This is a genomic window from Ruegeria sp. ANG10 (assembly GCF_040705255.1).
Taxonomy (GTDB): Bacteria; Pseudomonadota; Alphaproteobacteria; order Rhodobacterales; family Rhodobacteraceae; genus Ruegeria.
This window is the reverse complement of record NZ_JBFCVU010000010.1, coordinates 55,319-110,289: the sequence shown is the minus strand read 5'-3', so window position 1 is coordinate 110,289 and position 54,971 is coordinate 55,319. Positions and strand designations below refer to the sequence as shown.

Genomic DNA, 54,971 nt, shown 5'->3' with positions numbered 1-54,971 from the left:
TGCCGATACCATCCCCGACCGCCAACCCATGAGCTTTTCCGAAGATTTCGCCCATTTCAGCGCGGCCGTTCCAGGCTGTTTTCTGCTGATGGGGAATGGCGAAACCGGACCGCATGGGCAACCGCTGCACTCCAGCGATTACGATTTCAATGATGAATTGCTACCCTTGGGGGCCGATTTCTGGACCGCGCTTGCGCGCGATCGTTTGCCCGCAAGGGACTGAACCGAAGCGGCCCCAATGGATGAGGGCGCAATAGGTTTCAGGCTTGCTGTTCCTCAGCATCGCCCGGCGCATCCAGAAACTCTGCCCACAACTCGGTATCCAATCCGTTCACAAACGGCTCGAACTCATCCGCCACCGCCTGCCAGCCCCCGACTGAGGCGGCATTGACGGGCTTACGCGCCTGCAGGTTACTGGCTGTCCTGATCGCGTTCGGCGATTGGTCCGGCGACAGCATCGCGTCCTCAAAGGACAGATCGCAAATCTGAGCCAGTTCTTTTGCGGTTTCTTCCAGATTGCCCACCAACGTCTCGTACCGAACGTCGTGAATCCGCCCCGGTAGAACCTTGTGCCAATGCTGCATATAGCGCTGATACCGGTTGGCCTCGGCTGCCATCCAGTCCAGGTCATGGGTGTAATACAACCCGCCTGCACCAAAATTCGCGCGCCACATGGACAGCGCAACATCGCGCGGGTCACGCAGGACGTTGACGATCACGGCATTGGGGAATGCATGCGCAATCTCGCCCAGAAAAGCGTAGTTGCCCGGTGCCTTGTCCACAAAAGCCACGGCCCCATCGGCCAACGACGGCAGCTTGCCCAAATAGTGATCAGCCAGCTTATGAGCCGCGCGCCATTCGGGCGATTGCGCTTCGGCCTGTCTGGCCCATTCGTGAACGGATGCCAGCTCACCCAAACCCTGAACAGCGGAGTGACGGGCCAAAATACGCTCGACCAGTGTGGTGCCCGACCGGGGTAGACCAACCACGAAAATCGGCCTGGCACTGTTCTTGGGTGGTATGGGCTCGGCTGCGGGCAGAGGGGCGGCCAGCCGTTTGTCGCATTCCTGTGCGCTGCGTTCTTCCCAGGAATCAAAACCCGCACGCTGCAGCAAATGAGCCTCGGACAAGTGCTGCATTTCAAGCGACGTGTTCTTTTCCCGGCGCGCCAGGCTGGCCGAAGCAAAGCAGAGCATCACGGCATCCTTCGGGTTTGCCACGCCACGCTCCTGCGCAGCTGCGATCTGCGTCTTCAGCGTCGCAGCATCCTCGAAGGTCAGGTTGGGCAACCCCGCCATCAGTTCAAGCGCCTCAGGGTGACCGGGCGCCAGCGCCAAGGCCGCGCGCAGGTTCTTTAACATCTCGCCAAGCTGGCCCAGACCCACCTGCGATCTGGCCAGACGTAACAGGCCGGGCAGAAACCTTGGGTTCTTTCGAACCAGCGCTGTCAGCACGTCCACAGCGCTATCCCATTGCTGCATCACGTCCAGTGCATCCGCCTTCAGAATTAGCGCATTCACATTGGCGGGTTCGCGTTTCAGGACTTTTTCGATGACGACAAGGGCTTTTTCCGCTTCTTGCACTTGCAGCAGGGCCAGCGCCTGAATGAACTGCTGCGCCGGGCTGAGAGGGCCACGTGCGCGGATTTTCTCCAGAAACTTCAAGGCAGCAGCCGGTTCACCGCCTTGAATCAAGCTCAGACCATAGTTCTGGATCAGTTCGGCATTGCCGGGGTCCAGCCGCCAAGCGCGTTCAAAATACATCTGGGCTTGCTTGAAGTTCTGTTGCTGAATTGCGCACAGACCGGCAATTCGGGGCAAGGCCGCAGCCTTAGGCCATTTCTTGGCCGCCTTGGTGGCACGTTTAAAGGCCTGATCCAGCCGACCAGCCTGGAGAAGCGCGCTGATATTGGTGATTTCGGCTCTCAACTGGTCTGCTTTTCTTTGCATTTGCACGCCTTCCCCTGTTTCGCGCAACCGCGCAGCCTTGCTTTGTGCTAGTTGAAAATTACCTGAGGGTCTATATGCGATCAGGTACCGGATCGGGCCCGGACTTGACATTACGACCCAACGCCCTCTGGTACTTTCTGCACAAGCAGCGTAAAAGGAGTGCTGCGCGAAACATTTGGAGCCTCGCATCCATGAAAGAACATCGTGGCCGTCTGACCAAGGATGGCATCCGCATCTATGAACAAGGTGACTTTGCTGGCATGCACGCGGCAGGGGCACTGGCTGCGCGGATACTCGACGATATTGCGGATCATGTCTTTCCCGGCCAATCCACCGGTGAGATCGACCGCCTGATCACCCAGATGGTCGAGGATGCAGGCGCGACGTCGGCCACCATTGGCTACAAAGGGTATCAGCACGCAAGCTGCATCAGCGTGAATCACGTGGTCTGCCACGGCATCCCCGGCGACAAGCGGCTGAAGGATGGCGACATCCTGAATATCGACGTCACCGTCATCGTTGACGGCTGGTTCGGCGATACTTCGCGCATGTTTGTGGCAGGCAAACTGCCCCGCAAGGCAGAACGCCTGATCCAGGTGACCCATGACGCGCTGTTCAAAGGCATCGAGATGGTCAAGCCGGGCAACACCTTCGGCGATATTGGCCACGCGATTCAGGCTTATGTCGAAGCGCACCGGATGAGCGTTGTCCGCGATTTCTGTGGCCACGGGCTGGGTCGCGTATTTCACGCCCCGCCCAACGTGCTGCACTATGGCCGTCCGGGGACCGGAGCGAAACTGGAAGAAGGTATGTTCTTCACCATCGAGCCGATGGTCAATCTGGGCCGACCCGAGACCAAGACACTGGCCGACGACTGGACCGCCGTGACCCGCGACAAGTCACTGTCGGCACAGTTCGAACATTCGGTGGGTGTGACGGCAGATGGAGTTGAGATCTTTACCCTGTCACCAGGCAACAAGTTTCACCCGACCTATTCGTCCTGATCGGCGGCCTGATCGCGCAGCAGTTTCAGCAGCAATGTCTCATCCCGCCACGGCGTCACGGCGTCGTGGATGAACACCGGCGCGCGCAGTGGTTTGCGTTCGGGGGCGGTGGCCGAGTCCGTATCCTGTGAAAGGGTCCAGATCGAAGGTGTCAGGGTGCGGTCCATGCCCCGGATGCTAACACGCCCGGGTCAGATTCCCAAAAGCCCCGGAACCTCGGTCATGTCGGTAAAAATCTCGGCCCCAAGCTCTGCCAGCGCCTCATCCTGCCCGTGTGGCGCATAGGCCAGACAGCGCATGCCCGCACGTTTGGCCGCCATCACGCCGTTCTGGCTGTCTTCGATCACCACCGGCGCGTGGGCCCCGAACTGATCGGCAGCCATCTGGAACATGACAGGGTCAGGCTTGGCCGTACCCAAAACATGGGCCGAATACATCGCCTCGCTAAAACGTTCCCACAATCCGTTCTGACCCAGAGTGATCTTCATCTTATCCGGGCTTCCGTTGGACGCCACGCAGAAGGGGATGCCCTTGGCGTCCAGCGCGGTCAGCAATTCCGGAATCCCCCGCACCAGATCCACACCTTGCCTCAGACGGTCATAGGTTTCTGCATAAACCTCATCGACCCAATCCTCGGGCAGGTTCGCACCCAGCGCGCGCGCCTTGTCGCGAACCCCGGTCATCGTGCCCCCAAGGAAAAACCCTACGCTGTCTTCCAGCGTCAGGTTCAACCCGTAGCGCCCAAGATTGTCGACCAGCACCTGATTGGACAGAGGCTCACTGTCCACCAGAACGCCGTCGCAATCGAAAATGACCAAATCGTGCATCTCTGCCCTCGTTGTTTTGCACTGTGCCTAGCGAACGGTGGGAACAGGTGCAAACCGGGCGTCAGCGTATCCTTGCCCGCAGGGTTTCAGCCTGAAACATTTCGCCACATCAATGAGAAATGCGTGTCGCCATATTTCCGGCTGTCATGCAGATCGAACCCCTGCGGCGCTGTCATGGGGCTGTTTTCCTCCCATACGATCAGCGCGTCATCGGCAATCCAGCCATTGGACAAGGCGGCGATGGCCTTTTGTCCCAGAGATTTTCCGTAAGGCGGGTCCAGAAAGATCAGGTCATAGGGCGCACCTTGATTTTCACCCAACCGCGTGGCGTCGCGGCGGATCAGGTCAGTTCGGTCGGCACAGCGGGTCAGGTCGATATTCTTGCGGATCAGCCCCTGCGCCACGCGCCCGTCATCCACAAACGTCACATGTGCAGCGCCGCGCGACAGCGCCTCAAGCCCCAGCGCGCCGGTTCCGGCAAACAGGTCCAGCACGCGCAGCCCGTCAAAGTCGATCTGATGACCCAACACGTTGAACAGGCTCTCGCGCACCCGGTCGGTGGTGGGACGCAGATGTGCGCCCGCATCCCCTTTGCCAACCGAGGCCAAGGCCCGGCCCCGGAACTCTCCGGCGATGATCCTCACGCTTTGAGCAGCGGTTTCAGATCCGCATCAGGGTCGGCAACCACGGCCGGATCAGCGGTTTTGCCCGCCTCAATCAGGCGCTTGCCAACCATATACGCGCGCGGATCATTCATCGCGTCCACCGCGATCAGCTGATCGCCATTGTAATACCAGAAGGACACGGTCTGACCCTCGCCCTGACGGGTCACCACGCGGTCATAGCCGGTGTTCAGACCCGCGATCTGCAGTTTGACGTCATACTGATCCGACCAGAACCAAGGCGTCGCGACATAGTCCTTGGCTGCGCCCAGCATGTTCTGGGCTACGATCTCGGCCTGATCAATCGCGTTCGGCACGCTTTCCAGACGAATACGGGCGTCGCCATGTGGGAAGGACGCGCAATCCCCTGCTGCCCAGATCGACGAATTCGATGTACGACCATGCGCGTCAGTCTTGATGCCGTTGTCCAGCTCTAGCCCCGCCATCTCGGCCAGTTGGGTTGATGGGACGATGCCCACACCAACAACAACAAAATCGACCTCGATCTCGGTGCCGTCGGTCAGAACCGCACCAACCACATTGCCGTTGTCGCCCACCAGGCGATCCAACCCGACACCTTCGCGGATATCGGCACCATATTCACTGTGCAACGCGCGGAAGTAATCGCTGGTCTCGGGCGCGGCGACCCGTTGCAGGATGCGGTCAGCCATCTCGACCAGAGTAACCTTGACCCCGCGCTTGGCGCAGACAGCCGCGGCCTCAAGCCCGATATAGCCGCCGCCTACGATCAGGGCGCGCGCGCCATCTTTCACGCGGGGCTCCATCTCGTCGATATGGGCCAGATCGCGCACCACGTGGACACCTTTAAGATCGCCGCCAATCGCAGCAGGCAGGTAGCGCGGGTCCGACCCGGTGGTCAGGGCCAGTTCGTCATATGCGATGACCTCATCCCCCACGGTCACGGTTTTGGCCTGCGGATCAATCGCCGTCACGCGCTGACCCAAACGCAAGGTGATATTGCTCTCGGCATAGAAGCTTTCGGGCCGCAGGAACAGGCGCTCCAGCTCCATTTCACCCAGCAGATAAGCCTTGGACAGCGGCGGGCGCTGATAAGGCAGATGCGGCTCGGCCCCGATCAGAGTAATCTCCCCTTCGAACCCGTCTTTGCGCAGCCTGGCAACAAGCGACGACCCCGCCTGCCCGGCACCGATGACGACAATATGGCTCATGTTCCTCCCACCGTGTCGAATTCCCGTGGTCTCATCCACGCGACCACCTATATTGCGGCTGAGCCCGACTCTGCAAATCCAAACGACAGGAGCTTAAAAAATGATTTCAACAGGTGAGACACTGCCCGACGCCACACTGACGCAACTGGGCGCAGACGGCCCCGAAGAGGTGCGGATTTCGGACAAAACCAAAGGGCGCAAAGTGGTGATCTTTGCGGTGCCCGGCGCATACACGCCGACCTGCAGTTCGGCCCATGTGCCCAGCTTCATTCGCACCAAAGACAAGTTTGCCGCCAAGGGCGTGGATGAGATCATCTGCGTTTCGGTCAACGACCCGTTTGTTATGAAAGCCTGGGGCGAGGCCACAGGCGCGGCCGATGCGGGCCTGACTATGCTGGGCGATGCATCAGCCGAATTCACCAAGGCCATTGGCATGGAATTCGACGCCCCGCCCGCCGGACTGTATGCCCGGTCCAAACGCTATGCCATGCTGGTCGAAGACGGCAAGGTCACTGCGCTGAACCTGGAAGAAAGCCCTGGCACCTGCGAGATTTCGGCGGGCGAAACTCTGCTGGATGCAATCTGATCCTGCGCGCGGCCCCGGGTCACCTCGGGGCCACAAACGCTATTTAACTTGATGCAACGCCCTGATCAGCCAATAGTTGTGGCATACAATCAGGGAGTTCATTGATGAAACTGAAAGTATTCACTCTATTACTGGGCACGGCGGGGGCATTGGCCGCCTGCGGCCCGGCACCCACCCCTCAACAACAGGCGGCGCGGCAGCATGAAATCGCATGTCTCAGCGGATCACTGGGCGGTGCGCTAATCGGCGGCGCGATCGGCAATCAGTTCGGTGGCGGATCAGGCAAATCCATCCTGACCGCGGCGGGCGCGGCCGCTGGCGCGATTGAAGGCAACAGATACGCATGCTGAGGAGAGCCGAGATGACACGTGGAATTTTGATTGCTGCCGCCCTTGTGCTGGCCAGTGCAGCCACCGCCGAAACCGTGGGCGAGTTGCATGAAAACGAACTGAAAGCCATCGACAAGAACAATGACGGTTTCTTATCCCGTGACGAGTTCGATGCCTTTTCCGATTATGCCTTTCAGGAAATGGATGACGACAAGAACGGCACGCTGGGCTTGGACGAAGCCAAACCGTTTCTGGACATAAAACAGTTTCAGGACGTTGACCGCGACAATGATGACTTTATCTCTCGGGCGGAATACGACGCGCAGATGAACGACGATTTCAACGCGGCGGATAAGAACGGCAACGGTCAACTGGACTAGCAACAGGAGCGCACGATGAACAAATGGATCAGTTTGGGTGCGCTTTTTCTGCTTGTAGCGTGTGATGCGCCGCAAGCGCCGCTGGTGACCGGACCAGACGGTCTAGAACGAATTCAGATCAATACATCCGGACTGACCTGTTACAAAACCCGCTGTCTGGATATTAACCCGGCCGCGCGCAGTGTCCGTCAGATCGGAAACCGGACGACCGGCATTCCGCGCAACATCGATGTAAGCAGTGGCACAGTAACACCCGCCGAGTTCGAGCAGATGGGCATTACCGCATCGCTTGCGGGCGGGGTCGGGTCAGGCAACCGCTAGCACAGGCTGTCCATCTTGCGCGCCAGCTTTGCATCCAGCGCCGAAATGCCACCAACATCATGGGTGGCCAGCGTCACTTCGACGGTGCGATAGACGTTGGACCATTCGGGGTGGTGATTCCACTTTTCAGCAAAAATAGCCACCTGCGTCATCCAGCCAAAGGCATGCACGAAATCTTCGAAGATAAAGGTCTTGGTGATCGCATCCCGGTCTTCGACCATGGTCCAGCCGTTGTTGAACAGCGGGTCCAAAAGCGGTCCGCGAGTCTCGGGCGACAATAGTTCGGTCATTGCTGTTCCTCCGGGTTCGATTTCCTGAACGGGCCGTATTCCGTCAGAATCTCAATCTCTTGTCCCACTGCGTGGGCCTCGGCGTCCAGATATTTCTTGATCGCATCGGCAAAGCCGGGGTCGGCGACCCAATGCAAGCTATGCGTGCGCATAGGCAGATAGCCCCGCGCCAGCTTGTGTTCGCCTTGCGCGCCAGCCTCGACACGGGCCAATCCTTCGGCAATGGCAAAGTCGATCGCCCTATAGTAGCACAATTCAAAATGCAGGCAGGGGTGATGTTCGACGCAGCCCCAATAGCGGCCATAAAGCGTTTCGCGTCCAATGAAATTCAGTGCCCCGGCAATCGGATAGCCATTGCGTTCCGCCAGAACCAACGCCATATCATCCGTCATGGTTTCCTGAGCGATATCAAAGAATTGCCGCGTCAGGTAAGGTGACCCCCATTTCCGTGCACCAGTGTCCTGATAGAACCGCCAGAACGCGTCCCAATGTTCCGGGCGCAAGTCATCACCGGTTAATGTGCAAATTTCACCGCCAAAACCGCAGGCTTGCGCACGTTCCTTGCGGATATTCTTGCGCTTGCGCGAGGACAAGGCCGCCAGAAACCCGTCAAAATCTGCATACTGATCGTTGAGCCAGTGAAACTGTTGCGACTGGCGCAGCAACAGGCCCATTTGCTCACCCGCCAGCGCCTCGTCCTCGGTGCAGAACGTGGCATGAACCGAAGACACCCGGTTATCGGCTGCAATCTGTACCGCCCCTTGCACCAGGGCAGACATGCCCGGTACCTCGTACCCCGGTCGCACCAGAAACCGCCGCCCGGTAGCCGGGGTGAACGGCACCGCAATCTGCAGTTTGGGATAATACCGCCCGCCGGCGTTTTCATAGGCATGAGCCCAGCTGTGGTCGAAGATATATTCGCCCTGACTGTGCGATTTGGCGTACATCGGCGCAGCCGCGATCAGCATCCCATCCAAATAAGCCGTCAGGTATTGCGGCTGCCAACCAGTGCCACGCCCGACCGAACCACTGTTTTCCAGCGCCAGCAGGAATCGATGCGTGGTAAAGGGATCAAGCGGCCTCCCTCCGTCGGCGGCTTCGGGGCAGGCGCAGGCATCCCATTCGGTCGCAGAAATCTGCGAAAGCGATCCCAGAACCTGAACTTCGATTTGCGCCTGATCCATGTGCCCTCCGCGTCTGATCTTTATCTGTGACACCGAGGGGCAGGTTCAACCCGGATGTGGCGCCAAATACCCTTCGAAGGTCACGTTATCGGCAACCGTTCGGGCCTGAGCCTCTTGCTCGGCCGAGCGTACGGTCCAACACAGAACCGGCACGCCGCGCGCTTTCAGTTCGGCCACGCGGGGGCGGGACAGATCGGCGACCTCATGGCTGATAAAGCTGGCGCCGACCCTGTCGAAATCGGGTATGTCGCGCAGGTGATCGCAGACCTTCTGCGGCAACAACTCGACCTTGGGCTGGTAAGAACAGGTCACCAAACCGCGCGGCAGATGGGGGGCAAGACGCGCCAGTTCGGCCACGCTGTTGGGATTGAAAGACATCAAGGCCACCGGTCCGTCATACCCCTGCAAGGCCCGCACTGCGTCAGCCTCAAGTGATCCGACATTGGGACCCATCGCGCCGTCCTGATCCTTGAACTCGATCAGCAGGGGAACCTTGCCGTCCACCAGTGCAAGCACGTCGTCCAGCGTCGGAATACCATCATCAGCATGCAGCAGCTGCGTCGCCTGCGCCTGTGTCGCCGTCACCTGCTGAATGGGGCCGGGTTGCCCGGTCAGGCGTGTCATGTCGTAATCATGAAACACCATTGCCCGGCTGTCCGAGGTCCGCTGCAGATCAATCTCGATCCCATACCCGGCCTCGACAGCGGCACGGATGGCCGCCCGGCTGTTTTCCGGGCGGTTTTCCGAAAGGTCATGCAGCGCCCGATGCGCGATCGGGGCCTGCAGGAATACAGACGGCAAAGGCGGTGTCATTGAACCTCGAAAATACCTTCGATTTCGACGGCCACGCCCAGCGGCAGTGCCGCGGCGCTGACGGCCGAGCGGGAATGACGGCCAGCCTCGCCCAGCGCCTCGACCAGGAAATCCGACGCCCCGTTGATCACCTGGGGCTGTGCTGTGAAATCGGCGGTCGAGTTCACGAAACCGGTCAGCTTGATCACTTTCACCAGCTTATCGATGTCACCGCCACAGGCTGCCTTGACCTGCGCCAGCAGATTGATGGCGCAAACCTTCGCGGCAGAGGCACCGGCTTCGATTTCCATGTCATCGCCCAACTTGCCGGTGATCAGATCGTCATCCTTGGAAATCTGGCCCGAGACATAGACGATGTTGCCCACCCGAACGAAGGGCACGTAGTTCGCCGCTGGCGCAGGCGCGTCCGGCAGGGTGACGCCCAGGCTTTCCAGTTTTGCTGCGATGCTCATGAAGTTTCCTCCCAATCTTTGAGTCGGAGCGAAGCTAACCGGGAAGACCGGGATCGGAAAGTACGAAAACGGGGATGGACGACCCAGAGCGGTCAGCGTAACTCTTCCTATGCCGAACAGTTGAACCTGTACCACTTTACGTAAGTACGTCGCACAGGTTAAACGCTTGTTGTTTCATACTGGTTGCGAAACGTATATGTGACATCGGATTGGGCCGTGTTAAGTGGCCACAGGCAGTATTGATTGATAGTTCGGGTCCAATGAACCCGAATGTTTAGGAGTGGCAAAGACCGTGTTGAGCAGACCCCGCCTTAAGCACCTGATCGCCCTGTCCGTGATGGGATTTCTTAGCGCCTGCGCCACGCGACCACCGGAAGGGGCGCCGCCGAATGAGGTATTCGATCCCTATGAGAACACCAACCGCGGCATCCACAAGTTCAATCTGGGCGTCGACCGGTTTCTGTTCCGTCCGGCATCGAAAGGCTATGTCAAGATCGTGCCCGATCCGATGGTGACCAGCTTTAACCATTTCGCCGAAAACCTGACGATGCCCGGGCAGGCACTGGACTATCTGTTGCAGGGCAATGTCAAACAATCCGGCAACGCATTGCTGCGTTTTGTGGTCAATACCACTGTGGGCGGCTTGGGCTTGTCTGACCCCGCCGACGAGTTGAACCTGCCGCCTGTGGATACCGATTTCGGCGAAACCCTGCATATCTGGGGCGTTGGCGAAGGTGCGTATGTCGAACTGCCCTTTTACGGACCGTCAACCCAGCGCGATGCGATCGGTGTTGTGGTTAACCTCTTCTCTAACCCGATCAATTTCTCTCCGGTGCGTCCGGTCGATAATATTGGTGTATATGCCGAGGTTGTCCGCCGCATGGGTGATCGGGGCCGGTTCTCAGACACGGTGGATTCGATCCTGTATGAAAGCGCTGACAGCTATGCGCAGGCACAGACAATTTTCATTCAGAACCGCCGATTTGAACTGGCACGCGATGATGAGGACGCCTATCTGGGTCTGTATGATGACCCTTATGCAGATATCGGGACTGACCCAGTCAGGGACCCCTACCTAGACCCCTACGAGGACCCCTATGCCGAATAACAATCTGAATAGACGCGGTTTTATCGCCACCGGCCTGGCCGGATTGGCACTGACCGCCCTGCCCGCTTTTGCCCAGACCGAAGCCAGCGCCAAGGCGTTGGTTGTCAGTGTCGTGGACGATATCAACCGCGTGATCGCCTCGGGCAAACCTGAAAAGGCGATGATCCGTGATTTTGAAAAGATCTTCGTGCAATATGCCGACGTGCCGATCATGGCGCGCTATGTGCTGGGGGCCGATGGCCGATCAGCCAGCCCCTCGCAGATCAAGCAATTCACCAGCGCGTTTCAGGGCTATATTTCCAACAAATATGGCCGCCGCTTCCGTGAATTCATTGGCGGTCAGGTCACCGTTCGCAATGCCCGTAAGATCAAGGCAGGCTATGAGGTACGCACCTCGGTCAAGTTGCAAGGCTCATCCCCGTTCGAGGTAACCTTCCTGGTGTCGGACAAATCGGGCCGTGACAAGTTCTTCAACATGTTCATCGAAGGTGTGAATATGCTGCTGACCGAACGGACCGAGATCGGTGCCATGCTGGATGCGCGCGGCGGTGATCTGAACCGTCTGATCAAGGATATGAAGCGGAACAAGGTCAGCTGATCCGGTTCACAAATTGAAAAAAGCCGCGCGATTGGGTTCGCGCGGCTTTTTTGTTTAGTTCAGCCGTTCGCCGGTTTCCTTGGCGAAGTAGGACACCTTGCTCATGTCAAAGGCCAGGTTCAGCATCTTGCCCGCCTGCGCGCTGGTTTCCGCGTGCAGACGCGCAGTGACCTGCTTGCCACCCAGTTCCGAGACCACATAGGTATCCGCGCCCGCCGGTTCGACCATATCGACCATACAGGCGGCCTCTTGCACGCCGTCGCCTGCGCGGAATCCGGCCTCGGCAATGTCTTCGGGGCGAAGGCCCAGAATCACATCCTTGGGCAGCGACAGATCGCGAGCATCGTTCAGAACCAGTGTCTCGCCCGTTTCGCGGGCAATGGCGATCTGTGTGCCCGGCCCGCCTTTGGACGCCTGCGCCGGGATCAGGTTCATCGCAGGTGAGCCCATGAAGTCGGCCACAAACAGGTTGGCCGGATTGTTGTAGATCTCGGCCGGGCTGCCGATCTGCTGCACAATCCCGCCTTTCAGAACCACGATCTTGGTCGCCAGCGTCATCGCCTCGATCTGATCATGGGTCACGTAAACGATCGAGGCGTCCAGCGTCTGGTGCAGCTTCTTGATCTCGGTCCGCATTTCGACCCGCAGCTTGGCGTCGAGGTTGGACAGAGGCTCGTCAAACAGGAACAGCTTAGGATCGCGCACCAGCGCCCGACCCATCGCCACCCTCTGACGCTGACCGCCTGACAACTGGCTCGGACGGCGGTTGAGCAGCGGTTCGATCTGCAGCAACGAGGCAACCTCGTTCAGCTTGGCCTCCTGCGTCGCCTGATCGACCCCGCGCACCTTCATGCCAAAGGTGATGTTCTTGGCCACCGACATGGTTGGGTACAGAGCATAAGACTGGAACACCATTGCGATGTCGCGATCCTTGGGGCTGACATGGGTCATGTCCTTGCCCCCGATGGATAGCGTACCGCCCGTGATTTCCTCCAGCCCCGCGATACAGTTCAGCAGGGTGGACTTGCCGCAGCCCGAAGGGCCGACCAGCACCAGGAAATCGCCCGGTTCAATCGAAATGTTGATGTCCTTCAGAACCTCGGTCGCGCCGTAATTCTTGTACAGATTTTTGATATCGAGGATGGGAGCCATGGGTTATCCCTTCACTGAGCCAGCGGTCAGACCGCGGATGAAATACTTACCGGCGACGACATAAACGAGCAGCGTCGGCAACCCCGCGATGATCGCGGCGGCCATGTCGACGTTGTACTCTTTGACGCCGGTGGTGGAGTTTACGATGTTGTTGAGCGCCACGGTCACTGGCTGCGTACCCGCCTGGCTGAACGACACGCCGAACAGGAAGTCATTCCAGATCTGCGTGAACTGCCAGATGACGGTCACCACGATGATGGGCAGCGACAGCGGCAGGAAGATCGACCAGAAAATCCGCAGGAACCCGGCCCCATCCACGCGGGCCGCCTTGGTCAGCTCGGCCGGAATGGTGACATAGTAGTTGCGGAAAAACAGCGTGGTGAAGCCCAGCCCATAGATCACGTGGACGAAGATCAGGCCCGGGATGGTCCCGGCAATTCCCATCATGCCCAGCAGTCGCGCCATCGGCAACAGCACAACCTGAAACGGGATAAAGCAGCCAAACAGCATCAGCGAAAAGATGATGTTGGCCCCTTTGAACCGCCATTGCGCCACGACATAGCCATTCAGCGCGCCAAGCAGGGTGGACAGGGCCACCGCAGGCACCGCGATCAGGACCGAGTTCCAGAAGTATGGCCGCAGCCCTTCACACTGGATACCGGTACAAGCCCCGGACCAAGCGGTTTTCCAGGCGTCAAAGCTGACTTCTCGCGGCAGCGAGATCAGGCTGCCTGTGCGAATTTCCTCTAGGCTTTTCAGCGACGTGGTCAACATCACGAAAAGCGGCATCAGGTAATACAGCGCGAACAGGCCCAGCAGGACATAAAGCAACCAGCGCAAGGCGATCTTGCCCGTGGCGCTTTGAGTGCGGGTTTGGGTTTGGGGCATCGACAGATCAGTCATTTTTCGCCCTCAGCTCTGAGTAAAGATAGGGAACCACGATGACAAAGACGACCAGCATCATGATCATCGCGGACGAGGCCGCCTGACCGATGTCACCGCGCGAAAACGCCATGGCGTACATGTAGGTGGCTGGCAGATCGGTTGCGTAGCCGGGACCGCCGCCCGTCAGGGCGATGACCAGGTCAAAGCTCTTGATCGCGAGGTGCGCCAAAACGATGAAAGCGGACAGGAAGATCGGGGCCATCGAGGGGATGATGATCGCCGTATAGATGCGCCACGTGGGGATCCCGTCGACCTGGGCCGCCTTGATGATCTCACCATCCACAGACCGCAGCCCGGCCAGAAACAGCGCCATAACAAAGCCCGAACTTTGCCAGATCGCGGCGATCACGATGGTGTAGATGGCGTAATCCGGGTTCACCAGCCAGTCGAACTCGAAATTCGGGAAACCCCAGCCCTGCACCATGGATTCAATGCCCAGCCCAGGGTTCAAAATCCACTTCCACGCCGTACCCGTCACGATCATCGACAGCGCCATCGGGTACAGATAGATGGTGCGGATCGCGCCTTCGACACGGATCTTCTGATCCAGCAGAATGGCCAACAGCAGGCCCAGCACCATCGCAATCACGATGAACAGCGCGCCAAAGATATACAGGTTGTTGATTGCCGTATCCCAGCGGGGCGAGTCGAACAGGCGTTCATATTGGATGAAGCCCTTGATCTCGTATTTCGGCAACAATTTCGATCGGGTCAGCGACACCCATGCGGTCCATCCGATAAACCCGTAGACAAAGATCAATACGGCGATGAACGAGGGTGCCAGCACCACCTTGGGCAGGTGGTTTTCCAGCCATTCGGACATTTTTTCCTCCGGGGAAAGATGCTCTGCCCCTCACTATAGGGGGCAGAGCGTGTTGGATCAGTAGCTGTTTGCCACCGCGTCCGCCAGTTGCTGAACCGCGTCAGCCGAGGACATATCCGAGTTGAAGTGTGCGGTCACAACGTCTGTGATCGCACCGGACTGCGACCCGCGCAGCGCCATACCATGGGCATAGGAAGGCAACAGCGAACCTGCATCCGAGGTTGAGCCCATGTCTTCGGCCGACAGGTTGGCGCAAATGTCGAAGTCATCCAGCGCTACATCGGTGCGTGCCGGGATCGAGCCCTTGTTCAGGTTGAACACCTTCTGGAAGTTCGGCGCCACAATCAGCTTGGCCAGCAGGTCCTGTCCTGCTTTCTTGTCATCTCCGTCCACGTCGAACATGGCAAAGCTATCAACGTTGTACAGATAGCCGTCACCGGGGGTCGAGGCGCACAGGAAATCTTCACCGGGCTTCTTGCCGGCTGCCAGGAACTCACCCTTGGCCCAGTCACCCATGATCTGGAAGGCTGCTTCGCCGTTCATGACCATCGCTGTTGCAAGGTTCCAGTCGCGGCCCGAGAAGTTCTCGTCCACATAGCCGCGCAGGGTACGCATCTGATCAAAGACCTGAACCATCGTGTCCGAGGTCAGCGCCTCGGGGTCCAGATCGACCAGCGCTTTCTGGAAGAACTCGGGCCCGCCGATACCCAGAACCACAGTTTCAAAGACGGTCGCGTCCTGCCATGACTGGCCACCATGGGCCAGCGGGATCACACCGGCAGCCTGCAGCTTATCAGCAGCAGCGTTGAACTCGTCCCAGGTGGCCGGCATTTCGATGCCATTTGCGGCCAGAACATCAGCATTGGCCCAGATCCAGTCTACGCGGTGTACGTTCACCGGTGCGGCGCACCATGTGCCCTCGCACTTCATATGATCTGCGATGGATGCGGGCAGCACATCCGCCCAGCCTTCGGCGTCGGCAACGGATGAGATATCGGCCAGAACGCCCTCTTCGTACCATTCCTGAATTGCAGGGCCTTTCAGCTGAACTGCGGTCGGCGCGTTTCCGGCCAGCACCCGGGCACGCAACGCAGTCATGGCCGCGTCACCGCCACCACCAGCAACCGGCATATCGGTCCAGGTTCCGCCGTTCGACGCGAACTCTTCCTGCAGAACGGCAACCGATTTGGCCTCACCGCCCGAAGTCCACCAATGCAGAACTTCGGCCTGTGGCTCGGCCAGAACCGATGACCCGGCCACAACGGCCAAAGTCGATACGGTGGCGAATGCAAAATGCTTCATGGTCTGTCTCCTCCCTAGAGAACTTAGTGACTGCTGATGCAGCGATGCCCGTTATTCTGAGACCAGTTCGTCATCTGGCAACGCTGAATCCGCGCCAAAGCCCGGCAACCACCCAAAAATTCACTGCTTTTGTTACAGCGTGTTACGTTGACATTGAATCTGTTTCAGTTCGTTACAATGGATGATGTCGGAGGAGCAGAAACTGGGAGGACAAACCGCGTGAGCATTCCGCGACTATTGGTGGTGGATGACGACCCTGAAATGCGGTCGATGATGACTCAGTTCCTGCATCAGAACGGGTTCATCGCTCTGCCCGCCAGTTCCGAGGCTGAAATCCGCAACCACCTGACAGCGGGACGAATCGACCTGATCCTGCTGGATGTGATGCTGGGGGATGAAAACGGGGTCGAGATCTGCGCCCGCCTGCGGGTGGAACAAGATGTGCCGATCATTCTGGTCTCGGCCCTGTCCGCCGACCATCAGCGTATGGCGGGGTACGAGGTCGGGGCCGACGACTATATCGCCAAGCCATTCAACCCGCAGCTGATGCTGGCGCGGGTTCGTGCGGTGATGCAACGCGCCCGGCGCACACCGTCGCTGGCCTATCGCCGCCGCACGCACAGTTTTCGGTTCAACGACTGGGCCTATGATGGCAAACGGGATGAGGTGCATTCCCCCGAAGGCTACCTGGTCCCTCTGTCGCAACGGGAAACTGCGCTGCTCAAGGTTTTGCTGGCCAACCCGCACATCCCCCTGACCCGGGATGAGATCGCCGCTGCGCTGGACGTCACCGGCAGCGCCGACAAGCCCGAGGCGCAGGGTCGCGCCATCGACATGCTGGTCGGTCGGTTGCGTTCGAAAATCGAGGTCAACCCGAAAGACCCGCAGATGCTGCGTACCGAACGCGGGGTCGGCTATGTCTTTGCGGCCGAAGTGTCGGTGGAAGAGGACGCATGACCGCGCGCGCGCCGCGCCTGCGCAGCCTGGGCTGGATCTGGACAGGGGCCGCCTTTGCCTCGGGGCTACTCTCCGCCGGGCTGTGGTTTGCTTCGGCCCGCGCCTGGGACGACTTTCTGACCCGCGCCTATGTCGCAGGGTTTTCCGTCTATGAAGAGTTGCGGGTCAGCAAAATCCCCCCGCCGGGGATCACGATCACCCCCTTGTCCCGCGAAGCTGCGCAGTTGGCCGATGCCGGGCGGTTCGAGCAACTGCCCGGCCTGTCAGACCGCAGCTTTGTCACCAATCTGTCGATCCTGACCGACAACACCGCCCCCCTTGCCGGGCGTGAACTTACAATCGCGGTGATGTCCGACCGGCTGGTTTATCCGGTGTCTGATCTTCTGTCCCGCGTTGACCAGACCGGGGCCGAGAAGATGGGCAATCTGACCCGCCTTCTGGCCACCTATTGCAGCGAGCCTATCCTGGTCGCACGGTTAGGACACAGGGGCTGGCAGCAGGTGGACGGCACCGATATCTGGGGCTGCAAGGCCGCCCCCGCCGACCTGCGCCTGCCGGCAATTCTGGCCGCCATTGTGGCTTTGGCGGTCATTTTGACATCGATCGGCAATGTCTCGGACAGCTTCACCCGGTTTTCCAACGCCCTGCGCGACCGCAGGCGTCGGGGCGGGCCGAGCAGCTATGATGCCGACGGCCCGGTGGAACTGCGCGACATCGTGTCAGCCGTGAACGATCATCTGGAAGCCGAGCGCATGCAGCTTGAAAAACGCGCCACCGTTTTGTCCGGCGTCAGCCACGATCTTGGCACCCCTGCCACGCGTGTTCGCCTGCGCGCGGCCCTGATCGCGGATGACGAGCTGCGCGAAAAGCTTGAGGCCGATGTGGATCAGATGACGGGCATGATCGAAAGCGTGCTGACCTATACGCGCTCGGAACTCAGCGTTGAAGACCCCCGTCAGATTTCCCTGACCGCGCTGGTTGAGTCTGTGGTCGCTGATTATCAGGACATGGGCCTGCCTGTTACCCTGAAGAAAATCGCCCCAGTCGCTGTCGAAGGTGCGCCCTCGGTCTTCATGTCCCGGCGTGGGCACGGATCATTGCCGGAAACACGGCGGATGCTGGTGATGGGGCGGCCAATCTCTCTGAAACGGGCGCTGACCAATCTGATCGACAACGCCCTGAAATACGGCCGCCATGCCGAGGTGCAGCTGGAAACCGACGCCCGCACCGCGACCATCACGGTCGAGGACAAGGGTGCCGATCTGTCTGTCACTGATATCGAAAACCTGATGGCACCGTTCCGGCGCGGATCGAACATCGGATCCTCAGACGGGTTCGGTCTGGGTCTGACAATCGTGGCCACGATTGCCGAACAGCATGGCGGCTCCCTCAGTTTTGAGGCCGGGGATCAGGGCTTGCGTGCGCGGCTGCAAATCACCCGGCAGTGATACCTCATGTCATATAGCTGCGCACCAACGCCCCGGCGATCAGCGACCAACCGTCCGCAATGACAAAAAACGCCAGCTTGAATGGCAGAGACACCGTCGCAGGCGGCACCATCATCATTCCCATCGACATAAGTACCGCGGCCACAACCAGATCAATGATCAGAAACGGCAGGAAAATCAGAAAACCGATCTGAAAGGCGCGTGCAATCTCGGACAGCATGAAGGACGGCATCAGGATCGAGAGCGGCGCCTCGGGCGTCAGGGCGATAGCGTCGCCACCAGGTCGCAAGGCCGCCATCGCGTGAAACGTATCCGGGTCCAGCCGCGCGGCCATAAAGGCTCGGAAAGGCTGAATGGCAATCTGTAACGCGGGTTCGACCGCCATGGTTTCTTCGACCATCGGTCGAATACCGGTGGCCCAGGCCTCGGAAAATACGGGCTCCATGATGAAATAGGTCAGGAACATCGCCAGGCTGACGATCAACATGTTCGGTGGCGATTGCTGCAATCCGATCCCTTGACGCAGAATGGCTAGAACGGTGATCAGAAACGGGAAACAAGTGACCATGATCGCCAACCCAGGTGCCAGGCTGAGGATTGTGATCAACAGGATCAGCTGGATGGTCCGCGCCGAGATCAACCCCCCCTCGCCCAATGACAGCGACAGCTCTTGCGCCGCAGCCAGGGACGGGGACAGCGTCGCCAGCGCAACAACCAACCAAAGCAGACACCGCATCAACCGATCCCGTTCTGCAAATCCGCAATCTCTGTCAGGCGCACAGCAAGTTGGCCTGCCTGATCGCCCTCCATCTCTTCCAGCAGGCCGCGGGCGACCAGTTGGTCTCCGACATACAGGTCAACTGGGTCATCGATCCGCTTGTCCAGCGTCAGCACGGCGTTCTCACCCATGTTCAGCAGGTCGCGGATCAGCGGGCGCGCACGCCCGACCGAGACCGTGACCTCAATCGGGACGGCTTCGAACGGGTTGGCTTTTTCGGGTTTTGGGGTCTGGGGGTCACTCATGGTTCACTGCCTCTTTTGCCTCAAATACATATGCGTCAAATGCCCCTGCGACCGCGGCGAGCAGACCGCTGCAATCCACCTCTCGCTGGGATGTACCGACCTGTAGCCGGGCCTGTCCGGGCTCCAGCGAGGGGTCCTCGATCACGCGGGTAGGCGCGGACAGCTCCTGCGGCAGCAGGGCTTCCACTTCAGTGGCGCGCCCTTCGGGCACAAAGATCTGCATGGGTTGGCCGATCTGTTCCTGCGCCATATCGGTCAGTTGTTCGGCCAGCCGGGCGGCAAATCCACGATCCAGCGTTTCGGGCAGGACAGCGTTCACCAGGCTCTGGAACATCGGCTCTAGCGACAGGGTCATTCGGGTGACGGCCTCGTGATAGGTAAAGGACATATCCTCCAGCGACCTGGCCAGCCCGTCCGAGACCTGACCCCGGCTTTGTTCCTGCGCCTGAACCGCGTCTTCCCAGCCGGCGCTATAACCTTGCTCGAACGCTGCCAGCCGCTGTTCTTCCAGCGCGTCCTCGTCCAGCAGGTGCAGCTTGCCGCCGCCGGCTTGCAGCGTGAAATCCTCAAGAAGATGAGCAATCGACATCAGACACGCTCCTCACCTTCTTCAAGCCAGCTGCGCAGGATCTCGACGGTCTCTTCCTGTTTATCGCCGATCATAGCCCGCAACCGGTCGACCGGATCAGCGCCCGCCTGCGCGGCCAGCGCCGGGACGTCGCCAGCGGCGGTCTGGCCCGGCAGCGCGGTAAATTGCCCGTTTTCGTCAGTCGCTATCTCGCCGGTCAGAATGGCCTCGGGCTCAGGAGGTGCCCCGGCGGACAGCAAGGCCGGGGTCATCGCCGGTTTGGTCAGGATCGGACGAATCACGAAGAGCCCAAGCACAAGCGAGACAATCGCCAGCACTGCCATCTGGATCAGCGACATCGCGTCGAAATGAACCTTTTGCCAGATCGAGGCCGCAGCCATTGTGCCCTGCGGCTCTACCACCGGCAGATCCAGCGATTTCAGGGTGATGACGTCCCCGCGTTCGGCGTCGAACCCCACGGCCGAGGCCACAAGCTCCTTCAAGGCCTCCATCTCGGTTTCGGGCATCGGCTCAAATGTCTCGACTCCGGTCGCATCCACGGACCGTGTGCCGTTGACCAGAACCGCAACCGTCAGACGCTTGATCGCACCGGGGGCATTGTGAACCTCCAATTCGGTTTCCGAGACCTCGTAGTTCACCCGCTCCCGCGTCTGCGTCGCGTTCGAATTCGATTCGTCTCCACCCGCGCCATCGCCATCCGGCAGGTTCGAGGCCACGGTGACATCGGCAGATTGGTTGCGGGCACTGTCCGAGCGTTCCTCGATATCGGTGCTGATGGCAACACGGCCATTGGGGTCGAAACGGCGTTCGCGGATGGATTCGGTTTTGGTCACTGTATCAACGCTGACCTCAACAACCGCGTTGCCCGTGCCAACGCGCGCCTCGACCAATCGCATCACACGCTCGCGCAACTGGCGCGCCTTGTCATCTGCCGTATCAGCAGCGACTGCGGTCTCCTGCGCGCCGATCACCGCCCCGTTCGAATCAACCACGGTGACATTCTCGGGTGCCAGGCCGCTGACGGCAGACGCCACCAGAAACCGTATCGCCTTGGCCTGATCGGATGTGATCTGCGCCCCCGACGGCACCAGATAGACCGAGGCCGTCGGCGCCACGCTGCGCTGAAACGGGTTGGTCGATCCGTTGGCAATGTGAACACGCGCCTGACTGACATGGGGGCTGCCAACGATGGTTCGGGCGAGCTCACCTTCTTTTGCGCGCCAATAGGCGGCATCGAACATCTGCGACGTGGTGCCAAACCCGCTAAGCGAATCCAGGAGCTCATAACCTTGATTGCCGTTGGCGGGCATCCCCTCGCTGGCGAGTGTCATGCGCAGCTCGTCCCGCTGTGATCCGGGCACGTAGATCGAACCGCCCCGAATCTCATAAGGAACCCCGCGCTGATCCAGCGAGCGGACGACATCCCCTGCCACGCCGCTTTCCAGCCCGGCATAAAGCAGCGTCATCGACGGCGCTGTGACCAGCCGCGACATCGCAAGGACCCCAAGAAAAACCAGCGCCACTGCACCGGCGACGATGAATTGTTTACGCCTGTCCAAACTTGCCCAGACAGTTCCGATCTGCTGCACGATCACCTCCGACTCGCCGACATTCTGCCCGGCGCATCCCTTGTTTGAACGATTGCCCTTAACAATCGGTTAGTCCCTGCCGGGTTATGACAATTGCAGAACGGACAAATGAGGACGTCATGACTGACGCGACTGCAGAACAGGCAGAAGTACCAGAAAAAGCTGGGAAAAAAGGGATGATCATAGGGGTGATTCTGGCAGTGGCCGGGGCGGCTGGTGGCTATTTCCTGACCACCTCCGGTTTGCTTCCTTTTGGTGGCAAGCCCGCAATGGAAGACATCAAGGAAACGGATAAGGGCAAGGCTGTAAAGGCACTGCCGCAAGTGGGGTTCATCGATCTGCCGCCGGTGATCGTATCGTTGAACGCAGGCGATTCGCGGCATCTGAAATTTCACGCTCAGCTTGAGGTGAACAGTGGATACGCCGCCGATGTCGAAAAGATGAAACCCCGAATCATGGACATCCTGAACGGGTATCTACGCGCGGTCGAAGTGTCGGACCTTGAAGATTCGCTGGCCCTGATGCGCATCCGCGGCCATCTGCTGCGCCGCATTGAGATCGTCGTCGGAGAAGGCCGCGTGCGCGACGTTCTCGTGATGGAATTCGTATTGAACTAGGAGGCGAAGTTGGAGCTGATTGCAGATATTTTGCTAGTCGCCGGCGCGCTGGGTGCGGGTCTGTATTGTTTCGTGCTGTCCCGACGGCTGAAACGCTTCACCGATCTGGAAAAAGGCGTAGGCGGCGCGGTTGCTGTTCTGTCGACTCAGGCGGAAGAGTTGAAGAAATCCCTGAGTGCCGCACGAGAAACCTCGGACCAGTCCGGTGCGGATTTGAAAGAGCTGACGCAGCGGGCCGAATCGGTGGCGCAACGGTTAGAGCTGATGATGGCTTCGATGCACGACGTCGTTCCATCGCCAGACAATCCCGACCAGTCGACCGACCCCGAAGAAGACATCAGCGCCACACTCGAGGAACAGGCGGAATCCACCGTAGCTGAGTCGGATGAGGTCGCTGAAACGATCGAAACGCCCGAGAAGCCAAAAATGGACGCAACCGCCCCAGAACAGGCCAAGCGGCCAGGCGGCTTGATGTTCTTCCGGCACGATCGCGCTCAGGGTGAAGCTGCAACATGACCCACCGGAAAGTCGATAGGCGCCCAAAAGGTGGCGTGCTGGCGGTCATCTCTTTGTTGATGATCGGGTCTGCCGCGATTCGTCTTGGGCTGGAAGCAGGGCCAGCGTTGGCAAAAACTGCCGAACCTTCTGCCCCCAAAGTCAAACACGCACAGGCCGATCTGCCCGGCGCACAGGTCCTGCTGACCGAACTGCTGCGCCGGGAAGAAGCGCTGAAAAAGCGCGAGGCGGTAGCGCTTGACAAGGAAAAGGCATTGGCCATTGCGGATCAGGCGATCGAAACGCGGCTGGTTGCCCTGCAAGAGGCCGAGGAGGCCCTGCGCGCGACGCTCGCCATTGCCGAAAAAGCTGCTGAGACCGATCTGACACGCCTGACGGATGTCTATCAAAGCATGAAGCCCAAGGATGCCGCGGCGTTGTTTGAGACGATGGACCCAAGCTTTGCCGCCGGATTCCTGTCTCGCATGCCGCCCGATGCGGCAGCTGGTGTTCTGGCCGGGCTGCGCCCCGAAGCCGCCTATACCATCAGCGTCATAATGGCAGGCCGCAACGCCGCCGCCCCACAGGAATAAAACTCTAACACCGCACAGGATTTTGCTGGAGATCACCCATGATCGGAATAATCGGAATTGTCGTCATTTTCGCCATGGTGTTCGGCGGCTATCTGGCTGCGGGCGGCAAAATGACCATCATTTTGAAATCGCTTCCTTTTGAAATGATGATGATCGGCGGTGCCGCTGTTGGCGCTTTCCTGATCAGCAATGACATGAGCGCCGTCAAACACACCGTCAAAGACATGGGCAAAGTGTTCAAAGGGCCAAAATGGAAGCCCGAGGACTACCGCGACCTGCTGTGCCTGCTGTTTTCGCTGATCCGTATTGCCAAGGCCAACCCGGTCGAGGTGGAGCAACATATCGAAGACTCGGAAAATTCCTCTCTGTTCTCGGCTTACCCGAAAATTCAGGCAGATAAAGAGGCCGTTGACCTGATCTGCGATACAATGCGCGCCGCGTCGATGAACTATGATGATCCGCATCAGGTGGAAGAAGTTCTGGAAAAGCGGATGGAAGCGAATTTTCACCATGCCATGCATTCCAGCCACGCCTTACAGACGGTTGCGGATGGCCTGCCCGCCTTGGGCATCGTTGCGGCGGTTCTTGGCGTGATCAAGACGATGGGTTCGATTGACCAACCCCCCGAAGTGCTGGGTAAATTGATCGGCGGCGCTCTGGTGGGGACCTTTCTTGGGGTGTTTCTGGCCTATGGCCTGGTCGGACCTTTTGCGGGAAAACTGAAAGCTGTCGTCGAAGAGGACAACCACTTCTACCAGCTGATCAAAGAGGTGTTGGTTGCCAATCTGCACAACCATAATGCCGCCATGTGCATTGAGGTTGGGCGTCAGAACACTCCAACCCACAACCGCCCTGATTTCACCGAGTTGGAAGAGGCGTTGAAAGAGCTCAAACAGGCAGCCGCATGACCCGGTTTGCAATCTTTTTCTCGGCGTTCATCCTGGGGGCCAGCGGAGCCGCAGCGCAAAATCTGACGGTGCGCTCGGGTGAGCATGAAGGCTATACCAGATTGGTGGTTCAAGTGCCTCAAGACACCGATTGGATTCTGAAACAGACGAAAAACGGCGCACGCCTGAACGTCGCGCTGAAGGATGTGACATACCGAACCGGCTCGGTTTTCCAGCGTCTGACGCAAAACCGACTTGCCGCGATTTCGCAGGCCGAACCGGGCGAAGCGCTGGAACTGGAGTTCGGCTGCGATTGTGTCGCCACGGCCTTTCTTTTCAAAAGTACGATGATTGTGGTCGATATCGCGCCCGGCACCTTCCTGCCGCCGCTCACCAGCGATATTCCGGCCCCGGTTCTGCCCAAAACCCCAAAAACAATCAAAACGACAGGCCCGGAGCAGACCATTGATGCGCTGGCTCTGCCACTGTTGAACCTCAACGCGAACGGGTTCGAAGACCAGCTTTCGACCCGGCTGCTGCAGGGGGCGGACCGCGGAATCATTGATCTGAACATTGCGCCGGTGGGGCCACGCACATCCAACGGGAATCAAAGCCTGTATGTGCCAGCCGATGTTGAATTGAATGTTCAAGTGACTTCGATTTTGGACGGTTTGAACGGGCTTTTGGGTCCAGATGTTCCAAAAGTGGAACGGCGTCCGCCCTGCATATCCAGCGCCGAGCTGGCTTTTGACAGTTGGTCTGACGAGCGCCCGTTTCCAGAACAAGCCGCGCAGCTTCGGTCAGAACTGTACCAAGAATTCGATACCATCGACAAAGACAGCGCGCTGAAACTCGCAAAGCTATACGCGCATTCCGGGTTTGGCGCCGAAGCGATCCGGGCGTTGGACCTGCTGGGCGAGCGATCTTTGGAAACCGAACATATCGCAGCCATTGCGCGTGTTCTGGATGTTGGGCCGCGGATCGAAGACAATCCGTTCCAGGGCTTGCAGCGTTGCGAGGGCGATGCCGCCATGTGGGCGGCGCTGAGTGAAGGCCACCTGCAAGGGGACGCCAATCTGACGGCAATCGAGCAGTCTTTTGCCCGCCTTCCGGACCATCTGCGGCGCCATGTCGGCCCGGCCTTGTCGGGCATTCTGGTCGACGGGAACGAATTAGAAGCCGCCCGGCGGATCTTGCGCTCGGTCGATCGCGTCAAGACGCAAACCAGCGCAAATGTCGCGCAGGCAAAGGCCAAGGTTGCAGCAGCTGAAGGTGACTCCCCCCGGACCGAAGCCTTGCTGACTGAAGCGATCGAAGCGTCAGACGCCACGCTTGAGGCGCCGTTGGCGCTGGCTCGACTGGTCGACAAACGTTGGCTGGAACGTGGCGCGATCTCTCCTCAGGAACTGGATCTGGCGGAATCCTACACGGTTGAGTTTCGCCGTTCTGACATCGGCCCCTTGATGCAACAAACTCATATGGTCGCGCTAAGCCTAAGTCAGGAATTCGATGCTTCTCTGGATTTGGCGGCAGAGCTGTCAGAGGATGCGGAACTCGCGGACGCGCTGAACCGTACGGTGGTTATTCTGACCGAACGCGCCGATGATGCCACCTTTTTGCGCCGCGTCCTGATCTTGTCACATAAGCATTCCCAAAATCTAACAACCGACACAGCCATTGCCGTTGCTGACCGACTAGCAAAGCTTGGGTTTTCACGACAGGCATACGCACTAGCAAAGCGTCCTCAGGACAGGCTGAGGCGGGGTGAGCGTGCCCGTTTGCGGGCCAGGGCCGCGCTATTGGATCAGCGCCCGCATCAGGCGATGCTGGAACTGGACGATGATCAGACGGACGCCGCGATTGTACTGCGGGCTGAAGCCCTGATTGCAGCAGATGATTTTGCGGCGGCGGGTGATCTGATGCGCAACTCAGGCCGTGAGGATAAAGCAAACCGCCTGTTCTGGTTGGCCGATCAACCAGAGCAAGTGAATTTGGAATATCAGGCCAAATTCGATCAGGTCGTCCAGACATCCCAAAGTCTAACAGCAGCACCAGCCCGGCTTCCTGAAACGCCCCTGGCCGACGCGGAAAACCTTCTGCGGGACAGCGCGGAAACCCGCAACAGGATTGCGGAGTTGTTTGCCGTGTTGGGCCAGCCGTGAATACGGCTCTAACGCGGATACTTTTCTGATTTTTGTCGACACGCGCGACGTAAGCGACACATGTTCTAAGGATCAAATATCAACGGAGACAAGTCAGACATCCGAGAGTCCGGCGCGACCCAGCCCAAAATGGCATCCCGAATTGCCGCGGCACGGGTCGGGCCGATGACTGGCGTTGCGAATTCCAAGTACTTGGTGATCACTTCTTCCCGGCTGATGGCGGCCTCGGGGCCGCCTCGGGCGTGGACATCTCCGGAGTCGAAAATCTGCCCATCCGTAGTTTCGACACTGACATCGGCCCAACGCCCATTGGGGAAGCGGGAGTTGTGGCGGTCACTCTCGGCCACGTGAATACGGGGTATCAGCGCGGCCACCGCCGGATCAGAAAGACCGGAACCAGAAATATGCTCGACCCCGATCCGACCGTATAGGGCCTGTGCAGCCACCGCGAAGGGCAGCGAATACTGTGCCTGAGAGGTCGTGTCCGGCATTCCGGCATACAGGCAGGCCCCCTGATGGAATGTATTGATCTGAATGGTCCGGATTTGCGCATGAGACAGATCATTGTCCCGCATCACCGCCCGGACACCGTCAATCGCGGCATGGGCCCAACGGCAGATTGGATAGGGTTTCACGTATTGATGCTCGACTTGCCAGAACTGACCCAGATCGGCCCAATGGGGCGCGGCTGCTTCGGCCTCGATTGTGATGGCGGGTGCACCGGTAAAGCCACGCTCGGCTAGAATAGCGGCTGAAACTCCGACAAGCGCACCCCAACCCGATCCGTCATGCAGCATCGTTGGGTTGGCAATCTCGCGCATCATTTGGCTGCGGGGGCCGTGATATTCGGCGATGCCCATCGCTTGCCGCATCTGATCCTGCGAATGGCCGCGCAACCGGGCGGCCATCGCCACCACGCCCAAAGCATTCCACGCGCCCGACGTATGATAATCACTGACCGAGGCGTGCAGCGACAGCCCCGCTCGCCCGGCAATTTCATAGCCGGTGATCACCGTCGCCAGTGCTTCGGGGCCCGTCAGATCCGGGCGATGGGCGGCCATGGCGATCAATGCGGGCAAAACCACGACACCAATATGCCCCTTGGTCGGGTTATAGCCGTCATGCCCATCCAGGTTATCCGTCTGGGTCGCCCCCGCATAAGCCGCCCCGGCCATGCTGACCGGACGCCCGTCGAACATCATACGGGCGCTGTAGTCCGGATCAGGGCTGCCATAGAGCAAGGCCGCCGTGTCGCGCGCGATCACCCCGGCCTCCATCGGGCCAGAGGCGATCAGGATGCCCATCGTGTCCAGCATCATCAGCGCCGCCGCTTCCTTGGCGCTGTCGGGCATTTGCTCGGCAGACCAGTTCAGGGCAAAATCTGCAACGCGGGCGGAGGTTCCGGTCATGAGACGCCTTCGGCCACCGGTTGAACATCGCGCAGCTTGTGACCTTTGGGATCGAACGGCGGTTCCGAGAGGATTCTGGCGGTGTGCGGCTTGCCCAGAATGTAGATTTCGACCGTATCGCCGGGGCCAGCCACCTTGGGGTCGGCATATCCGACGGCCAGGGACTTACTCACCGAATAGCCATACGCGCCCGAGGTCACGCGGCCCACGGGTGTCCCGTCTGGCATGAATATCGGCTCGCCACCGGTGGCGTCGGCATCAACGGCATCAACCTCAAAGATCGAAAGCATTTCGCGGGCGGGGTTATCCTTAACAGCCAGATAGGCGTCTTTGTTCAGGAAATCCTTGTCCAGTTTGATCAGGCCGGCCAACCCGACCTCTTGCGGCCAGTATTCCTGAGAATATTCCCGGCCCCACGAGCCGTACCCCTTTTCAATACGCAACGATCCCAACGCGCGACCGCCAACCGGGCCGCCATTCAAATCTTTCGCCGCATCTAAAAGCGCAGAATAGAGCCTGATTTGATCGGATTCGGCACAGTGCAGTTCCCACCCCAGATCACCGGTGAACGAAACGCGGATGGCCAGACAGGTCACCCCGGCCACTTCGATGGTCTGGGACCGCATAAAACGGAAAGCCTCGTTCGACAGGTTTGCGTTGGTCAGCCGTTGCAGCAGGTCGCGCGATTTTGGTCCCGCTACGTTGAAGCCCGCAATCCGATTGGTGGCAACCTCGAACGTAGTGCCTTCAGGCAGATCGATCATGTTGAAAAACCGCTGATGATAGCGTTCCGCCATGCCAGAGCCGATCATCATGTATTCGTCCTCGGCCACTTTGGTGATGGTGAAATCACCGGCCACGCCGCCTCGGACTGAGATCAGCGGTGTCAGGCAGGACCGCCCCACTTCGGTCGGCACCCGATTGGCCACCAAACGGTCCAGCCAGTCATGCGCGCCCGGCCCCTTGATCACGTAGTTGGCGAAGTTCGAGATATCGATGACGCCCACATGGTCGCGCAGCATCTGTACCTCGCGGCCCACAGGCTGCCACCAGTCCTGGCGGGTGAAGCCGTTGGTTTCGGTCGCACCGGGCTGATCGGCGAACCACAAGGGGTGTTCCCAGCCACAGTTCAGGCCGAACACACAACCCATCTGCTTTTGCATTTCATAAGCCGGGCGCACACGGGCCGGACGGCCAGCGCTGCGTTCTTCGTTCGGGAAATGGATAGCAAAACGGTGGGTATAGACATCCTCCACCTTGGCCTTGGTGAATTTCTTATCGGCCCAGTCGCCGAACCGCGCCAGATCCCAGGCGAACATGTCATATTGCGGCTCGCCCTCGACCATCCATTGCGCCGCCAACAGCCCGAGGCCACCGGATTGCGAAAAGCCAGGGATGATACCGGTACAGCAGAAATAGTTCTTCAGTTCCGGCACCGGCCCCCAGATCGCATTGCTATCCGGCGACCAGATCATCGGGCCGTTGATCACCCGTTTGACCCCCGCCGTTGCCGCCACCGGCACACGTTCGGTGGCGCGGATCACGTTTTCCATGATCCGGTCCAGATCATCGGGGAACAGGTCATGGGCAAAATCCAATGGTGTGCCGTTTTCAGCCCAGAACTTCATGTCCTTTTCATAGGCGCCGATCAGCAGCCCGTTGCCCTCCTGCCGGAAGTAGTATTCGCCGTCCCGGTCAGCGATCGAGGGCAGACGGCGACCTAGATTGGCGACCTCTTCAATTGCTTCTGTCACAAAATACTGGTGCTCGGTCGGTTGCAGCGGCAGTTCGATCCCGGCCAGCGCCGCGACTTCCCGCCCCCACAGACCCCCGGCATTGACCACCCATTGCGTGTGAATTTCGCCCTTTTCAGTGCGGACAATCCAGGAACCATCGGGTTGCTGTTCAGTCCCTATTACAGGGCAAAACCGCTCAATTGTGGCCCCCATGGCGCGCGCGCCCGCGGCATAGGCCATGGTCACCCCCGAAGGATCGACGTTGCCGCCATCGGGTTCGTACATGATACAGCGGATGTCATCGAACTGCGCCAGCGGGTGCAGTTCCTTGGCCTGTTCGCGGCTGATTTCGTGGAAGTTCAGGCCGTAGAATTTTGCCTTGGCCTCTTGCAGGCGCAGCTGATGCTCGCGGTTCTCGGTCTGCGCCAGATACAACGATCCCGGCTGAAACACACCGCAGCCCTGACCGGTTTCCTTCTCCAGCTCTTTATACAGGTTCATCGTATAATGCTGGATGCGCGTGATGTTGTTGTTGTCGTGCAGCCCGTGAATATTCGCCGCCGCATGCCAGGTTGAACCCGAGGTCAGCTCATCCCGTTCCAGCAACACCGCGTCGGTCCAGCCGAGCTTGGCCAGATGATAAAGGATCGAGCAGCCGACAAGGCCTCCTCCGATCACAACGGCCTGGGCGTGGGTTTTCATGGGTGTGACCTCCTGCTGGTGGGCGCATGAACAGCACCCTTTCAGGAAAGTCAGCCACAGGTCAAAGGTGGCTTATGCTCTGTTCCCGACGCGAAATGTCGGGAACAGAGTATTCTCAGCATGAATAATTTTCACGCAGAGGTGAGTTAATACGGCGCCTCGACATCGTTCATCGAGACATAAACCGTCTTCATCTCGCTGAAATGGTTGATCGCCAGTTTCGAATTCTCACGTCCGACACCCGACATTTTCGACCCGCCGAACGGTGCCTCGACCGGGGCCAGGTTGTAGGTGTTGATATAGCAGGTGCCCGCCTCGAACCCGGCCACAATGCGGTGGGCTCGGGTCAGATCGTTGGTGAACACACCGGCGGCCAAGCCAAATTCGGTGTCATTGGCGCGGGCCATGACCTCTTCTTCGGTATCGAAATCCAGCACCGACATGACCGGGCCAAAGATTTCTTCGCGAGCGATGGTCATATCATCGGTGACATCGGCAAACACGGTGGGCTGCATGTAGAAGCCGTTGGCTTCGATGCGCGCGCCGCCATAAACCAGACGTGCGCCCTCGGCCTTGCCCTTTTCAATATAGCCCAGCGCGATGTTCATCTGATTTTCGCTGACCATGGGGCCGAAATTGACCTCTTCATCCAGCGGATCACCGATTTTCGCAGTCGCCAGGCGTTCGGACAGGCGGGACAGGAAGGCCTCTTTAATGCCTTTCTGCACGAACACGCGGGTACCGTTGGAACAGACCTGGCCCGAGGAATAGAAGTTGCCCAAAATCGCACCCGATACGGCGTTTTCGATATCGGCGTCGTCGAACACGATCATTGGGGACTTGCCGCCCAATTCCATGGTCACGTGTTTCATGCCATCCGCCGCAGCGGCATAGACCTTGCGGCCCGTCGGTACGGACCCGGTCAGCGATACCTTGGCCACGCGCGGATCGGTCACCAGTGACGCACCTACATCGCCATAGCCCTGCACCACGTTATACACACCTTTGGGCGCGCCAGCTTCGATCAGGATCTCGGCCACTTGCAAAGCCGACAGAGGCGTGGTCTCGGAGGGTTTGAACAGCATGGTATTGCCGCAGGCCAGCGCTGGAGCACCCTTCCAGCAGGCAATCTGTGTTGGGTAGTTCCATGCACCGATACCGACGCAGACACCCAGCGCCTCGCGAATAGTGTAGACGAAATCGCCACCGCCCAGCGGGATATGCTCACCCGTCAGCGACGCCGTCAGCCCGCCGAAATATTCAAGCGCATCGGCACCACTGGTTGCATCGGCCACCAAGGTCTCTTGCAGGGGTTTTCCGGTGTCGTGGGTTTCGAGGATCGACAGCTCACGATTACGTTCGCGCATGATATCGGCGGCGCGGCGCAGCACCCGGCCACGTTCAGTTCCGGACATCTCGGCCCATTCCGCTTGCGCCGCTTTAGCACTGTTTAGAGCCTGATCTACGATCTCAGGCGTGGCGGAATGCAGCCGCGCGATAACCTCGCCAGTGGCCGGGTAGATGACGTCGATGGGGGCGCCATTGGTGTCTTCGACATATTCGCCATTGATGAAATGGCTGGCCTTGGGCTGAAACTTCATGCCGCGTCCTTTTCTTGATTGCACCCGCGTCGGGCAAAGAGCGTTGTCTGCGGACTTAGCTTTTATTGATTGGCCAGTCAATAAAAGCCGCAACAGGCAATATCCTGCCGAGTCGCAGCCCTCTCTCTTGAAATGAAAAGTTAATGTTCCATTTATGTTCTACATAGTCAGGGGAACATCCGATGGCCCAGAACTTGCGAAATTCCGCCCCGAGCGGCCCGTCAAACGACTATCACCTGCTGCCTGTCACGGACCGGCAGATGCGCTATGCCCGCGCCATTGCCGAACAGTCGGCGCTGGAAATCCCGGTCGAGGCACAGCGAGACCGGCAATCGATGTCGGCCTGGATATCGGCGCATAAACCGCACGACCCGTCACCCTTTGCCAACTACCCCTCAGGCAAGCAGGTGGCCTTTGCCGAGCGTATTTCGCGCAGTAAACACAGGCCGATCCCATCTGAGTGTTTCCGCGACAAGCACGCAATGTCCCTGTGGATCGACCACAACAAGTGACCGATCAGTTCTGGTTGTGCCCGCGCGCGTATATGCCCACGGCCGCCGCAACGAACAGGCCCAGCAGGATATACCCGGTGATTGCCTCAGCCACGGCCAGACCACGACACAGGCCAGCTGGGTGCAGGTCTCCGAACCCAACCGTCGTAAATGTGACATATGAGAAATACAGAACGTCTGACGGCCCTTTGGCCCCGACCACACACAGATCGTTATACCCGAACGAGCCGTAAACGGCCGCGAACAGGAACGGCACGACCTGAATAAAGGAGATCCCCATCAGCAACAGCTGACGCTTTGGGGATTTCACCTGGGTCATGTAGTACCAGGTCTGCGACACCAGCCAGATCGTCAACCCTACGGTTGTTGCCGTCCCTATTGTGTCGCCAGCCGTGGTCTCGCTCAGCCGCGACAGACCAAACCATGCAACAAAACTGACGATCACCAGACCCAGAGCCGCGACCAAGGTCGATTTCCACTCGTCCAGAGTTGTCGGGTCGCGGTGCATGAAACCTCCGATACGGTGATACAGGCTCAATGATCGGCATTCCGACCTGCGCCTGCAACCTTATTTATCAGAGAGTTAGTCGACGCCCAGATGCTCTTGCCCGCGCTGACGCGCCAGAACGATCTGTTTTTGCCGCTCGCGGAACCGCGTTTTGTCGGCCTCAGAGGTTTCACCAACGCATTGGTGGCAGGATACGCCATGCTCGTATTCGGCGCGCTTCATATCCTCAGGCAGGATCGGGCGGCGGCAACCGTGGCACAGGTTATGCGGCCCTTCGACCAGCCCGTGACCAACTGAAACGCGGTTGTCGAACACAAAACACTCACCCTGCCAGGTGCTGTCATCAGTTGGCATTTCCTCAAGATAGCGCAGGATGCCGCCTTTCAGGTGATACACATCCTCAACCCCTTGCCCCAGCAGGAAGTTGGTGGATTTCTCACAGCGGATACCACCGGTGCAGAACATAGCGACGCGCTTGTTGTGGAACCGCTCTTTGTTCTCTTCCCACCACGCCGGGAATTCACGAAAACTGGCTGTTTCAGGGTCTATTGCGCCTTCAAACGTGCCAATCGCCACCTCATAATCGTTGCGAGTGTCAATCACCACCACGTCGTCCGAGCGGATCAGATCGTTCCAATCCTCTGGCTCGACATAGTTGCCGACACGGGCGCGCGGATCGATATCCGGCTGCCCCATGGTCACGATCTCTTTCTTCAGGCGCACTTTCATCTTGCCGAATGGGGGACGATCGGCGGTGGCCTCTTTCCAGTCCAGATCGGCACAGCCAGGCAGCGTCTTGATATGCGCCAGTACCGCATCGATCCCGGCGCGGGGGCCGGCGATAGTACCATTAATCCCCTCTTGCGCCAGCAGCAGCGTGCCTTTGACAGATTGCGCACGGCACAGGTCTAACAAAGGCTCACGCAGGGCAGCGTGATCCGGGAAACGGGTGAAGTGATAGAGAGCAGCGATCGTATACATGCGCGCGGTCTAAACCTGCAGGAACAGAGTCGCAAGGGATCGAATTGACGCTTCGCAGCCAGATTGACGATTGGGCCTGCGCGCCCTACCGATAGAGCAACCTGAGGAGAAACCGCGATGACCCACGCCCTGCTTGTAATCGACGTCCAGAACGATTTCTGCCCCGGCGGCGCGCTGGCCGTACCCGGAGGGGATGAAATCGTGGCCCCGATCAACGCCATGATGGACGATTTCGATGCCGTGATCCTGACGCAGGACTGGCATCCGGCGGGCCATTCGTCGTTCGCCGGGTCGCATGACGACAAGAACCCGTTTGACATGACGGAAATGCACTACGGCCCGCAGGTACTTTGGCCGGATCACTGCGTTCAGGGAACCGAGGGCGCCAATTTCCATCCGGATCTGAACACCCATGCCGATCTTGTCATCCGCAAGGGCTTTCGTAGCGGTATCGACAGCTACTCGGCGTTTTTCGAAAATGACCAGAAAACACCAACAGGGTTGGAGGGGTATCTTAAGTCGCGCGGAATCACGAAACTGACGCTCGTCGGCTTGGCCACTGATTTTTGTGTGTACTATTCCGCAATCGACGCAGCACGTCTGGGTTTTGACGTCACGGTCCGAATGGATGCGTGCCGAGCTATCGATATGGATGGATCACTGGCCGCCGCAGAAACCGCGATGCGGGAAGCGGGCGTTACCCTGGTTTAGGGGGCAGACCCCTCGGACGCCAGATATCTCAGTACGACAATCACAACCACGGCCAGACCAAGCGCAAACCCGATACGCCCCTGAACCGAGCGTCGTTTTGGTTTGACCACATCAGGCGCTTGAGGGCTTGGCGTCAATTCCTGCAACTCGCGGGTCGCATCTGCCCGGGGGCGTGCCCGCCTTACGTCGTCCAGGAAATGCCAAAAGTCGAAATCACCACAATATTCCCCCTGAACACCCATATTGCGGATATTCGAAAACAGCCGTTTCAGGATGCGTTCACGATCATGCGCATCTTCGGACAGGAAATAACCGTGTGGAAGGCTGCCGCCTTTGGATTCCAGGCTGAAGCCCGATTCCAGAAAAATTCGACGAATCTTGGGGGACGCACTGTGCAAGGCCTCAACGGTCTGAGTGTTGCGAAAGGTCGCGCGAACGGCGCGGTGGCCCGTCACGGCAGCCATGCCATGTTCCGGATCCACTTCATCAGGCGCAATCGCTACAATATCAAAGTCGTACTCGAGACCCATTCACCAACTAAACCTTGTTCTTCCAACCCCTTCTTTTCACTAACCAATGAAAAGATTACACAATATGCTCGATTTGTGACCTCACCTTGTCATTGTCTTCAATCTAGCGACTCTTGCCAATTCATGCACCTATTGATCTAACAACAGAAATCGCAGGAGTTCTGCCATGGTCGATATTGCGACGCGCGTGTACAATCATAAATGGAAGATTGACCCGATTGTACGGTCTTTAATCGACACAGACTTCTACAAACTGCTGATGTGCCAGTCAGTGTTTCGAAATAAGCCCCAAACGGATGTGGTTTTTTCGCTGATCAACCGGTCGAATCACATTCCTCTGGCCAATCTGATCGACGAAGGCGAGCTGCGCGAACAGCTGGATCATATCCGCTCGCTGAGCCTCAGCCGGGGTGAAAGCACCTGGCTGCGCGGCAATATGTTCTATGGGAAACGGCAGATGTTCCGCTCGGATTTCATGGAGTGGTTCGAGAATCTGCGCCTACCGCCCTACCACCTTGAGCGCAAAGGCGATCAGTATGAACTGACCTTCGAGGGCAAATGGCACGAGGTCATGCTGTGGGAAATCCCGGCGCTTGCGGTGCTGATGGAGCTGCGATCCCGGGCCGTTCTGAACAATATGCGCCGGTTCGAACTGCAGGTGCTTTATGCCCGCGCCATGACACGCGTTTGGGAAAAAATCGATCAATTGCGCAGCATCGATGGGCTGGGCATTGCTGATTTCGGCACCCGTCGGCGGCATTCCTTCCTGTGGCAGGACTGGTGCGTGCAGGCGATGATCGAAGGGCTGGGGCCCGCGTTTACCGGCACCTCGAACTGCCTGATCGCGATGCGGCGCGAGGTTGAGGCGATCGGCACCAATGCCCATGAACTGCCCATGGTCTATTCCGCGCTGGCGGAATCCGACACCGAACTGGCGCAGGCCCCCTATGACGTCCTCAGCGACTGGCACGAGGAACATGACGGCAACCTGCGCATCATTCTGCCCGATACCTATGGCACGCAGGGCTTTCTGGACAATGCGCCCGACTGGCTGGCAGGCTGGACCGGTATCCGTGTCGATAGTGGCGATCCGGCGGCGGGTGCCGAGAATGCTATTAACTGGTGGATATCGCGCGGTGAGGACCCGCTGCAAAAGCGGGTAATCTTTTCGGACGGGCTGGACGTGGACAAGATCCATGAGCTGCACAGCCAGTTCGCTCATCGCACGAAGGTGTCATTTGGTTGGGGCACCCTGCTGACCAACGATTTCCGTGGACTTGTGCCGAATGACGCGCTGGCGCCGTTCTCACTGGTCTGCAAGGCGGTATCTGCCAACGGCCGCCAAACTGTGAAACTGTCGGACAATCCGGAAAAAGCGATGGGCCCAAAGGATGAGATCGAGCGCTATAAGCGCGTCTTCGGTGTGGGTGCGCAACAGTCGATCGAAGTGATTGTTTAGACCCTAACCATGGTAAGCCGCCACGGTTTTCACCTGTGAGAACCCGTAAAGCGCCTCGAACCCCTTTTCGCGGCCATGACCAGATTTGCCGACGCCGCCAAAGGGCAGCTCGACCCCGCCCCCTGCACCATAATTGTTGATGAACACCTGACCCGAGCGCAGCTGTTTCGCCAACCGCATCTGCCGCGCACCGTCGCGGGTCCAGATGCTGGCAACCAACCCGTATTCGGTGGCGTTGGCGATCTGAACCGCCTCCTCCTCGGTCTCAAAGGGGATCAGAACCTGCACCGGGCCAAATATCTCATCCCGAGCCAGAAGGTGATCTGACGGGACATCGGCAAAAAGAGTTGGCTGCACATATGCCCCCTCGCCGGGTGCATGATCTACGATACGCCCTTGTCCTGCGATGTTAAGGTCCGCGCCTTTGGCTAAAAACCCCTCGACGATCTGTTTCTGACGTGCCGAGATCAGAGGGCCAACCCGCAAATCTTCGGGTGCTGGACCAACGGTCAGATCAGCATAAGCGGCTGCCATGCGGGTTTTGACCTGCTCATACACCCCACGCTGCACCAGAATGCGGGACGAGGCCGAGCAGGTCTGCCCGGCATTCTGAATACCCGCGTTCACCAAAAACGGCAGCGCTGAATCCAGATCGGCATCGTCAAATACTAGTTGTGGCGATTTACCCCCCAATTCCAGCGTCACCGGCACCACGTTGCGCCCCGCCGTCTGCTGCACCAGCGCGCCTGTGGCAACTGACCCTGTGAATGAGATATGCTGCACGCCCGGATGCGCCGACAATGCCGCCCCGGCCTCGGCCCCCAAGCCCGGCACCACGTTCAGCGCTCCGGCAGGTAGGCCTGCCTGTTGCGCCAGATGGGCAAAGGCAAGCGCAGTCAAACAAGCCTCTTCCGCTGGTTTCAGCACACAGGCGTTGCCCATCGCCAAAGCCGCGCCCACTGATCGGCCGATGATTTGCATTGGGTAGTTCCACGGCACGATATGCCCGGTCACCCCGTGCGGTTCGCGCAGCGTGTACACGGTGTAGCCGTCCAAGTAGGGGATCGTCTCGCCCATCACCTTATCCGCCGCGCCGCCGTAGAATTCGCAGTACCGCGCCAGAGCCACCGCATCCGCGCGCGCCTGGGTCAGCGGTTTGCCCACATCCATCGCCTCAAGCTGCGCCAGGTCCTCCACGCACTCCAACACCAGCTGGCCAAGTCGGGTCAGTATGCGACCCCGCTCTAACGCCGTTTTTCGCCCCCAGTCCCCATCCAACGCCGTTTGGGCGACCTTTACGGCGGCATCGATATCTGGGGCATCGGCGCGGGCGATCTGGCAAATCTCGGACCCGTCTGACGGGTTGATCATCGGAATCGTCTGCTGCGACACAGGCGCGACCCACTCGCCGCCGATCAGGCAAAGACCGGGATTGAACCAGAGAGGATTGGACATTTTGACCTCCATTTTAGGCTCTAATAAAGGATTTATGCGACATTTGCACCGATATCAGGCAAGACCGGTGCAGCATCGATCAGGGTTCGAGTGTAAGCGTGCTGCGGGGACGAGAATACCTGTTCGGTCTCACCCTGTTCAACAATCCTGCCCGCCTGCATCACCATCACCCGGTCCGTGATCGTCCGTACGACACTTAGATCGTGGCTGATGAACAGATACGTCAGGTTGTAGGTGGTACACAACTCGGCCAGCAGATCCAGTATCTGCGCCCGGACGGATACATCCAAGGCCGAGACCGCCTCATCAAACAGGATCAGTTCGGGGCGGATGATCAGGGCGCGGGCGATGGCAATCCGCTGCCGCTGCCCGCCTGAGAATTCATGGATGTATTTGCTCGCATCATCCGGGCTGAGGCCCACGGCAGTCAGCATTTCGGCGATACGGTCTTGCCGCTCCGTGCCGGTGGGTGGGGTGTCCAACAGGTGAAACGGCTCGGTGATCAGGCGGGCGACGCGATGGCGCGGGTTGAAACTGCCATAGGGGTCCTGAAACACCACCTGCATCTTGCGTCGCACTGCGGGGTTCGGCTTGTGACCGGCAAAGACCGGCTGGTTTTCCAGTAAAATCTCACCGCTCTGCACATCTTCCAAACCCATAATTGCCCGTGTTAGGGTCGATTTTCCACAACCAGACTCTCCGACCAGCCCCAACCGCTCACCCTGGTTCAAAGTAAAGCTGACGTCATCAACCGCGCGGTGGTGATCTGGCCTTTTGAACAGACCGTTTCGGGGCAAGCGAAATTCGCGCACGACATTTCTCACCTCCAGCAAAGGCCGGTGCTCAATCAGTTCAGGCAGCGACACCTGATGCCCCGAGGCCTGAAACAGCATCTTCGTATAGGGGTGCTGCATATTGTGCAGCAGGTCAGTGGTTGCACCGCTTTCGACAACCTCACCATGACGCATCACGACAATCTGGTCGGCCATGTCAGCCACCACGGCCAGATCGTGCGTGATCATCAGCAGCCCCATGCCATATTCGCGCGCCAGCCCTTTGAGCAGGTCGAGTATCTGCGCCTGTGTCGTCACATCCAGCGCGGTTGTCGGCTCATCCGCGATCAGCAGCTTTGGGCGCAGTGCGATTGCCATGGCGATCACCACACGCTGCCGTTGACCGCCGGACAGTTCATGCGGGTATCGTGACAGCGGGAACCGGTCAGAGGGCAAACCAACACGGCTCAGAACCTCTTGTGCGCGGGCCAGCGCCTTGGTGCGCGGCATGGCCTTGTGGATCAGGATGGTCTCCATCACCTGATCACCAATGGTTTTGACCGGGTTCAAGGCGGTCATGGGTTCCTGAAACACCATTCCAATCTCGGCCCCGCGCAGGGCGCACATTTCGCGTTCAGACTGTTTCAGCAGATTCTGACGTTCCAGCCAGATTGCGCCCTCTGTCTTTGCGCCATTTGGCAGCAATTGCATCACGGCCAGCGCGGTCATCGACTTGCCCGATCCGCTTTCACCGGTCACGGCAACAATCTGTCCGGCACCAATGCGCAAGCTGACCCGCTTTAGAATCTCGGTCTCGTGAATGGTCAGAGACAGGTTTTCGATCTCCAGCAAGCTCATGCGCGCGCCACCCGTATTCTAGGATCAAGCCAATCGCGCAGACCATCGCCTAACAGGTTCAGTCCCAGCACAGTGACAATAATCGCCAGCCCCGGAATCAGAGCCAAATGCGGGGCAAAGCTAACCATTGTCTGCGCATCGGCCAGCATCCGACCCCAACTGGGTGTAGGCGGCTGCGCACCCAGGCCGACATAAGATAAGCCTGCCTCGGCCAGAATACCCAGCGAGAACTGAATGGTGCCTTGCACGATCAGCAGGTTCGCAACATTGGGCAGAATATGCTCTGCCGATATCCGCGCCGCACCTTTGCCCGAGACACGCGCGGCCAGAATGAACTCGCGTTCCCAAAGGGACAGGGCAGCGCCACGGGTGATGCGGGCAAATACGGGGATGTTAAAAATTCCGATCGCAATGATCGCGTTAATCGCACCTGCCCCGAAAACAGCAGTGATCAGAATGGCGATGACCAGCGAGGGAAAGGCGAAGACCAGATCATTGCCGCGCATGATCACTTCATCCAGCCACGATCCCTTGCGCGCTGCCGCCGTCAGGCCCAGCGGCACACCCAGCGCCATACCGATCCCAACCGCCACCAGCGCCACCGCGATGGACGTGCGCGCACCCACCATGATCATCGAGAACATGTCGCGCCCGAAATGATCCGTACCGAACCAATGCCGTGCATTGGGCGGTTGCAATTTGTTGGGAATGTCCAGCGCTGCATAGTCATAGGGCGTCCAGACAAAGGACATCAGCGCCGCCAGCAAGACCAGCGACGACAATACCGCGCCGAGGAGCAAGTTGCGGCTCATGACCGGCCCCTTAGCCTTGGGTCGACGGCGGCATAGGCAAGATCGACCAGAAAATTCACGGTGATGACGGCAAAGACAAGCAGCATGACCACCGATTCCACCACGATCAGATCGCGGGCCGAGATTGCCTGAAACACCAACCGACCAAGACCGGGCAGATAGAACACCTGCTCGATAATGATCGACCCGGCCAGCAGAAACGAGAACTGCAGCCCGATGATGGTCAGAACCGGGATAAGCGCGTTGCGCACACCGTGCCGCCACAGTGCTTGACGGCGTGACAACCCCTTGGCACGAGCAGTACGCATGAAATCTTCGCCCAGTATATCCAGCAGCGAAGACCGCATGACCCGCGCCAAGATCGCCGCCTGCGGCAAGGCCAGCGCAATGGCGGGCAATGTCAGCGAATGCAGACCGGTCCAGACGCCCTTGTCCCAACCCGCGAACCCGCCAGCGTTGAACCAGCGCAGGTTGATAGCGAAGATCAGTACCAGCATCATCGCGAACCAGAAATTCGGCACCGCGATGCCCAGCTGCGTCGTCCCCATCACCGTCAGATCCCCCGGCTTGCCACGACGGGCGGCGGCATAGATCCCGGCTGGGAAGGCAATCAGGGTCGACAACGTCAGCGCATAAAGCGCCAAGGGCAGTGACACCCACATCCGATCTGAAATCATCTGCGACACCGGTGTGCGATAGGTGTAAGAGGTCCCAAAATCCCCCACCATCATACCGCCGACCCAATTGAAATAACGTTGGACCTTGGACCCATCCAACCCCAGCTCGGCCCGCAGTGCGGCCAGTGTGTCCTCTTGCGCGTTAACGCCCAGCATGAACGAGGCCGGATCGCCCGGCGCCACCTCGATCACCGCAAAAATGACGACCGAGGCGACCACAAGGCTGATGACCAGCGATATCAGACGTTTGAGGGCATAGCGCAGCATTGAGGCCACGTTAGGTTCACATACTGCGCGGGTCCAGCACCTAAGGCACCAACAGATAGGCAAAAATCGCGTAGCCGACGATGGCCGCATAGCCCAGCGGGTAAATCCACTTGATCGCGTAATTGTCCAGCTTTCTGGCCCCGTCCTCGTGCCCGGACACTTTCATCTTGCGCAAAGCCACGTTGAACACGATCAGGGCCCCGGTCATCAGGAACATGCATTGCAAGACGAAATCCAGAAACGTCAGATAACCCAGCTTGGGCAGATCGGCAGAAATGGCCCAGTTAAAGGCTACGAAAACCAGCAGGTTGCCCCCGGCGATCTCGATCCGGCGGCGATATTCGTCAAGGAAAAACAGCGCCCAACCCACCGAAATCAGAACCAACATTGGCAGGAACACCCGGATGACGTAGTAGGTCAGGTGCCGATGGCCCTGAAACGCCAGCGCGACCTGATCGCTGTCCCGACCCGACAGCCCGATGACCGTGGAATGCAGGACCTGTGGGTTGTCCAACACCCACTCTTCCTCGCCCAGTAAATCGCCCAAGCCGGAATACTCCTGCAACGGATAATAAGACACGTATTCGGACGGAAAGATCGAGACGACTTCGAAGAAGAACTCCTGCGTGTCGAACGGATACTTGCGGAAATCGAAATGCGGCGCCTGCAAGGTTAGCGAGGATTTCTCGACATAGACCACATGTCCGTCATAGCGCAGCGAGGCGGCGGATTCGTGTATCCATTTGTTGGACTGCTGGTTGTGGATGACAAAGGCCGGAACAACCGCCCCGATTTCTGCGGCATGTTCGGCCAGCGCGCTAGGATTGAAGACCTGAATGTCGCGCCCGACGGCGTCGCGGTCAAAGGCCAGGGCCGGGTCGGTCCATTCGACGCGCAGAACAACGACGGCACCATAATTCTCGGCCTTTTGATCCACGCTGGTAACCTGATCGATACGGATTCCGATCCCCACCTCTAGCGGGTTTTCCGGCGTGCCGACCAACGCACCGAGCCCGCCATCCAGCACATTCTGCGCCTGCGCCTTGCCGCCCAGCGCGCACAGGCAGGCAGTCACAGCAACAAAACACAAGAAACGGACCAAATTCATTTTCAGGCTCACTCGGGAACAGGTGATCCGGGGCCGGTTTCGGCCCCGGACCCGATTATTCGGCCCAGCTGATCTGGGTCAGATCGATGGCGGCCGTCGGCGCGTTCTCCCAAAGGCCCTGAACGCCGGCCTTGGCGACCCCTAGCTTGGCCAGCTGGAACAGGTACCCGTTGACGTAATCCGTGGCGATCAGGCGCTGCATATCGCCCAGCAGCTTTTTACGCTCTTCCGGATCGGTTGTTGCGTTCAACGTTTCCATCAAAGTCTGGGCATCCAGACTGTCATATTGGAAATAATAGTCGGGGCGGGCATAGATGCCGATATCCATTGGCTCGGTATGGCTGATAATGGTCAGGCCGTAATCCTTGCCCTTGAACACCGTCTCCAGCCACTGCGCCCATTCCACATTGATGATCTCGGCCTTGATGCCAACTTCGGCCAGTTGCGCAGCGATGATCTCGCCTCCGCGTCGGGCATAAGAGGGCGGCGGCAGGTGCAGGGTGGTTTCGAACCCGTCTGCGTACCCTGCATCGGCCAGTAGCTTGGCGGCCTCTTTCGGGTCATGGGCCGAAGTGCCGGTCAGATCGACATAGGCCGGGTTGTGCGGTGCGAAATGGGTGCCGATGGGCGTGCCATAACCGAACATCGCACCATCAATGACCGCCTGCCGGTCAATGGCATGGGCCAGCGCCTGCCGCACGCGGATATCATCAAACGGGGGTTTCTTGTTGTTGGTCGACAGGATGGTTTCCCCCTCGGTCGACCCCACCAGCACCTGAAAGCGGGGGTCGGCCTCGAATTGAGGCAGGTTTTCGGGTGCAGGGAAATTGTCGAAGACGTCCACGTCTTCGGCCATCATCGCGGCAAAGGCGGCGGTCGGATCCGAGATGAACTTGAACGTAGCTGTCTCTAACGCGGGCTGTTCGCCCCAATAGTTCGGGTTCCGGTTCAGCGTGATACTGTCGCCCTGCACCCAATCACCAAAGGTAAAGGCGCCGGTCCCCACAGGGTTGGTCTTGATGCTGTCGATGCTTTCCGGCGCAACAATCACCGCATCCCCCCAGGCCATGTTGAACAGGAAATTGCCGTTCGGCTCAGACAGGGTGACCTTGACAGTCAGCGGATCCACAACCTCAACACTTTCGATCCCCGCAAACAACGCCTTTTGTGCATTGGCGCTTTCTTCTGCCGTGGCGCGGTCGAGGCTGAATTTGACGTCCTCGGCATCCATCGGCGTGCCATCATGAAAGGTTACCCCGTCGCGCAGCTTAAAGGTATAGACGGTGCCGTCCTCGGAAATTTCCCAGCTTTCGGCCAGGCCGGGCACGACCGAGCCGTCACCCATAAAGCGGGTCAGACCTTCGAAAATATTGGTATATACCACCGAATCAATGGCCTGCGCGGCGGCACTGGTCGGGTCCAAGTGCGGTGGTTCTAGCTGCATCGCAATAGTAATGTCGGATTTGGCCAAAGCCTGTGTGGCAAACAGGCTGACGCCCACTGCCAGCGCCGACGCAAAGCTCCGAAACATCTGCTTTGTCATGAAAAACTCTCCCCGCTGAAATGCGTGACCCTGTGTTTTTTCGGGCCGTTCTGCAGGTAATGTCCCTTTAAACCTGGGGTCATTCAAGGAAATGTTCGCGCAACCGGGGTTTCTATGGCCCGCTTTGTTCTGCTATGCCGCACTGCAACATGAACCCCGGAGGAGCGACGATGAGCGCCACAGCCCATAAAAAAGCCCCGAACGCCGAGGACATTCGCGCCCGCAAAGGCACAGAGCCCCTGGTCAGCCTGACCGCTTATACCACGCCAATGGCACGGCTGATGGATGATCATTGCGACTTTGTTCTGGTCGGTGACAGCGTCGGCATGGTGCTTCATGGGCTGGAATCGACGCTTGGGGTGACGATGGAAATGATGATCCTGCACGGTCAGGCCGTCGCACGTGGCCTGAACAGTGCGATGATGGTCATCGACATGCCCTTTGCCAGTTACGAACACGATCCGGCCCACGCCTTCAAGAACGCCGCCCGCCTGATGGCCGAAACCGGCGCAGGCGCGGTCAAGCTGGAAGGCGGCGTGGAAATGGCCGAGACCACCCGTTTCCTGGTCAAACGCGGCATCCCAGTGATGGCGCATATCGGTCTGACGCCACAGTCGATCAACACGCTGGGCGGCTACAAGGTGCAGGGTCGCGACGAACAGGCGAAGGCCGTGCTGGCCGATGCCCATGCGGTGGCCGAGGCTGGTGCATTTTCCGTTGTGCTTGAGAAGGTGCCGCAAGGCCTGGCTGATCAGATCACCGCTGAGGTTGCGATCCCAACCATCGGCATTGGCGCCTCGGCCGGATGCGATGGGCAGATTCTGGTCGTGGATGACATGGTCGGTTTCTTCACCGCCTTCAAACCGAAATTCGTCAAACGCTATGCCGAACTGGGCCCGCAAGCCGAGGCCGCCATCGCGGAATATGCCGCCGATGTGCGCGCCCGCACCTTTCCAGCGGATGAACATGTCTTTGCCGATCAGGCCCCGTCCAAAGGACCCAAGGCATGACCGCACCCATTCTGCGCCGCCTGAGTGATTTGCGCGCGCTGACGACCAAATGGCATGACAACGGCGAAACGATCGGTGTCGTCCCCACCATGGGTGCGCTGCATCAGGGGCACCTGTCACTGGCTGAGGCCGCCAAGGCCGGTACCGAAAGGGTGATCGTTACGGTTTTTGTGAACCCCAAACAGTTCAACAACCCCGACGATCTGGCCAAATACCCGCGGACCGAAAACGAAGATGCGCAGAAACTGGCACCCTACGGTGTCGATGCGATCTATGTCCCCGACCCCGAAGAGATTTATCCGCAGGGCTTTGCCACCACCGTATCAGTCGCCGGTTTGACCGATGTGATGGAGGGTGAATTCCGACCCGGCCATTTTGATGGCGTCGCCACTGTGGTCGCGAAACTGTTCCTGCAAACGCAGGCAGATCGAGCCTATTTCGGCGAAAAAGACTATCAACAACTGATGATCGTCCGCCGTATGGCCCGCGATCTGGACATCCCCATCGAGGTGGTCGGCTGCCCCACGGTACGCGAACCCTCAGGTCTCGCAATGTCGTCGCGCAATCTCCTCCTCTCGCCCGAGGGGTTGAACATTGCGGCCAACAAGCACCGGATCATGCAGGGTGTGGTCCAGTCGCTGAAAGCAGGGGCCGCGTTTGAAACCGTGGCCGCACGGGCCGAGTCTGATCTGCTGGCCGCAGGCTTTACGCAGGTCGAATACATCCAACTGCGCTGCGCCGACACGCTGGACCCGCTAACCCATGCTACGCGGCCCGCCCGGCTGTTTGCGGCGGCCTGGGCGGATGGTGTACGACTGATCGACAATATTCCTGTCTGAACGCTCTGGCACGATTGTCATTGTTTGCGCTAAAGTCCGGCAAAACCAGACCGGAGGGGGGCGCAGGCGTGACCTATATTCTTGCCATTGATCAGGGCACCACATCATCGCGGGCCATATTGTTCGACGCGGAAATGCAGCGCGCAGGCACCGCGCAGCATGAATTCACGCAGCATTTCCCGCAGGAAGGCTGGGTCGAACACGACGCCGAGGAAATCTGGGAGAGCGTTCTACGCGTCTGCCGCGAGGTGATGGAAACCACCGGCGTCACCGCCGACCAGATCGCGGGCATCGGCATCACCAACCAGCGCGAAACCACCGTGGTCTGGGATCGCGCCACAGGTCAACCGATCCACAATGCCATCGTCTGGCAGGACCGCCGCACCGCTGAGATTTGCGCCCGTTACAAACGGGCAGGGTGCGAGGATGACGTCACCGCCCAGACCGGGCTGTTGCTGGACCCCTATTTCTCGGGCACCAAGGTCAAATGGCTGCTGGATACCGTGCCAGGCGCGCGCGACCGCGCCGAGGCCGGAGAGCTGATGTTCGGCACCATCGACTGTTTTCTGATCTGGCGTCTGACCGAAGGGCGCAGCCACGCCACCGACGCGACCAATGCCGCGCGCACCTTGTTGTTCGACATCCACAAGGGCGAATGGAGCGCCGAGATTTGCGATCTGCTGGACGTTCCGATGAGCATGCTGCCCAAGGTACATGACTGCGCCTCGGATTTCGGAGAAACGACCCTATTGGGGGGAAATATCCCGATATTGGGCGTGGCGGGCGATCAGCAAGCCGCCACGATCGGGCAGGCCTGTTTCCAGCCCGGCATGATGAAATCGACCTATGGCACGGGCTGCTTTGCCTTGCTGAACACCGGGGACAAGCCGGTTGAATCGAAGAACCGTTTGCTGACCACCATCGCCTATCAGTTGGACGGCAAGCGGACCTATGCGCTTGAGGGATCGATCTTTGTCGCTGGGGCCGCCGTGCAATGGCTGCGCGATGCGCTGCAGATCATCGAATCGGCCCCCGAAAGCGGCGAGTTGGCGCAACAAGCCGATCCGAACCAGCATGTCGTTTTGGTCCCCGCCTTTACCGGCCTCGGCGCGCCCTACTGGAAACCCGATTGCCGGGGCGCGGTATTTGGCCTGACGCGCAATTCCGGCCGCGCGGAATTTGCCAAGGCCACGCTGGAAAGCATCGCCTATCAAACCCGCGACCTGTGGCATGCCATGCAGGGCGACTGGGGCGCGGATACCGACGTGACACTGCGCGTGGATGGCGGTGCCAGCGCCTCGGACTGGGCGATGCAGGGGCTGTCAGACTATCTGGGAGCCGAGGTCGACCGCCCAGTGATGCAGGAAACAACCGCATTGGGTGCGGCCTGGCTGGCCGGCATGCGCGCTGGTGTTTACCCGGACCAACAGGGTTTTTCCGAAACCTGGGCGCTGGACCGCCGGTTTGAACCGGAACTGTCCGCCCAAGAACGCGACGCCGCCTATGATCGCTGGAAACGTGCCGTTTCCGCAGCCATGGCGTTCTGAACCGGGTGAAGGATCAGCTGTGATCCTTCATCAGGCGCTGTTTCTGACGTGACCAGTCCCGCTTGGCCTGAGTCTCACGCTTGTCGTGCAGCTTTTTACCTTTGGCGATGCCGATCTTCAGCTTCGCACGGCCCTTGTGGTTGAAATACAAAACCAGCGGCACCAGCGTCATGCCCTTGCGCTGGGTCGCATTCCACAAATTCGACAGCTCTTTGCGCGACACCAGCAGCTTGCGGCGGCGGCGTTCTTCGTGCTTGAAGACCTTCGCCTGCTCGTATGGCGCAATATAGCTGTTGATCAGCCACAGCTCGCCATCCTCGACCGAGGCATAGCTTTCGGCGATGTTTGACCCACCAACGCGCAGGGATTTGACCTCGGACCCTTCCAGCACGATGCCGCACTCGATATCGTCCTCGATCGCATAATCGAAGCGCGCACGCCGGTTTTCGGCGATGACTTTGTAATTCGGGTCTGTTTTCTGCTTTTGCTTGGCCATGACGCGTTGATTTAGGCGGCTTGGGCGGCCCTTGCAAGCCGTTGCGATCAGGACGAGGCCGAGATAATCAGATCAGGGCCGAAAATCGTGTCGGCGTGGCTGTGCAGATAGATCTTCAGCCAAGGCGTGAACCGTTGCGGGTGGCGTTGCACTTCGGCCAGCAGATCATGGTAGTCGATCCACCGGATATCCATGACTTCATCCGGATTAGGCTCGATTTTCAACGGCCCGCGAACATGGGCCAGAAAGATATCGACCACTTCGTGTTCGATCATATTGTTGCCGACATCGGCGTGATATTCCAACCGGTGCCGATATTCCGGGTACAACCCTGTGATCCCCAACTCCTCGCGCAAACGGCGCACGGCACATTCCGAGGGCGTCTCACCCCAATCGGGATGAGTGCAGCAGGTATTCGCCCACAGGCCGGGCGTATGGTATTTGCCCAAAGCCCGGCGTTGCATCAGGATCTCGGTTCCGCGCACGACAAAGACCGACACTGCCTTGTGCCGCAGGCCCTTTTCATGCGCCTCAAGCTTGTCCACGGGGGTCAATTCGCCATCAACCCAGGCCGGGATCATGATTCCCATCTGTCGTCTCCTGCTGCCGATCCGCCAGGACGGCGGGATGTATGGAATTGGCTGCCGCCGGACCGGCTTGGCTCTGCGAAGTCATGCAAGGGCATGATGAACCGCGTATCCCCAAGGTGACCTTGATCCAACCTGTTATCAATCGCACGAAAGGCCGCAGGGGGCTGCGGCCTTTTGCAATCTTTCGAATGGTCTGGTTTCAGACGTTATTCGCCCGAGACGCTAACGATATAGGCATAGACGTCTTCACCGCCCTTCTTCAGCTTGAAGGTCATTTTCGACTTAGCCGATGTCTCACCCAGGTAATCTTTCAGAAACGCCTTGGGGTCCTGAGCGTATTCGACAAAGGTGGTTTCATCCCAGACCAGACCGTTTTCACCAGCCTCAACGATACTGTCACCGTATTTGAAGCCTTCGACGGTACCCGCGGTGCGCCCCGCAATACCGTAAAGGTTCGGACCGGTCTTACCGCCCTTGACGATGACTTCACCGGCCGAGTCAGCGATCTGATGACAGGATTTACATTTGTTGAAGGCTTTCTTGCCCGCCTCGGCGTCACCTTCCGCATAGGCGGGAAGGGCCAAAAGGCCGACTATTGCGGTAGCGAGGATACGATTCATAGCTTTTGCTCCGATACGAATTGGCTGCACCGAATGGACCGTCGGCGCAAAAAAGAGTCAACGCGCAGATTGCCGCGCGAGGGTACTGTGCCCTGCGGCATAAAGGCAGTCCTTAACTTTTGTCATGTGGTGCAGACCAACAGGGCAATAGATCGCCCGCTGCCGGGGTCGCCAGATAGATCGCCCGCGCAATCGCCCGTGCCAGACAGACCGAGGCCGCGTGCCCAATCAGCCCCAACTCTGCTTCCGCGTCGATGGTACGCGTGCCTGTGCTGACCGCAAAGACCAGATCGCCATCACCGGGTGTATGCGCCGGCAGGATGGCGCGGGCAATACCGTCATGCGCCGCCACCGCCAGTCGCTGGCACTGTGGTTTCGACAGGGCGGCATCGGTGGCCACAATAGCGATGGTAGTATTGCCCTTGTCCGGCTCAGCAAGTCGCATCACCTGTGCCTTGCGGCTGGGTGCGGGCAAGCCTAGCCCGGCACTTGAATCAGGCCCTAACCCGCCAAATTCGCCCCCAAACTCAAACGGCGCTGCCCAGAAATGACGATCGCCGGGTGTCGTCACACTGCCCAGCGGGTTGGCCGCAACCAGGGCACCGACGGTCACCCCATTGTCCAGAACCAATGAGGCAGACCCCAGCCCGCCCTTGTGCCGCGCCGCCAAAGCGCCGGTTCCGGCCCCCTCTGTGCCCAACGCAAAATCCACATCTGCGTCGTCAAAGGCCGCCTGTCCCAGCGCGCGATAGGGGTTTCCAACCCAATCCTTGTCTCCGCCGTTCAACAAATCAAACAGGATCGCGCCCGGCACGATGGGCACCACGGTGCTGCCGACTGGATACCCCCTGCCCCGCGCCCGCAATGCATCCGAGACGCCGGAACAGGCATCCAGTCCAAAGGCCGACCCGCCGGACAAGGCGATTGCGTCCACCCGTGCCACTGATTTATCCGGCGCCAGCAAATCGGTTTCCCGCGTGCCCGGCGCACCGCCCATAACGTGAACCGAGGCGGTAAAGGCCTGATCTGCCGTCAGGACAGTTGTTCCCGATTTCAACGCGGCGTCCTGCGCGTTTCCAACCCTCAGGCCGGGAACATCAGTGATCAGATTACGGGGTCCGGGGATCATGGGTGCACCTCAGATACAACGGCCACCGTCGACTTCCAATGCAGCGCCGGTGATCATGCTGGCCTCGTCCGAACACAAGAAACAGGCGGCGTTGGCCATGTCATCGGGGGTCGAGAACCGCCCGAGCGGGATGGTCGACAGGAACTTGGCGCGCATTTCAGGCGTGTCTTCCCCCATGAAAGATTTCAGCAGCGGTGTTTCCCCTGCCACAGGACACAGCGCGTTCACTCGCACGCCCGAGGGCGCAAGCTCCACCGCCATTGTCTTGGTGGCCGTGATCATCCAGCCCTTGGACGCATTGTACCAATTCAGGTTCGGACGTGGCGACAGCCCCGCGGTCGAGGCCACGTTCAGAATTGCCCCCGCCCCGCGCGTTTTCATCGCTGGCACCAGCGCTCGTGCGGTCAGATAGACCGATTTCATGTTCACGTTAAAGACGCGGTCAAATTCTTCTTCGGTGACATCCTCCAGCGGCGTTGGCAGGTGCGTGACGCCGGCATTGTTCACCAGAATATCCAGTTGCCCGAACCGATCCATCGCCATATCCGCCATGGCCTGCACCGAGACGGCATTCGCCACGTCGACTATCTGAGCAATCGCATTCGGTCCGAGCTGGTTTGCCTGAACCTCGGCCGCGTCGCCATTGATATCAGCAATCATGACCCGTGCGCCTTCGGACAGGAATTTCTGCACGATCCCGGCACCAAAGCCGGACGCGCCACCGGTTACAATCGCGGATTTCCCCTCTAACCTCATGATCTTGCTCTCCCTTGCCTGATCAGACTAGCAAGGCACCGCGAAACTGCCAGTTCAATCTTCTGCGACCTTGCCGCGCAGCGACTTCACATCCGAGCGCGCCTTTTTTGCCGCCAACCGTCGTTTGACCGAGCCATAGGTGGGTTTCGTCGCAATCCGCCGCTTGGGCTTGACCAGCGCACGGGTGATCAATTCAGCCAGCCGGGCGCGGGCAATCTCGCGGTTGCGGGCCTGACTGCGGGTTTCTTCGCATTGAATGATGATCGCGCCATCTTTGGTCCAGCGCCGCCCGGCCAGCCGTTTCAACCTGTTTTTGACCGGGTCGGGCAAGGAGGGCGAGCGCGCCGCCTCGAACCGCAGCTCAACTGCGGTCGAGACCTTGTTGACGTTCTGACCACCGGGACCGGACGAGCGGACAAAACTCTCGGTCATTTCCCAGTCCTGCAGTGTGATATCGTCGGTGATGCGCAACATAAAGTGGACCTTACTAGGGCAATACGGAAACAAAAAGGGCCGCCCCGGCGGGACGGCCCTTCGAAAGTACAGGAGGTCGGGTCGGTTAGATCAATCGACCAGCCGGAGCGCTCGCTCCGCCAAGGGCTGCCCTAACAGGCGATCCCCCCGGTTGTTCCAACACCTCTCTCCAATCTCTTTCTAGACACTGGATCACCTCCTTTTCTATCTGTTGCGGTTAACTTTGAGCCTGACACAAGATGCGCCATTCTCAAAGCACTTTTTTACGCAGGCTGAGCGGTCAAGCGCGCAACTATCACCTTGAACGGGATCAGCGCGATCATCGCCAGCGACAGCTTCACCAGCCAATCGGCAAATGCCAGTGTCACCCACAGGGGCGCCATCGGACCGGACAGCATGAAGGGCACAGGCTCCCACGCCCAGTTGATCGCCGCATCAGCATTGGCACCGAAAACCGTGACCGAAGCTGAGAACGCGATGGTGAAAAACAGCGCGGTGTCCAGCGCCGAACCAACCAGGGTCGACACCAGCGGCGCGCGCCACCAGCGACCACCGCGAAGCGAATTGAACACGGTGACATCGGTCAGCTGTGCAATCAGAAACGCCGTCCCCGAGGCAACAGCGATCCGCAGTGGCACGGCGGCATAGGTGAACCCGTCCCCTTGCAGCATGATCTGGCTGCCGATCAGCGAGCAGATGATACCGGTGATAAACCCGGCAAACACCACCTTGCGGGCCGTGGCCACGCCATAGACGCGGTTCATGATGTCGGTGACCAGAAAGGCCAGCGGATAGGTAAAGGCACCCCAGGTCAGCAGCCCGTCAAAAATCAGGAACTGAACCAGAATGTTCGAGGCCACAACAATGGCGGCCATGGCAAGAATGCCGGGTATATAAGCGCGTTGCATGTTTTCAGATGCCCGTTTTGACAAGGTAGCGGCGACTTGGCCAAGGGACCGTCCCATGGCAAGCCGTGCGTTTAGACCTTTGGTTGGGATGTGTCAATCCGGTAGCAGATACTCTACCAGTTCAGTGCGCTGAAGGACCAGAAAGTTGTCGTCCGAGATCATCGTAGCGCGCAGCCGCCCCTGATCATCGCGCCAAACCGACAACCCTTCGAGGTTGTCATGCGTGCCTGTGCCGGTCGTGAACAGGGTTTCTTCGGCCCCGACTGTATCCCCCGTGATCTGCCACCGCCGCAGGCGGGTGCGGAACCCTGTCAGGGACAGGGCTCGTTCCAATAAATAGAACCGACCTTCAGGGCCGAAATCGGCAGATACAGGCAGGAATTTGCCCCGCTGCGGCAACACGAAAGGGGTCGACCAGCCTTGACCGTCCCAGCGATAAACGGGGATGTCGCCCGCTTCGGTCCGGCTTCTTTCAGGAAGGGTATACAGCCACCCCTGATTGTCGAGTGCCAAGGCTTCGAGCGACCCATTCAGTTTCAGATTTTCAAACGCCTTGGGGCGCGGCAGCACCTGCGCATCGGCGTCGGGGGTCGCGTACCGGGCAACGCGATGCACTGATTCAAATGAGATGTAATGGCTACCGTCCGGTGCGACCGCAATGCCTTCGGAATCCCCTGCTTCACCGGACAGGGGCCGGCCCGTGCTGGACAGAACCGGCCAGTTCCCGGTGATCCGGACCCCTGTAATGTCATCCCCGTCCCGCGCGATGGTCGCGCGGACAAGAACCGACCGGTCACTAAGCGCAAGCATGTGCTGACCGTTGTCCGAGATATGCAGGGCCGAAAACCCACCAAACCAATCGGCCGGGTGGCGCCAGACAAAACTGTTTAGGTATGTGGCCGTCTTGACCTCGACCGCCCAAACTGCACCCGACAGCAAAGTAGCAATCAGTTGGATTGCAAGACTGCGGCGCATTGCTGGGGCAAATCGGTCAGAACATACTCGCGGCGTTTCTTCGGCGCTGGCGCGTTCGGGTCAGGTGGCGGCGGGTTGAGGATGTTGCGCACCCATTGCTGTGCCTCGGCGCAGCCATCACCTTTAGGCGGCGCGTCCTGATTGACACAGCCGCGCGATCCCCTGGGGCATTTCAGGCGCACGTGGAAATGATAGTGATGCCCCCACCATGGTCTGATCTTGCGCAGATAGGCCCGGTTGCCTTTCTCATCGTTGCACATCTGAACCTTTGCGCCGGGAAAGACGAAAATCCGCGCCACGCGCTTATCCTTGGCAGCCTCACGCAGCACGGCGTGGTGCTGTTTGGTCCAGTTCCCATTCACATAGGCCCCGTTGGCCCGGCGCAGAGAAATCGACGAGATATTCTCGCGCGCTTTGCGCGACAACCGCATGTTGTCGCCGGGCAGCATCCAGATATCAATGTCCAAACCCAATTGATGAGAGCGGTGGCCGGAAGTCATCGGACCACCCCGCGGCTGGCTGATATCCCCTATATAGAGACCATTCCACCCCGGTTGCCGGGCCGCAAACTTGCTGAGGTCCTGCACGTAATCAACAGCTTGCGGGTGCCCCCAGTTGCGATTGCGCGACAGGCGCATGGCTTGCCATGTCGGCCCCGTTTCAGGCAGTTGCACTGACCCCGCGGCGCATCCGCGCGAATAACTGCCGAACGCGGCTGGTTTTTGCTGTGAACTTTGCTTTTGCGCTCCGAACAATTGCTTGGCCAAGGGCTGCGCCCCGGCTGCTCCTGCCAATGTCATCGCGGCGATTATTGCTAAAAAACGTAGTAAAATCATCTGCTCTGATCCCCTTCCGGTTTAACCCAGCGCATTAGGAACAAGCCCAGAATAAACAACAGAATGATCGGTGACACCCCCAACCGCGCACTACCCGTGACAGTTGTGGCAATCCCGATTAGCAATGGCGCGGCAAAAGATGTCGCGCGGCCGGACAGGCCGTAAAGGCCAAAGCTTTCGACCGGCGTTTTTGGGTCGGTATGGCGCACCATCATGGATCGGCTGGCCGATTGCAGGATACCGCCCATACCGCCGATCAGAATTCCGCAGCCAAAGAACACCAGATCCGGCAGGCCCGATCCTTCGGGCAAGGTGATGCCGTAAATCTGCGTCCGATCCATCGACACCACTGTGACGCAAACAAAGATCAGCACCCAGATGGCCACCAGAATGACCGGTTTAGGGCCGTATTTCTTATCCATCTTGCCACCAATCCACGCAAAGATGGCTGAGGCCAGAACGCTGACAATCCCGAACACTCCGATCTTGATCAGCCCCCATTCCAACACCAGCCGTGCATAGACACCGCCGAAACTGTACAGCCCGTTCAGCGCATCACGGTAGAACATGGAGGAACCCAGATAAGTTGCCAGACTGACCCGGTGCCGCAGGTCCGAGATGGATTTGCCCAGCAGGTGAAGCGCCTCACCCAGACTGCCGGTCTTGTTACTGTCCGGGTCATCACGCACCCAAAGGAAATAAGGCACCATGAACAGGATGAACCAACCGGCGGTAAAGGGACCCACGAACCGCGTGCCCTCCTGGCTCGCCGCATCCAGTCCGAACATCGGGTCCATCCCAATCAGCGTCTTGCCGTTGGGCTGTTCGACGAACAGCGTCAGCATGATCGCCAATGAAATCAACCCGCCGAAAT

The 54,971-nt window shown here is 59.2% G+C and carries 60 protein-coding genes (2 of these 60 running past the window's edge); 21 read left to right on the top strand and 39 right to left on the bottom strand.

The window, feature by feature from the left end:
- Nucleotides 1-223: the final stretch of an amidohydrolase gene (locus tag AB1A64_RS18440; RefSeq protein ID WP_366553003.1), read on the top strand. Its footprint begins 920 nt before the window's first position; only the last 223 of its 1,143 coding nucleotides appear in the window; its start codon lies beyond the left edge, outside the window; its stop codon occupies nt 221-223.
- Between the two features lie 37 nt (nt 224-260).
- Here the strand turns inward: AB1A64_RS18440 and AB1A64_RS18435 are convergent, their stop codons facing one another.
- On the bottom strand, nt 261-1,949 hold the full coding sequence (locus AB1A64_RS18435; RefSeq protein WP_366553001.1) for a sulfotransferase: 1,689 nt from the start codon (nt 1,947-1,949) through the stop codon (nt 261-263).
- Between the two features lie 191 nt (nt 1,950-2,140).
- Here AB1A64_RS18435 and map point away from each other — a divergent pair, with 191 nt between their 5' ends.
- Complete coding sequence (gene map / locus AB1A64_RS18430; RefSeq protein WP_366552999.1) at nt 2,141-2,953, top strand: type I methionyl aminopeptidase; 813 nt, start codon at nt 2,141-2,143, stop codon at nt 2,951-2,953.
- Here the strand turns inward: map and AB1A64_RS18425 are convergent.
- The 4 genes from AB1A64_RS18425 to AB1A64_RS18410 form a co-directional block, all read right to left on the bottom strand.
- Nucleotides 2,941-3,120, bottom strand: a complete 180-nt coding sequence (locus AB1A64_RS18425; protein WP_366552997.1) for a hypothetical protein — start codon at nt 3,118-3,120, stop codon at nt 2,941-2,943. The two genes, map and AB1A64_RS18425, sit on opposite strands and share 13 nt — an antisense overlap.
- Before the next feature lie 24 nt (nt 3,121-3,144).
- On the bottom strand, nt 3,145-3,780 hold the full coding sequence (locus AB1A64_RS18420) for an HAD family phosphatase (protein WP_366552995.1): 636 nt from the start codon (nt 3,778-3,780) through the stop codon (nt 3,145-3,147).
- A gap of 86 nt (nt 3,781-3,866) precedes the next feature.
- Nucleotides 3,867-4,424, bottom strand: coding sequence for a 16S rRNA (guanine(966)-N(2))-methyltransferase RsmD (rsmD, locus tag AB1A64_RS18415; RefSeq protein WP_366552993.1), 558 nt, complete (start codon nt 4,422-4,424; stop codon nt 3,867-3,869).
- Nucleotides 4,421-5,632, bottom strand: a complete 1,212-nt coding sequence (locus tag AB1A64_RS18410; protein ID WP_366552991.1) for an FAD/NAD(P)-binding oxidoreductase — start codon at nt 5,630-5,632, stop codon at nt 4,421-4,423. The genes rsmD and AB1A64_RS18410 overlap by 4 nt, the downstream gene beginning before the upstream one ends.
- A 100-nt stretch (nt 5,633-5,732) precedes the next feature.
- Between AB1A64_RS18410 and AB1A64_RS18405 the strand changes: the two genes are divergently transcribed.
- The 4 genes from AB1A64_RS18405 to AB1A64_RS18390 all read left to right on the top strand — a co-directional run bounded on the left by AB1A64_RS18405 (nt 5,733) and on the right by AB1A64_RS18390 (nt 7,248).
- Nucleotides 5,733-6,218: a peroxiredoxin gene (locus AB1A64_RS18405; RefSeq protein ID WP_366552989.1), complete on the top strand. Its 486-nt coding sequence runs from the start codon at nt 5,733-5,735 to the stop codon at nt 6,216-6,218.
- 104 nt (nt 6,219-6,322) lie between these two features.
- Nucleotides 6,323-6,568 (top strand): glycine zipper 2TM domain-containing protein, encoded by a 246-nt coding sequence (locus AB1A64_RS18400; protein ID WP_058282649.1) that lies wholly within the window; start codon nt 6,323-6,325, stop codon nt 6,566-6,568.
- Between the two features lie 11 nt (nt 6,569-6,579).
- A complete protein-coding gene (locus AB1A64_RS18395; protein ID WP_366552987.1) occupies nt 6,580-6,927 on the top strand; it encodes a hypothetical protein in 348 nt (115 codons plus the stop codon).
- A gap of 15 nt (nt 6,928-6,942) precedes the next feature.
- Nucleotides 6,943-7,248, top strand: a complete 306-nt coding sequence (locus AB1A64_RS18390; protein ID WP_366552985.1) for a hypothetical protein — start codon at nt 6,943-6,945, stop codon at nt 7,246-7,248.
- On the opposite strand, the gene AB1A64_RS18385 is transcribed toward AB1A64_RS18390, so the two are convergent.
- Genes AB1A64_RS18385 through AB1A64_RS18370 form a run of 4 tightly spaced genes read right to left on the bottom strand, consistent with a single transcriptional unit; the run spans nt 7,245 to nt 9,987 of the window.
- Complete coding sequence (locus tag AB1A64_RS18385) at nt 7,245-7,538, bottom strand: 4a-hydroxytetrahydrobiopterin dehydratase (RefSeq protein ID WP_170396597.1); 294 nt, start codon at nt 7,536-7,538, stop codon at nt 7,245-7,247. The genes AB1A64_RS18390 and AB1A64_RS18385 overlap by 4 nt on opposite strands.
- Nucleotides 7,535-8,722 (bottom strand): GNAT family N-acetyltransferase, encoded by a 1,188-nt coding sequence (locus AB1A64_RS18380; RefSeq protein ID WP_366552983.1) that lies wholly within the window; start codon nt 8,720-8,722, stop codon nt 7,535-7,537. The genes AB1A64_RS18385 and AB1A64_RS18380 overlap by 4 nt, the downstream gene beginning before the upstream one ends.
- 45 nt (nt 8,723-8,767) lie before the next feature.
- Complete coding sequence (locus AB1A64_RS18375; protein ID WP_366552981.1) at nt 8,768-9,535, bottom strand: glycerophosphodiester phosphodiesterase family protein; 768 nt, start codon at nt 9,533-9,535, stop codon at nt 8,768-8,770.
- The gene (locus tag AB1A64_RS18370) at nt 9,532-9,987 is read right to left on the bottom strand and encodes a RidA family protein (protein WP_366552979.1); all 456 of its coding nucleotides are present in this window, start codon (nt 9,985-9,987) and stop codon (nt 9,532-9,534) included. The genes AB1A64_RS18375 and AB1A64_RS18370 overlap by 4 nt, the downstream gene beginning before the upstream one ends.
- Nucleotides 9,988-10,324: 337 nt before the next feature.
- On the opposite strand from AB1A64_RS18370, the gene AB1A64_RS18365 reads away from it, so the two are divergent.
- Nucleotides 10,325-11,095 carry a VacJ family lipoprotein gene (locus AB1A64_RS18365; protein WP_366553146.1) on the top strand — a complete coding sequence of 257 codons (771 nt, stop codon included), beginning with the start codon at nt 10,325-10,327 and terminating at the stop codon, nt 11,093-11,095.
- Nucleotides 11,085-11,693 carry an ABC transporter substrate-binding protein gene (locus tag AB1A64_RS18360; RefSeq protein WP_366552977.1) on the top strand — a complete coding sequence of 203 codons (609 nt, stop codon included), beginning with the start codon at nt 11,085-11,087 and terminating at the stop codon, nt 11,691-11,693. The genes AB1A64_RS18365 and AB1A64_RS18360 overlap by 11 nt, the downstream gene beginning before the upstream one ends.
- Before the next feature lie 54 nt (nt 11,694-11,747).
- Here AB1A64_RS18360 and ugpC read toward each other — a convergent pair whose 3' ends face one another.
- From ugpC to AB1A64_RS18340, 4 genes are read right to left on the bottom strand one after another with little or no spacing between them, the layout of a single operon-like run.
- The gene (gene ugpC / locus AB1A64_RS18355) at nt 11,748-12,845 is read right to left on the bottom strand and encodes a sn-glycerol-3-phosphate ABC transporter ATP-binding protein UgpC (protein ID WP_366552975.1); all 1,098 of its coding nucleotides are present in this window, start codon (nt 12,843-12,845) and stop codon (nt 11,748-11,750) included.
- 3 nt (nt 12,846-12,848) lie between these two features.
- A complete protein-coding gene (locus tag AB1A64_RS18350; protein WP_170349753.1) occupies nt 12,849-13,748 on the bottom strand; it encodes a carbohydrate ABC transporter permease in 900 nt (299 codons plus the stop codon).
- Complete coding sequence (locus AB1A64_RS18345; protein ID WP_366552973.1) at nt 13,741-14,613, bottom strand: sugar ABC transporter permease; 873 nt, start codon at nt 14,611-14,613, stop codon at nt 13,741-13,743. Before AB1A64_RS18345 ends, AB1A64_RS18350 begins: the two co-directional genes overlap by 8 nt.
- Nucleotides 14,614-14,670: 57 nt before the next feature.
- Nucleotides 14,671-15,915 carry an ABC transporter substrate-binding protein gene (locus AB1A64_RS18340; RefSeq protein WP_366552971.1) on the bottom strand — a complete coding sequence of 415 codons (1,245 nt, stop codon included), beginning with the start codon at nt 15,913-15,915 and terminating at the stop codon, nt 14,671-14,673.
- 219 nt (nt 15,916-16,134) lie between these two features.
- On the opposite strand from AB1A64_RS18340, the gene AB1A64_RS18335 reads away from it, so the two are divergent.
- Nucleotides 16,135-16,872, top strand: a complete 738-nt coding sequence (locus AB1A64_RS18335; protein WP_366552969.1) for a response regulator transcription factor — start codon at nt 16,135-16,137, stop codon at nt 16,870-16,872.
- Nucleotides 16,869-18,320: a HAMP domain-containing sensor histidine kinase gene (locus AB1A64_RS18330; RefSeq protein ID WP_366552967.1), complete on the top strand. Its 1,452-nt coding sequence runs from the start codon at nt 16,869-16,871 to the stop codon at nt 18,318-18,320. The genes AB1A64_RS18335 and AB1A64_RS18330 overlap by 4 nt, the downstream gene beginning before the upstream one ends.
- Before the next feature lie 4 nt (nt 18,321-18,324).
- Here the strand turns inward: AB1A64_RS18330 and fliP are convergent, their stop codons facing one another.
- From fliP to fliF, 4 genes are read right to left on the bottom strand one after another with little or no spacing between them, the layout of a single operon-like run.
- Complete coding sequence (fliP, locus tag AB1A64_RS18325) at nt 18,325-19,056, bottom strand: flagellar type III secretion system pore protein FliP (RefSeq protein ID WP_366552965.1); 732 nt, start codon at nt 19,054-19,056, stop codon at nt 18,325-18,327.
- Nucleotides 19,056-19,343 carry a FliM/FliN family flagellar motor C-terminal domain-containing protein gene (locus AB1A64_RS18320; protein WP_366552963.1) on the bottom strand — a complete coding sequence of 96 codons (288 nt, stop codon included), beginning with the start codon at nt 19,341-19,343 and terminating at the stop codon, nt 19,056-19,058. Before AB1A64_RS18320 ends, fliP begins: the two co-directional genes overlap by 1 nt.
- The gene (locus tag AB1A64_RS18315; protein ID WP_366552961.1) at nt 19,336-19,932 is read right to left on the bottom strand and encodes an ABC transporter ATP-binding protein; all 597 of its coding nucleotides are present in this window, start codon (nt 19,930-19,932) and stop codon (nt 19,336-19,338) included. Before AB1A64_RS18315 ends, AB1A64_RS18320 begins: the two co-directional genes overlap by 8 nt.
- On the bottom strand, nt 19,932-21,521 hold the full coding sequence (gene fliF / locus AB1A64_RS18310; protein ID WP_366552959.1) for a flagellar basal-body MS-ring/collar protein FliF: 1,590 nt from the start codon (nt 21,519-21,521) through the stop codon (nt 19,932-19,934). Before fliF ends, AB1A64_RS18315 begins: the two co-directional genes overlap by 1 nt.
- A gap of 119 nt (nt 21,522-21,640) precedes the next feature.
- Between fliF and AB1A64_RS18305 the strand changes: the two genes are divergently transcribed.
- The 5 genes from AB1A64_RS18305 to AB1A64_RS18285 are packed head-to-tail and all read left to right on the top strand — an operon-like array spanning nt 21,641 to nt 26,275.
- Nucleotides 21,641-22,138 carry a flagellar basal body-associated FliL family protein gene (locus AB1A64_RS18305; RefSeq protein ID WP_366552958.1) on the top strand — a complete coding sequence of 166 codons (498 nt, stop codon included), beginning with the start codon at nt 21,641-21,643 and terminating at the stop codon, nt 22,136-22,138.
- Between the two features lie 9 nt (nt 22,139-22,147).
- Nucleotides 22,148-22,654 carry a DUF6468 domain-containing protein gene (locus tag AB1A64_RS18300; RefSeq protein WP_366552956.1) on the top strand — a complete coding sequence of 169 codons (507 nt, stop codon included), beginning with the start codon at nt 22,148-22,150 and terminating at the stop codon, nt 22,652-22,654.
- The gene (locus AB1A64_RS18295; RefSeq protein ID WP_366552954.1) at nt 22,651-23,226 is read left to right on the top strand and encodes a hypothetical protein; all 576 of its coding nucleotides are present in this window, start codon (nt 22,651-22,653) and stop codon (nt 23,224-23,226) included. The genes AB1A64_RS18300 and AB1A64_RS18295 overlap by 4 nt, the downstream gene beginning before the upstream one ends.
- A gap of 38 nt (nt 23,227-23,264) precedes the next feature.
- Nucleotides 23,265-24,134, top strand: a complete 870-nt coding sequence (gene motA / locus AB1A64_RS18290; RefSeq protein WP_366552952.1) for a flagellar motor stator protein MotA — start codon at nt 23,265-23,267, stop codon at nt 24,132-24,134.
- Nucleotides 24,131-26,275, top strand: a complete 2,145-nt coding sequence (locus AB1A64_RS18285) for a hypothetical protein (protein WP_366552950.1) — start codon at nt 24,131-24,133, stop codon at nt 26,273-26,275. The genes motA and AB1A64_RS18285 overlap by 4 nt, the downstream gene beginning before the upstream one ends.
- A gap of 65 nt (nt 26,276-26,340) precedes the next feature.
- On the opposite strand, the gene AB1A64_RS18280 is transcribed toward AB1A64_RS18285, so the two are convergent.
- From AB1A64_RS18280 to betB, 3 genes are all read right to left on the bottom strand, one after another.
- Nucleotides 26,341-27,684 carry an MmgE/PrpD family protein gene (locus tag AB1A64_RS18280; protein ID WP_366552948.1) on the bottom strand — a complete coding sequence of 448 codons (1,344 nt, stop codon included), beginning with the start codon at nt 27,682-27,684 and terminating at the stop codon, nt 26,341-26,343.
- Nucleotides 27,681-30,122, bottom strand: coding sequence for an FAD-dependent oxidoreductase (locus AB1A64_RS18275; protein WP_366552946.1), 2,442 nt, complete (start codon nt 30,120-30,122; stop codon nt 27,681-27,683). The genes AB1A64_RS18280 and AB1A64_RS18275 overlap by 4 nt, the downstream gene beginning before the upstream one ends.
- A 146-nt stretch (nt 30,123-30,268) precedes the next feature.
- Nucleotides 30,269-31,723, bottom strand: a complete 1,455-nt coding sequence (gene betB, locus AB1A64_RS18270; RefSeq protein WP_366552944.1) for a betaine-aldehyde dehydrogenase — start codon at nt 31,721-31,723, stop codon at nt 30,269-30,271.
- Nucleotides 31,724-31,905: 182 nt separating this feature from the next.
- Here betB and AB1A64_RS18265 point away from each other — a divergent pair, with 182 nt between their 5' ends.
- On the top strand, nt 31,906-32,235 hold the full coding sequence (locus AB1A64_RS18265; protein ID WP_366552942.1) for a hypothetical protein: 330 nt from the start codon (nt 31,906-31,908) through the stop codon (nt 32,233-32,235).
- A 4-nt stretch (nt 32,236-32,239) separates the two neighbouring features.
- Here AB1A64_RS18265 and AB1A64_RS18260 read toward each other — a convergent pair whose 3' ends face one another.
- Nucleotides 32,240-32,743 (bottom strand): potassium channel family protein, encoded by a 504-nt coding sequence (locus AB1A64_RS18260; RefSeq protein ID WP_366552940.1) that lies wholly within the window; start codon nt 32,741-32,743, stop codon nt 32,240-32,242.
- 75 nt (nt 32,744-32,818) lie between these two features.
- Complete coding sequence (locus tag AB1A64_RS18255) at nt 32,819-33,724, bottom strand: rhodanese-related sulfurtransferase (protein WP_366552938.1); 906 nt, start codon at nt 33,722-33,724, stop codon at nt 32,819-32,821.
- Between the two features lie 117 nt (nt 33,725-33,841).
- Here AB1A64_RS18255 and pncA point away from each other — a divergent pair, with 117 nt between their 5' ends.
- Nucleotides 33,842-34,435: a bifunctional nicotinamidase/pyrazinamidase gene (pncA, locus tag AB1A64_RS18250; protein WP_366552936.1), complete on the top strand. Its 594-nt coding sequence runs from the start codon at nt 33,842-33,844 to the stop codon at nt 34,433-34,435.
- Here pncA and AB1A64_RS18245 read toward each other — a convergent pair.
- Entirely contained in the window at nt 34,432-34,965 is a 534-nt protein-coding gene (locus tag AB1A64_RS18245) for a hypothetical protein (protein ID WP_366552934.1), read from the bottom strand. The two genes, pncA and AB1A64_RS18245, sit on opposite strands and share 4 nt — an antisense overlap.
- A 166-nt stretch (nt 34,966-35,131) precedes the next feature.
- Between AB1A64_RS18245 and pncB the strand changes: the two genes are divergently transcribed.
- Complete coding sequence (pncB, locus tag AB1A64_RS18240; RefSeq protein WP_366552932.1) at nt 35,132-36,424, top strand: nicotinate phosphoribosyltransferase; 1,293 nt, start codon at nt 35,132-35,134, stop codon at nt 36,422-36,424.
- Nucleotides 36,425-36,427: 3 nt separating this feature from the next.
- Here the strand turns inward: pncB and AB1A64_RS18235 are convergent, their stop codons facing one another.
- Genes AB1A64_RS18235 through AB1A64_RS18210 form a run of 6 tightly spaced genes read right to left on the bottom strand, consistent with a single transcriptional unit; the run spans nt 36,428 to nt 43,917 of the window.
- On the bottom strand, nt 36,428-37,879 hold the full coding sequence (locus AB1A64_RS18235) for an aldehyde dehydrogenase family protein (RefSeq protein WP_366552930.1): 1,452 nt from the start codon (nt 37,877-37,879) through the stop codon (nt 36,428-36,430).
- A 32-nt stretch (nt 37,880-37,911) separates the two neighbouring features.
- Entirely contained in the window at nt 37,912-39,510 is a 1,599-nt protein-coding gene (locus AB1A64_RS18230) for a dipeptide ABC transporter ATP-binding protein (protein ID WP_366552928.1), read from the bottom strand.
- Nucleotides 39,507-40,322, bottom strand: a complete 816-nt coding sequence (locus AB1A64_RS18225) for an ABC transporter permease (RefSeq protein ID WP_366552927.1) — start codon at nt 40,320-40,322, stop codon at nt 39,507-39,509. The genes AB1A64_RS18230 and AB1A64_RS18225 overlap by 4 nt, the downstream gene beginning before the upstream one ends.
- Nucleotides 40,319-41,266 carry an ABC transporter permease gene (locus AB1A64_RS18220; protein ID WP_366552925.1) on the bottom strand — a complete coding sequence of 316 codons (948 nt, stop codon included), beginning with the start codon at nt 41,264-41,266 and terminating at the stop codon, nt 40,319-40,321. Before AB1A64_RS18220 ends, AB1A64_RS18225 begins: the two co-directional genes overlap by 4 nt.
- Before the next feature lie 40 nt (nt 41,267-41,306).
- Nucleotides 41,307-42,374 carry a hypothetical protein gene (locus tag AB1A64_RS18215; RefSeq protein ID WP_366552923.1) on the bottom strand — a complete coding sequence of 356 codons (1,068 nt, stop codon included), beginning with the start codon at nt 42,372-42,374 and terminating at the stop codon, nt 41,307-41,309.
- A gap of 55 nt (nt 42,375-42,429) precedes the next feature.
- Entirely contained in the window at nt 42,430-43,917 is a 1,488-nt protein-coding gene (locus AB1A64_RS18210; RefSeq protein WP_366552921.1) for an ABC transporter substrate-binding protein, read from the bottom strand.
- A 170-nt stretch (nt 43,918-44,087) separates the two neighbouring features.
- Between AB1A64_RS18210 and panB the strand changes: the two genes are divergently transcribed.
- The 3 genes from panB (at nt 44,088) to glpK (ending at nt 47,313) form a co-directional block, all read left to right on the top strand.
- Entirely contained in the window at nt 44,088-44,927 is an 840-nt protein-coding gene (gene panB / locus AB1A64_RS18205; protein ID WP_366552919.1) for a 3-methyl-2-oxobutanoate hydroxymethyltransferase, read from the top strand.
- Nucleotides 44,924-45,766: a pantoate--beta-alanine ligase gene (panC, locus tag AB1A64_RS18200; protein ID WP_366552917.1), complete on the top strand. Its 843-nt coding sequence runs from the start codon at nt 44,924-44,926 to the stop codon at nt 45,764-45,766. The genes panB and panC overlap by 4 nt, the downstream gene beginning before the upstream one ends.
- A gap of 68 nt (nt 45,767-45,834) precedes the next feature.
- Nucleotides 45,835-47,313, top strand: a complete 1,479-nt coding sequence (gene glpK, locus AB1A64_RS18195; protein WP_366552915.1) for a glycerol kinase GlpK — start codon at nt 45,835-45,837, stop codon at nt 47,311-47,313.
- Nucleotides 47,314-47,326: 13 nt separating this feature from the next.
- Here the strand turns inward: glpK and smpB are convergent, their stop codons facing one another.
- The 10 genes from smpB to AB1A64_RS18145 all read right to left on the bottom strand — a co-directional run.
- Nucleotides 47,327-47,809, bottom strand: coding sequence for an SsrA-binding protein SmpB (gene smpB, locus AB1A64_RS18190; protein ID WP_058282684.1), 483 nt, complete (start codon nt 47,807-47,809; stop codon nt 47,327-47,329).
- Nucleotides 47,810-47,856: 47 nt separating this feature from the next.
- On the bottom strand, nt 47,857-48,399 hold the full coding sequence (idi, locus tag AB1A64_RS18185; protein WP_366552913.1) for an isopentenyl-diphosphate Delta-isomerase: 543 nt from the start codon (nt 48,397-48,399) through the stop codon (nt 47,857-47,859).
- 206 nt (nt 48,400-48,605) lie between these two features.
- A complete protein-coding gene (locus AB1A64_RS18180; protein ID WP_366552911.1) occupies nt 48,606-49,019 on the bottom strand; it encodes a c-type cytochrome in 414 nt (137 codons plus the stop codon).
- A 112-nt stretch (nt 49,020-49,131) separates the two neighbouring features.
- Nucleotides 49,132-50,148, bottom strand: coding sequence for a P1 family peptidase (locus AB1A64_RS18175; RefSeq protein WP_366552909.1), 1,017 nt, complete (start codon nt 50,146-50,148; stop codon nt 49,132-49,134).
- A 9-nt stretch (nt 50,149-50,157) separates the two neighbouring features.
- Nucleotides 50,158-50,904, bottom strand: a complete 747-nt coding sequence (locus tag AB1A64_RS18170) for an SDR family oxidoreductase (protein ID WP_366552907.1) — start codon at nt 50,902-50,904, stop codon at nt 50,158-50,160.
- A gap of 54 nt (nt 50,905-50,958) precedes the next feature.
- Entirely contained in the window at nt 50,959-51,378 is a 420-nt protein-coding gene (gene arfB, locus AB1A64_RS18165) for an alternative ribosome rescue aminoacyl-tRNA hydrolase ArfB (protein ID WP_366552905.1), read from the bottom strand.
- Between the two features lie 263 nt (nt 51,379-51,641).
- Nucleotides 51,642-52,286 carry a queuosine precursor transporter gene (locus tag AB1A64_RS18160; protein ID WP_366552903.1) on the bottom strand — a complete coding sequence of 215 codons (645 nt, stop codon included), beginning with the start codon at nt 52,284-52,286 and terminating at the stop codon, nt 51,642-51,644.
- Between the two features lie 93 nt (nt 52,287-52,379).
- On the bottom strand, nt 52,380-53,261 hold the full coding sequence (locus AB1A64_RS18155; RefSeq protein ID WP_366552901.1) for an esterase-like activity of phytase family protein: 882 nt from the start codon (nt 53,259-53,261) through the stop codon (nt 52,380-52,382).
- The gene (gene mepA, locus AB1A64_RS18150) at nt 53,234-54,097 is read right to left on the bottom strand and encodes a penicillin-insensitive murein endopeptidase (protein ID WP_366552899.1); all 864 of its coding nucleotides are present in this window, start codon (nt 54,095-54,097) and stop codon (nt 53,234-53,236) included. Before mepA ends, AB1A64_RS18155 begins: the two co-directional genes overlap by 28 nt.
- Nucleotides 54,094-54,971, bottom strand: the 3' portion of a protein-coding gene (locus AB1A64_RS18145; RefSeq protein WP_366552897.1) for an MFS transporter. It continues 490 nt past the right edge of the window; only the last 878 of its 1,368 coding nucleotides appear in the window; its start codon lies off the right edge, out of view; its stop codon occupies nt 54,094-54,096. The genes mepA and AB1A64_RS18145 overlap by 4 nt, the downstream gene beginning before the upstream one ends.

What these genes read in the sequence shown, in the direction of transcription:
- AB1A64_RS18435 (WP_366553001.1), bottom strand. Translation starts at nt 1,949, where the DNA reads ATGCAAAGAAAAGCAGACCAGTTGAGAGCCGAAATCACCAATATCAGC.
- map (WP_366552999.1), top strand. Translation starts at nt 2,141, where the DNA reads ATGAAAGAACATCGTGGCCGTCTGACCAAGGATGGCATCCGCATCTAT.
- AB1A64_RS18425 (WP_366552997.1), bottom strand. Translation starts at nt 3,120, where the DNA reads ATGGACCGCACCCTGACACCTTCGATCTGGACCCTTTCACAGGATACG.
- AB1A64_RS18420 (WP_366552995.1), bottom strand. Translation starts at nt 3,780, where the DNA reads ATGCACGATTTGGTCATTTTCGATTGCGACGGCGTTCTGGTGGACAGT.
- AB1A64_RS18410 (WP_366552991.1), bottom strand. Translation starts at nt 5,632, where the DNA reads ATGAGCCATATTGTCGTCATCGGTGCCGGGCAGGCGGGGTCGTCGCTT.
- AB1A64_RS18405 (WP_366552989.1), top strand. Translation starts at nt 5,733, where the DNA reads ATGATTTCAACAGGTGAGACACTGCCCGACGCCACACTGACGCAACTG.
- AB1A64_RS18400 (WP_058282649.1), top strand. Translation starts at nt 6,323, where the DNA reads ATGAAACTGAAAGTATTCACTCTATTACTGGGCACGGCGGGGGCATTG.
- AB1A64_RS18395 (WP_366552987.1), top strand. Translation starts at nt 6,580, where the DNA reads ATGACACGTGGAATTTTGATTGCTGCCGCCCTTGTGCTGGCCAGTGCA.
- AB1A64_RS18390 (WP_366552985.1), top strand. Translation starts at nt 6,943, where the DNA reads ATGAACAAATGGATCAGTTTGGGTGCGCTTTTTCTGCTTGTAGCGTGT.
- AB1A64_RS18385 (WP_170396597.1), bottom strand. Translation starts at nt 7,538, where the DNA reads ATGACCGAACTATTGTCGCCCGAGACTCGCGGACCGCTTTTGGACCCG.
- AB1A64_RS18380 (WP_366552983.1), bottom strand. Translation starts at nt 8,722, where the DNA reads ATGGATCAGGCGCAAATCGAAGTTCAGGTTCTGGGATCGCTTTCGCAG.
- AB1A64_RS18375 (WP_366552981.1), bottom strand. Translation starts at nt 9,535, where the DNA reads ATGACACCGCCTTTGCCGTCTGTATTCCTGCAGGCCCCGATCGCGCAT.
- AB1A64_RS18370 (WP_366552979.1), bottom strand. Translation starts at nt 9,987, where the DNA reads ATGAGCATCGCAGCAAAACTGGAAAGCCTGGGCGTCACCCTGCCGGAC.
- AB1A64_RS18365 (WP_366553146.1), top strand. Translation starts at nt 10,325, where the DNA reads ATGGGATTTCTTAGCGCCTGCGCCACGCGACCACCGGAAGGGGCGCCG.
- AB1A64_RS18360 (WP_366552977.1), top strand. Translation starts at nt 11,085, where the DNA reads ATGCCGAATAACAATCTGAATAGACGCGGTTTTATCGCCACCGGCCTG.
- ugpC (WP_366552975.1), bottom strand. Translation starts at nt 12,845, where the DNA reads ATGGCTCCCATCCTCGATATCAAAAATCTGTACAAGAATTACGGCGCG.
- AB1A64_RS18350 (WP_170349753.1), bottom strand. Translation starts at nt 13,748, where the DNA reads ATGACTGATCTGTCGATGCCCCAAACCCAAACCCGCACTCAAAGCGCC.
- AB1A64_RS18345 (WP_366552973.1), bottom strand. Translation starts at nt 14,613, where the DNA reads ATGTCCGAATGGCTGGAAAACCACCTGCCCAAGGTGGTGCTGGCACCC.
- AB1A64_RS18340 (WP_366552971.1), bottom strand. Translation starts at nt 15,915, where the DNA reads ATGAAGCATTTTGCATTCGCCACCGTATCGACTTTGGCCGTTGTGGCC.
- AB1A64_RS18330 (WP_366552967.1), top strand. Translation starts at nt 16,869, where the DNA reads ATGACCGCGCGCGCGCCGCGCCTGCGCAGCCTGGGCTGGATCTGGACA.
- fliP (WP_366552965.1), bottom strand. Translation starts at nt 19,056, where the DNA reads ATGCGGTGTCTGCTTTGGTTGGTTGTTGCGCTGGCGACGCTGTCCCCG.
- AB1A64_RS18320 (WP_366552963.1), bottom strand. Translation starts at nt 19,343, where the DNA reads ATGAGTGACCCCCAGACCCCAAAACCCGAAAAAGCCAACCCGTTCGAA.
- AB1A64_RS18315 (WP_366552961.1), bottom strand. Translation starts at nt 19,932, where the DNA reads ATGTCGATTGCTCATCTTCTTGAGGATTTCACGCTGCAAGCCGGCGGC.
- AB1A64_RS18305 (WP_366552958.1), top strand. Translation starts at nt 21,641, where the DNA reads ATGACTGACGCGACTGCAGAACAGGCAGAAGTACCAGAAAAAGCTGGG.
- AB1A64_RS18295 (WP_366552954.1), top strand. Translation starts at nt 22,651, where the DNA reads ATGACCCACCGGAAAGTCGATAGGCGCCCAAAAGGTGGCGTGCTGGCG.
- motA (WP_366552952.1), top strand. Translation starts at nt 23,265, where the DNA reads ATGATCGGAATAATCGGAATTGTCGTCATTTTCGCCATGGTGTTCGGC.
- AB1A64_RS18285 (WP_366552950.1), top strand. Translation starts at nt 24,131, where the DNA reads ATGACCCGGTTTGCAATCTTTTTCTCGGCGTTCATCCTGGGGGCCAGC.
- AB1A64_RS18280 (WP_366552948.1), bottom strand. Translation starts at nt 27,684, where the DNA reads ATGACCGGAACCTCCGCCCGCGTTGCAGATTTTGCCCTGAACTGGTCT.
- AB1A64_RS18275 (WP_366552946.1), bottom strand. Translation starts at nt 30,122, where the DNA reads ATGAAAACCCACGCCCAGGCCGTTGTGATCGGAGGAGGCCTTGTCGGC.
- betB (WP_366552944.1), bottom strand. Translation starts at nt 31,723, where the DNA reads ATGAAGTTTCAGCCCAAGGCCAGCCATTTCATCAATGGCGAATATGTC.
- AB1A64_RS18265 (WP_366552942.1), top strand. Translation starts at nt 31,906, where the DNA reads ATGGCCCAGAACTTGCGAAATTCCGCCCCGAGCGGCCCGTCAAACGAC.
- AB1A64_RS18260 (WP_366552940.1), bottom strand. Translation starts at nt 32,743, where the DNA reads ATGCACCGCGACCCGACAACTCTGGACGAGTGGAAATCGACCTTGGTC.
- AB1A64_RS18255 (WP_366552938.1), bottom strand. Translation starts at nt 33,724, where the DNA reads ATGTATACGATCGCTGCTCTCTATCACTTCACCCGTTTCCCGGATCAC.
- pncA (WP_366552936.1), top strand. Translation starts at nt 33,842, where the DNA reads ATGACCCACGCCCTGCTTGTAATCGACGTCCAGAACGATTTCTGCCCC.
- AB1A64_RS18245 (WP_366552934.1), bottom strand. Translation starts at nt 34,965, where the DNA reads ATGGGTCTCGAGTACGACTTTGATATTGTAGCGATTGCGCCTGATGAA.
- pncB (WP_366552932.1), top strand. Translation starts at nt 35,132, where the DNA reads ATGGTCGATATTGCGACGCGCGTGTACAATCATAAATGGAAGATTGAC.
- AB1A64_RS18235 (WP_366552930.1), bottom strand. Translation starts at nt 37,879, where the DNA reads ATGTCCAATCCTCTCTGGTTCAATCCCGGTCTTTGCCTGATCGGCGGC.
- AB1A64_RS18230 (WP_366552928.1), bottom strand. Translation starts at nt 39,510, where the DNA reads ATGAGCTTGCTGGAGATCGAAAACCTGTCTCTGACCATTCACGAGACC.
- AB1A64_RS18225 (WP_366552927.1), bottom strand. Translation starts at nt 40,322, where the DNA reads ATGAGCCGCAACTTGCTCCTCGGCGCGGTATTGTCGTCGCTGGTCTTG.
- AB1A64_RS18220 (WP_366552925.1), bottom strand. Translation starts at nt 41,266, where the DNA reads ATGCTGCGCTATGCCCTCAAACGTCTGATATCGCTGGTCATCAGCCTT.
- AB1A64_RS18215 (WP_366552923.1), bottom strand. Translation starts at nt 42,374, where the DNA reads ATGAATTTGGTCCGTTTCTTGTGTTTTGTTGCTGTGACTGCCTGCCTG.
- AB1A64_RS18210 (WP_366552921.1), bottom strand. Translation starts at nt 43,917, where the DNA reads ATGACAAAGCAGATGTTTCGGAGCTTTGCGTCGGCGCTGGCAGTGGGC.
- panB (WP_366552919.1), top strand. Translation starts at nt 44,088, where the DNA reads ATGAGCGCCACAGCCCATAAAAAAGCCCCGAACGCCGAGGACATTCGC.
- panC (WP_366552917.1), top strand. Translation starts at nt 44,924, where the DNA reads ATGACCGCACCCATTCTGCGCCGCCTGAGTGATTTGCGCGCGCTGACG.
- smpB (WP_058282684.1), bottom strand. Translation starts at nt 47,809, where the DNA reads ATGGCCAAGCAAAAGCAGAAAACAGACCCGAATTACAAAGTCATCGCC.
- idi (WP_366552913.1), bottom strand. Translation starts at nt 48,399, where the DNA reads ATGGGAATCATGATCCCGGCCTGGGTTGATGGCGAATTGACCCCCGTG.
- AB1A64_RS18180 (WP_366552911.1), bottom strand. Translation starts at nt 49,019, where the DNA reads ATGAATCGTATCCTCGCTACCGCAATAGTCGGCCTTTTGGCCCTTCCC.
- AB1A64_RS18175 (WP_366552909.1), bottom strand. Translation starts at nt 50,148, where the DNA reads ATGATCCCCGGACCCCGTAATCTGATCACTGATGTTCCCGGCCTGAGG.
- AB1A64_RS18170 (WP_366552907.1), bottom strand. Translation starts at nt 50,904, where the DNA reads ATGAGGTTAGAGGGGAAATCCGCGATTGTAACCGGTGGCGCGTCCGGC.
- arfB (WP_366552905.1), bottom strand. Translation starts at nt 51,378, where the DNA reads ATGTTGCGCATCACCGACGATATCACACTGCAGGACTGGGAAATGACC.
- AB1A64_RS18160 (WP_366552903.1), bottom strand. Translation starts at nt 52,286, where the DNA reads ATGCAACGCGCTTATATACCCGGCATTCTTGCCATGGCCGCCATTGTT.
- AB1A64_RS18155 (WP_366552901.1), bottom strand. Translation starts at nt 53,261, where the DNA reads ATGCGCCGCAGTCTTGCAATCCAACTGATTGCTACTTTGCTGTCGGGT.
- mepA (WP_366552899.1), bottom strand. Translation starts at nt 54,097, where the DNA reads ATGATTTTACTACGTTTTTTAGCAATAATCGCCGCGATGACATTGGCA.